Here is a 57671-nt window from a genome sequence, read left to right as displayed (position 1 = left end):
TCCGGTCGCCTCTCTCGGGATATCCCAATCGATTCCTGCTCCGGCCTTGCCTTCGATGAAACCAGGGCGGAAGGTGATTTTGTGGTCTGCCCACGAATATTTATATGCCAGTTGCACCTCCGCTTTGACAAAGGTCTGGTCTTTATCCTTGGTAAGCTTGTTTTCGAAATCCACCACGCCGTCTTTATCCAGTGCCATGAAGGCGCCCCCGGCCAGGAAATACCTCTTTTCATGCGGGTGGATGGTCAGGTTTATTTTGGAAACGATTGATTCGGACTCGGCAAAATATTTAGTCTCGGTATTAAGGAACACCTGCGTTTTCATGACGGGCGCGATCACCTTTTCCGCGGCATCGCCCGCACTGGAAAGCTGTCCGGAAAGCTTTTCGTCAAAGAGTAGCTTTCCAAGAGTGCCTTTACCTTCTTCAAGTTGCTTGGCCACCTTTTTTATGGATTCCGAGGCCTCGGTAAGGTTGTTATAAAGCGTGTCATCGGTTATCAGCTTGCCAATGGTTCCCTTACCGGCACTCAAGTCGTTTATCAGGGTTTTTAATTTCTGTAAGGCGTCTTTGACGTCATCCTGGTTGTTTTCGACAAATTCACCCAGTTTATTGATGCCGGAAGCGGCGATGGTTCCCCTCAGGCCTTTGTATTCTTCCGTGGTGATTTTGCCCAAGCTTGGGGTCCCTTGTTTAATCGCCACGAGATTGCCTCCCAGGCTGCTTGCCTCCTCGATGGTTATTTTATAGTCTTTGTATAAGGGTATTTCTATATTGCTCTTGAGGACAACCTTTATTTCGGTATTGGGGAGAAGTTTCAGGGATTCCACCGTCCCGACTTCCATTCCGGAAACGCGCACCGGGTCGCCTGTTTTTAATCCGCCTATGGATTTAAAAAATACCATGTAATTATAGACATGATTAAATATTTTTAATTTGGATATGGTAATGCTAAAGACGAATAGCAAAACCAATCCGACAATAAAGAGGAACCCGATTTGCAGTTCTTTTTTATAACGCATACATATATCTTAATTTATAAGCCCTGATATATCAAGATAATTTATCCACGGCTTTTTTCTGTCCCGCTGCCCGTCTCCGTTTTATCTCGGGGGTGCCCCGCATAACCCCGCTCCTTTGTCTCGGGGGCACCTGTCTGCCGTAGCACAGGCAGGCCCGATTATCGGGAGTCCTCGTATGGGGATAGTGAGTCCATATCCCGCAAAGCGGAGTAGGGAAAAAATCGCATTAAAATTGTCATGTAACGATTTTCTTGAGCTTTTCTTCGTCCTCATCCTTAAAGGGGCCTTCGCTCGCCCCATCCACAAACTGCTTAATATAGGGGTCGGTGCTTGCCTGGAATTCCTTCGGCGTGCCGGAACGGAATATCTTGCCTTCGTATAAAAGGGCTATCCGGTCGGCAACCTTAAAGGTGCTTTTCATATCATGGGTTACCACTATGGAGGTGACGTTTAAGGCTTTTTTCATCTGGATAATCAGGTCGTTAATAATATTAGACATAATCGGGTCAAGCCCGGTAGTGGGCTCATCATAAAGTATTATTTCCGGTTTGGCGATAATGGCGCGTGCCAGGGCGACCCTTTTTTTCATACCGCCGGAAAGCTCCGCCGGCATCACCTTTTCCAGCTGTTTCAGCCCCAGCATGCTGAGCGCCTCGTTTACCCTCGCCGGCACCTCAGCCTCCGGTATCAGCTTATGCTCCCTTAAAGGCAGGGCAATATTATCTGCCACGTTCAAAGAGTTAAGAAGCGCCCCGGATTGGAAGAGAAATCCGAATTTCAGGCGTATTTTATCCATGGTTTCCGGATCCGCGCTTGGCACATCTATCCCGTCTACAATCACGGTGCCTTTATCCGGAGCCAAAAGGCCGACCATGTGTTTTAAGGTAACGCTTTTGCCGCAACCGCTCCGGCCGATAATGGCAAAGGTCTCGCCCCGCTCGATGCGGAAATTTATCCCGGCAAGGACGTCGTGTTTGCCGAATGATTTATGAACGTCAATGAATTCTATCATACCTTCTTAAACTGTCATGTCCCGGCGTAACGCCGTGGCATCCAACCCTTATCTGGATTCCCGCTTTTGCGGGAATGGCGATTAGTTTAACTGCTCAACGTCCAGTAGAAGAGCCACGTCAGCAAATAATCAAATATCAATATGGCGATAAAAGAGATAACGACCGCACGCATGGTTGCCCGGCCGACTCCGGCAGCCCCGTTCTGGGCGCGCAAACCTTGGGCACAGCCGACCAGAGCTATGGTAATACCGAATACAAACGACTTGAAAAGCCCGCTGTAAATATCTTTTAAATCCAACGATTCCTGCGCGTAGCGGAAATACAGGTTAAAGTTGACATTGAGAATCATATTGCCGATTACCGCGCCGCCCAGGATGCCGATTAAATTTGTGTAGATGGTAAGTAAGGGGCAAACCAAAGCCATCGCCACGACGCGCGGCAGGACCAGGAAATTTACCGGGTTAATGGACATCACTTCCAGGGCGTCTATTTCTTCGGATACCTTCATGGTGCCCAGTTCCGCCGCCATGGTGGAGCCGATTAAGCCCGCCAGGATGTATCCGGTCATGACCGGTCCCATTTCACGGCACATGGAAGCAGCCACCAGCGCCCCGATATTTTCTTCCTGCCCGTATCGGGCGAGTTCTATCCCCGCCTGCAGTGCCAGCACCATTCCGGTAAAAGTGCCTACAATCAGTGCCACCGGGAATCCGCCGAAGGCGCTTAGTTCTATCTGGTGCACCAGGTCTTTAATGCGCCGCGGAAGATATTGCAGCTGGAAGAAGGTTTGCCATAAAAGCATGATATTATAGCCAAGTCCGATTACGGCAAGCTCTCCCTGGGCGTAGAAGCCACCCATGATATTTTGCAGAGCTTTCATATTATGGTTCTAATTATATTAAGTTATCTCGCGTAAAAAGACCGAAGCGCTTTCCGGAGACATCGGATTAATATAAAAGCCGGTTCCCCATTCAAATCCGGCAACGCGCGTGATGCGCGGTATTATTTCTATGTGCCAGTGGTAATGTTCGGAGGAATCCATGTTAAAAGGCGTGGTGTGTATCAGCATATTATAAGGCGGGTTATGCAGCACTTTTTCCAGTCGCACGAAGATATTCTTCAAAATCCGCGCCAGTCCGGGAATCATGCTCTGCGAGATATTCTCAAAGTGCGTCATGTGTTGTTTGGGCATAATCCATGTTTCAAAAGGAAAACGTGAGGCAAAAGGATTGATGGCGACAAAGTGTTCGTCATTTATGACCAGCCGCTCTTTTTCTTCCAGTTCCTGCGAGATGATGTCACAGAAAATGCAGCGGCCGCGGTAATCATAGAAATTCTTGCTGCCGATCATTTCCTGGTTAATCCTGATGGGGACAATCGGAGTGGCAACCAATTGCGAATGCGTGTGTTCCAGCGATGCCCCGGCCGCATTGCCGACATTTTTGAATATCAATCCGTAATTAAAACGAGGGTCTTTTTTCAGATCGAGTAATCTTTCCCTGTAGACCAGGAGTATATCCCTGATATGTTCTTCCGGAAGCGGCGCCATGGATGTAATATGTTGGGGCGTTTCCACAATTACTTCATGTGCGCCGATGCCATTCATCCGGTCATATATTCCTTTACCGCGTTTATCCGGATTGCCTTCGATTCGCAATGCGGGAAATTTATTGGGGACCACCCGGACGTGCCAGCCCGGACCGTTGGGCTTGGAATTGGGATTACGAAGAGCGAGTATTTCAGGCGGGGTGGTTGATTCCTTGCCTTCGCACAAAGGGCAGTTAGTGGGATTAGCCTGCACTTCCGGATGCTTGAAATCATCCGGCCTCTGCGCACGTTCCGCGGCGATGATTACCCACCGTCCTAAAATCGGGTCTTTTCTCAGTTCTGACATAGGCGTATATTATAGTTATCGGTAGAATATCATCAAGAAAATCAATAATAGTATTATAAAGGTTGTTATGATGAACCAGGGGTTGAGGAGGAAAGGCCGTCCGAATTCTTTCTTGACGAAGTCGTCGTAATCCGCGTCGGTGAATTGGGAGGGGATATCCGTGCCGGAATCAGCGGCATCCTCAGCCCAGCCGGTGGATTTATCCGAGCCGCATTCCTTGCAGGAGGTGGCATTGGCGGGCAGATTAGTCCCGCAGTGCGGGCAGGTAAAATCAGTATCATTTGTTGACATTGAGCTCCATTTACATTAGTGCCTTTTTATAGTATTAGATTTCATGGAGCGAAACCCCAGACCTAAAACCATTCAATCAATTGTATATACTTATGGTTTTTAGGTGTGTGGGTCACTCATTTAGCGGCTTAATCTATCATAATCATTGAGAAATGCAAGGAAATCCCTCCGCGATAAGGAAAGAGAGTGTCCCAACATAATATAAAGACGTCCGTGCGAATGAGCCTCCCCGACCCCACAAAGCAGGGTCGGGGACCAACTCATCATGGTAGCTTATACCTGGCTCACTCGGCTCTACAACAGTTACATAATCAGGCGTACCCGTAGCGTAATCAGCAGATATCCCGTGAGGGGCAGCGTAGGGGTATAGTTCATACCTGAGAAACCTTAACAGACAAAAACAACTGTCCGTTATCCTTGACGAAGTCCAAGTGAGAAGCACCGCCCGGAGCAAAGCTTTCCAGCCCCAATGCCGGGTCAACCATCCCCTGAACCAGCGAGTTCAAGAGGGTATTGACTTCCGTTATTAGGGGCATGCCCATTCCACCCTGGATGATTGATATACCGCCCTGTATGAGCCGGGAAATCAAAAGCACCCGGAGCGAATTCTTCTTTTCCGCCGTGGTGACGTTAAAGGGTTCGCTCGGCGCCATGTAGAGGTCTGCCGCCCTCATCATCCCTTTGGCTTTGGAGTCGCCGGACAGCCAATAAACCGCAATCCTTGCGGGACCGGATTCCAGGGCCTTAATGCCTGTCAGGGCAAGCGTGCTTTCGCTCAACCTTTCGGCATAATCTTCCTTGGCGGCAATAACATTATCCTTGAACCGCTTGGCGGTGACGCCGTCAACGGTCTCAAACGCATGGTCCAGGTTCCGCAGGTATTTTGCCCATGCCCGTTTGATTTTATATGCCTGGCTGGCATTTATTTTGGACTTGTTCTTGCCTCTCCGGCTGACAAAAGCCGGGTCAAGCACATTCTGGTATGCCTGCTCGGCAGGTTCCGCCATCTTGGAAAGATAGGACATTTCGTCAGGGATGACCGCCTTAAGGCGTTCAATCAGCTTATCCGCGTTACCGGTCAAGCCCTCTGACCAGAGCTCTGCCATTTTAGGCACTGCCTGTGTCAGCGGGTTGATAGCCAGTTTTATCCATATTCTTGTGATACTCATCTTACATTCTCCTTTTGCCACAGAGACACAGAGCCCCCCGAGATGACATCGGGGGACTTCTGTGCTTTTCCCCCGCTCCGTTGCACTTCAGGGACACCCGAATAATAGGGAGTCCCTTCCAACAGGTAAGGGGCGTGGCTATATTTTTAACGCTCTCTATACGCAGTTGCGCCAAAGAGTTCACAGTACCCCTTAACGCCTGTAACTGCCTATGAGTGGCGATTATTTTTCTATTTTCTTCCGGATGAGAGCCAAAACGATTTTGATAACCGCCCTGACCACACCCAGCCAGAAACTCGACATTACTTTCAGCATAGTCTAACTCCTTCCTGTGGTTTATTTGCCACGAAGGCACAAAGTCACTAAGTTTTTCTTGGTGTCTTAGAGTCTTGGTGGCTGAATCCAGGAAATCGTATATTTCCGAGATGGGCACGATACCCGCCATGGTAGTAACAAGTTGATTACCGCATAACCGAACCCATACTGCGATACCGATTAACTCGTGCGTATCTGCCGTGTAAACCGGACCACCGGAATTACCGGGTAAGATAGGCGCGGAAACTTCCACCGAATCAAAGTTAATAGCCGAGATGATTCCTGAAGACGGTCTTGGAGATAAACCTAACGAGCAACCAACGACATAAACAGGGGCAAACAGATAATATTGATAATCCCTATCTGCTAACGCAGCAGTTTTTAGATTATAGTTGTCAGCTTTCAGACTAAGCTATGCCAAATCTTTAAGCGTATCCGTAATAACTACAGAAGCGCTTAGTGTCTTAGTGCCTTCGTGGCTATAATCGTAGAATGTCACATCTACCTTGGCGTAATTCCCAACCACATGAGCAGCAGTCAAAACGTAAAGTTCAACCGTTGAATTGTTCAACTGTTCAAGAGTTTCTTTTGAACTATTAAACTTTGAAACTATTGAACTCTGAATCACAACGCCAGACCCTATTCCATTGGCAGTTGTGATTCTTACTGTCGGGCTAAGCATTTCATCATATTCCCATTGATATGGGTTGTCCTTAGTAGATAAGGGGCGGATGATTATCACATCCGGCGGGAGTTCGGGCGGCTTAGTCGCCCATGCTGTCAGCCCGATTCCCAAAATCCCTAAGATTATTATAAACATTACGCGTTTCATGCTTCACCTCCTTCTTCCAGCCCGACAAACAATTTATACCAGTAATTCTCACTGGCAGCTGGGGCATTAATCCACAATGCCAGCATCAGGATTACGCCTGTCGCGGGCCTGAGGTCATAGTCCTTTTTCCAGAGTTGTTTCAGTTCCCGGACGGTTTTTTCCTTAAGGTCATGATCTTTCCGCATTGCCTTCATAAACTCCTCCGCGTCCTTGAACGAATCCAGCGAAGGCGATAGCCGTTCCTTAACCAGCTCTAATTCATTCCGGTAAGCGCCTTTTAGCGCCCTCTGGTAAAGGTGCCTGTTGATGAACTCAAAGGTGGTCAGTTCATCAGGGTGTTTCGGAACGTCAGTGACGTCCCGTTCTAACGGGATGGCTTCAATTTTTCTTATCTTTCTACCCTCCTTTGGAGGACTTCAACATTCCGAATTCGCTATTCGCCATTCGTTTGTCCCTCCATCCTTATGGAATTATTCCCGCATTTGGGAATGGAGAAAAAGAGCCTGTTTCCAATGGCTTAAAATAAAAGGAGTTGGAAAGAGGGTGTTTTTAGCGTGGGGACAAAGTGGGAATGACTGCTCCTACAATAATAAATATAATATGAGCGTCCCCTAAGTGCCCCATTCTGCGTAATATTAATAGGCTGACCCTACCCAAGGATATATTGGTCGTCCCCCCGTAGCCATGGCGTAGGTGGGGGGAGTCCCCGAAGCATGGGGTAGGGGGCAACGTAGCGGGGAGAGAGAAAAAGCCGCTAATTAAGGAATGCCTGGCGTATTTTACACCTTAAAAAGCGGAAAAGGGTGGTTTTGGGTATGCTGCACTTCTCGCAGGTCTTTCGCCAGTCGCCGTCCGTATCATAATAACCCTGAGACCAGCGTATTTCACATGGGGATAACGAAATGGTGATGCGCCCGACCAGGCAGATGATTTCCTTAAAGGAAAAGGGGATTAATTCGCCTTCATGGCGGTGGACCAGCCAGTTATACTCCCGTTTTACTTTTCTAAGGAATCCGGCGAGTCGTTTGCGCCTTATGCGGTATTTTCGGCAAAGGGTGCTTCCTTTGCAATCTATTATGTAATAATCCTGGATAAGGGGCAGTTTATCATCACGAGGGTTGGAAAGGCGGGCGATTAAAAATACGATGTCTTTTAATGTAAAGCGGTGTTTTTGGTTTGAAGGTTTCCCGTGGAAGAACTTGTTATCAAGTTCGTCCTGATAGGAGTATTCGTCGTCCCCATCGTAGTCGTTAGAGTCATAAAAGCGGTGCGTACACCATACGTAAAATCACCTTCTTTCCGTCCCGCCCATTCGACGTAGTATCAATCGGGCGTCCCGGCGAATGCCGGGGCAATTCCCATTCTCGCCGTACGGGATACGGGTACTTTCCATTTTACGGCCTATTAGCCGTAAAGGTGGCACTGCATACTACTTATATAGCAATTTCCATGCCAACCCGCCCGAAAGGCCGTTTAAAACGTTTTTATCCGACTGTTTGCCTTTATAGCTTGTTTTTTAGCCAAATTAGTGTAAAAATAGTTTACAAAATTATAAAGAAATTTTACATTTTAAAAATTATGGGGGATAGCATAGGGGGCTATCCCTCACGGGATGACTGCTGTCTATAGTCCCCGAAGGAATAGAGAGGGGGCTGTCCCTGCTATAATACAATTGATTTGGCGTCCCCGAAGTCCCTCAAGGGACGGAGGGGGCTACAGTCCCCGGAATCCCGCCCTTCCTCTAGTCGCAAGGCGGGATGGAGGGGGTATCTACTCCCCCCCTCTGGTTTATATATATCACGCCTGAATCGGTATCTCACCCCCTAAACGAATGGTGTACCGGTTATATACGAATCGAATACCGGCCCTAGACGAATGCCGTACCGGTCCTTGACGAATCGGGTACCGGTCATATACGAATGCTATAGTGACCCTAGACGAATCGTGTACCAACCCTTGACGAATCGGGTACCGGTCATATACGAATGTTGTACCGACCCTTGACGAATCGTCTACTAACCCTTGACGAATGGTCTACTGACACTAGACGAATGCAGTACCGGTTATATACGAATCGTATACCGCCCCTTGACGAATGCTATACTGACACTAGACGAATGGAGTATTAGCCCTAGACGAGTGGAGTACTACCTCTTTGGCGTATTGATACTACCTTTGCGGAAAAACGGGAAGTAGAAGACGGGGAAATTCAAGCAACGAATTAAACGGAAATTAGTACGTGTCCCCGGATTAGCTGTCCCCGGATTAGCTAAATATCTAGATGGTTTATATAGTGATTATATTGTTTTTATATTCTAACCATCGTATAATTCCGATAAACATTTATTCCTTATTCTTAGAAAGACCATGTGTTTGTCAGGCGGTCTGTTATGAATCACCTTAATCAATTTAAAAGTTATGTTAGAAACACAGAAACATTACTTCTTGATTCCTTTCGTAATCTAAATAAAACACATAACAAACAAGTTTTTGCCGCTCTAAATGGGGAACCCAGTAGAGAGTTACGTCGTTTAGTTAATTTAAATACTCAAAAATCATCAGGCATATTTTTTACCGGTAAGGAACTAGCAAAACAAACATGTAAAATCCCTTTCAATAATTATTCTAATAAATTGACGATACTTGACCCCGCATGCGGTGCCGGAGATTTACTTGTAGCATATGCGGCAAGATTACCCTTGGGCAACGACCTTAAAACTACTTTAACAAATTGGGGGAAACAGATTAGAGGCTATGATATTTACCCTGAACTTGTCCATCTAACAAAGATTCGACTTGCATTATTGGCAATTTTGCGCGGGCTTCCTGTAAATAAAGAAAATCCTTGTTTGTTATCTAATACATTTCCTTTTATTCAAACTGGTAATTTTCTTTCAATAACTAATGAACCCAAAGAAAAGAAGCATATCTTAATTAATCCTCCCTTTACAATGATGAAGGCACCAAATGGATGTACTTGGGCATGCGGAAAGGTTTCAACTGCAGCGGTTTTTATTGAAAAATGTCTCACTTCTAACCCTTCAGGAAGTCATATTTCTGCAATATTACCAGATGTTTTAAGGACTGGCTCACGATATGAAAAATGGAGAAAACTAATTTCTTCGCTGGCAAAAATAACTAAGATAGAAGTTGTGGGGCAATTCGATAAATTGACCGATATTGATGTCTTTATATTGCATTTAACTGTGAAGAAAGATAAAGGAAATAAAAGAAAAGGTTTTTGGGCTTTGCCGAGAATTAAATCTAAAAAACGGGTTAAGGATTTATTTGATGTTAATGTCGGAGCTGTTGTCCCACATAGAGACATTAAAAAGGGTTTAAAATGCAGATATATTTTTGCTCGCGAATTACCTAAAGACGGAATTGTTAAAAGATTTAAAAACTATCGTAAATTCTCCGGAAAACTTTTCTCTCCTCCATTTGTTGTTATTCGCAGAACATCTAGACCGGACGAAAAAAAGCGCATTATATCAACAATAATTGCCGGTAAAAAGAAGGTTGCGGCTGAGAATCATTTAATAGTACTGACTCCATATAATAAATTACTTAGTGAGTGTAAGAAGTTAACTAACAGTCTAAAATGCGATAAAACCACAAAATGGTTAGATAAAAGAATAAGGTGTCGACATCTTACAGTTACTGCATTGAAAGAATTACCGCTTTGGAATGGTTATTATAAATACTAAGCAGTTTTAGTTAAAGTAAGTTTATTTCCCGCAGAAATGATTACAAAGTATATGTTTTTCCTCTGAATTTAAATAAGCAGAACATTCAGCATAGTAGTCTTTCCAGCATAGCTGTTCATTATTCCATAGAATGCTTTTCCAATCATTGTCTTCACGTAGTTTTACAACATTTTCATCATAAAAATGCATAAAAACTATTTGCATTAATAATGCTAATGACATGGGCTTATAAGAGATACGAGGCAAATCTATACTTGGAAAAGTGATGTTAATTGCATATTCGGCCCCGAACGAGCGACCCGTTCCTCCTCCGTACTGTAAATGAAAAAATGGATGTCCACTTTCATTAGCTTTAGGATTATAGTCAAAATGAAAATTTCTAAATAATGTGTAACGTAGTTCTTCCTGGCTCCTTCTGGCTTTTTTCGTAACTATTAAATGATAACACACTTTTTCATAACTGTTATTTTGTATTTTAACATCTGCATTTACAAATATTCGTAGAGTTAAACCAATATCAGCGCAAGGAACATCGAAAAATGTATTAAAATAAAAGTTAAAGTTTTTTAGTTGATTTTTTCGGATCAATTGAGGGTATTTATTGTATACACTGTATGCCCTTCCGGCATCGCCACAAAACTGTGATATTCTTGTTTGATTCATCAAGAACTTCAGTGTTTTTATTTCTTCTTGGATTAATTTAACCGGCGTAGGAAATGTGGTATTTATGCTCATTTTTTCCTTTTTTGCTTTCGTTTCTCTTCAAAGAACATATCTTTTTCGAGATTAACAATCGGTTCTGAGCATCTAATATGCATGGGATATTGTTTTTTTAATGATTCATCTGTATATCCCACGATTTCTGGATAATCTTTTTCACAAACATAACATTTAGAAAAATCATTCTTAGTGATTGGCGGGGTTAAAAAATGCCCAAGTTCCCATGTTAGACCGCTATGCTTTTCGTGAATCTTTTGATACAATAAATCCTTGATTTTCATTGGCCACCAACGAGGTTTTGACGTGTTTGCAAAGATCCCTTCATATTTTGCATCCTTAAAAATATTTTCTACTTTCTCAAAACCTTTTTCATTTAAACCGAGATAGGTTGCAGCCCACAATTTATTATATAGGAATCCTGGTTTACCAAAAAAACTATTTCTGACCCATTTGTATAGAGTTGATAGCCAGCTTGAACTTAAATCAGTAGGCAGTACTTGTATTAATTGTTCTCTTAATTGTTTTGGGTTTTTAATAAGCCTAAAAACCTAGACTTATCGGAGGGGACTTTTTTCGAAACTCTAAATGCATTTGCCAGAACAAAAATATCCTCGAAATATTCCTCAAAGTCATCGGCATCTATAAAATCATCATATATATCTTTAGTATTATTAGAAATAGGGATCCTGCGTATATTTGCAGCGGTTGTTATTCCAACAATGGGGCAATTTAATCCTTTTTCTCTTAGAAGCAAAGCTATAGAGGTACCATTAGTCTTGTTGTCTTCTATAAAACCGCCTTTAATATTATCCAAAAAATGGTCTATAATAATAAGATTGGGGGGTATTCTTCTATATGCTTTGGTTATTCCATCTAATACTTCTTTTATATCCATCCCTCTAACTAATTTAAAATCAATTTCGGCCTTTGGGATACCTCTAAAAGATTTATTTTCCAAAGTCCTTGCATAATCAGCTTGACGTTTTTGATTGTCTTCTATCCATAAAAATATCATTTTTTTCTTCATGGTAAAATAACCTCCAAATCGGTTTTCCAGTTACCTGTTGGTTTCACAAATCTGATTTCCCCCTTACGTAATTTTACGATATCTTTAACGATACTTAATCCTAAACCACTTCCCATCCCCACAATATATTTATCCCTGGGATTAATTTTTTTCTCTAATTCCTTGTATAGCTTATTTGTAGGATCAGCAATAAAAGGAATAAAAACATCATCAAAATGATTTTCATCTAATCCAATTCCACTGTCACGAATATTTAGTTTAGCTTTTTTCTCGACCATTGTAGCCGCAATTTCAATTATTTTGTTTTGTCCCTCAGCTATCACAGCCTTAATTGAATTAGAAAGAGTATTAAGAAGAATCGCATATAATTCCCCTTCCAACATTGGACCGACCAATAAATTTTTGGGGACTTGATCATAATTAATTTTAATATGATATTCATCTAATATTGGTTTAAAGCATCTTTCGGCTGATTCGATTCTATCAAACAGTGCTAATTGCTGAGGCGGTGTGGATATATTTTCCGTGCCAATAAGAGCTGTCATTTCTAAAAGATCATTAAATCTTTTTTTAGAATCATTTAAACCATTACGTATTTCTTTAATGAATTCTTTGTCCTTGGCAGAAACTCTATCTTCGAGATCTTTTAATTTTACGCGACTGGAACTTAATGAACCAGTGAATAATTTTACATCATGAGCAAAAATATTTAGCAGTGTAGAAGTTGAGGCCACTAATCTTAAGTGATGTAATTCACCAGTTTTCAATTTGTCATATTTTAAAATAGAATTCGTTATCGCTGGAATGGATTTTTCTAATTCTTCTCTCTTATTCTTTGGTAATAGATTGGATATGCTATCAACTTGTTGTTTTAGATAGGCGGTAGCGGCCTCAACAACTTTTTCCGGGCCTACTTTTTTGCCGATTACTTCACCTAGTTTTTCAGCAGCTTTTTCTGAACTACTCGTTTCTTTTAATCTTTTGTAATAATCCCTGAGAATAGTTGCCCAATCAATACCATACCGTACGAAATTCTTTAATTCTTCAGTTGCTTTTGAATCTACAAATTTTTCTCGGCTGGCTTTCATCTCAAATCCGGTCGCACCTTCACCAATATTAACCGAACCAACATAACTACGCATCGAAAGCAAACTAAGTAAATAACGGCTAGGAAGTACTACATTATTGAAGGTGTATACAACCTTTTCAAGCTCCTTGGATTCTGACGCTCCTTTGCTTAGTGCTCTATCCCTATCAATATCCAGCCAATCATCATCTCCATAGGGATAAACCCTAAATCCTTTGAAACGAACCTGAACACCACCCCAATCATCTAAGAAGTTTTTAACTACCCAATCTTTTAGCAAATTTGAATTTTTGTATTCTTCTTTTAATAGTTTTGGGTCTTTATATTGGTCTTTTCTACTACCGGGAATTATTCCTATTTCCATTGTGACGTCTTTTAGGTTTGTGTATTCCTCAGAGCTCTTAAAAGTTCTTTCCCCAATATCTAATGCATCTAGGGTATAAGTTGCGTTACCTTTACTATCAACATGTCCTTTAAGCACCCCCCAACCACCTGAAATAACTTGTTGACGCATATCAATCGCTTCTGTTGTACCTTCCATTTGTGGAAAAGTCATAAAAATATTAAAGCCTGGGTCTTCTGCAAACCCTTTCCTTTTTTCGCCTCTATTAATAGCAAGCAAACAGAATTGTCTTTTTGCAAAGTCATAACCTCTTTTTTGCCACTCATTTTTTTGCCCCTTACTGATAATTAAAGTGGTTCCTGTTTGCGCATCTTTTATTTTTTCATTTTTCCCCGGGCATTCTATCTCTGTAACTTCTTTCCCGGCTTTAAAATGGTCCCACAGAAATTCAACCTCTGTCCTTTCATAGTTATTCCCAGTTGATTTTGCAATTGTAATAAGCTTTAAATGCAATCCTAACCGTCGACAAGCAAATCGTCCAATACCTTTCTCTCCTGTCTTAGGACGACCATATAATGGAGAATAATTATTCTTGATTTTATTTGTTGTGGCAATCCTCATCCAATAATTTTTAACATCATCTAATGTCATGCCATGTCCATTATCGATAATATGGATTTCTGGGGCACCTGTTTTTTGCTCAATAAACTTTATATCTACCCGTGTTGCATCGGCGTCATAAGCATTTTTAACTAATTCAACCAAAGCAATGTGAGGAAATTCGACTAATTTTTCCCCCAATTCACTGAGCAAAGCACTATCAACTGTAAACTTAAATTTCTCCATATGCGTATTTTAAATCGGTTATTCTAACAAATCTCGGATTTTCATCAACGCCTAAATTCTACTTTGATTTTATGTTTTTAGCAAGAGTTTCGCTTAGTTTTCTTTTTTACAACACATGTTCTTTCGCCGTGGCGTTTGTTCAATATAGCGCTTGTAACTTTCCTGAGTTTAAAATCGTCTTTACAGATACACAAAAGGTCTTCTATTTGGTATGGTTTTAGTTTCCGTAATAAGATATCTAATTCATCTGTTAAAAGACAGGAAGTTTTACTTAGCTGCCTTCCTAGTAATATTTCCGCCCCCCTACGCGTCCCACGATGTAAGTAGACTTTATCAGGAAGGATTCCTTTGCGGAAGCCAATCATCATAGTGGTATCGTAAATAGATAAGTCCCCAAACCCCTTTACACTGTTTTCCTCAACTATGTTATAAAGAGAATTAAAGTCTTTACATTTATTGATTGCTTTTGCATTGCGCAATAGCTTTTTCTTTACTCTGTCTTTAACTGATTTTTTAACCCTCCGCTGGTGGGGAAATGTATAAATCTTTCTAATACGTTCTTCAAGTGAACCGTTAGAATAATCGTCAGGATTGAAACGAGCTCTCTTCTTATACCACTCAACAATCCTGGCTAAATTCTTTAATTTGTTAGACATTTCGTTATAATTCCGTGCTTTTGGGGGACGTTTTACTTAATTACCAAGAATTTTACTATTCGAAGGGAAGTTTGGCAATAATATTAGTTAATTAGTTGATTGATTAATCCCACCTGGCTACGCTTTCCCTAAAGGGACGTCACTATGTTCCGCGGGGAAGTCGCTTCGCTCCGGAATTGAGAAAAAGAGCTTTGTGGATAGAGAAAATCAAGGATTTCAGGGATAGGTGCCTGTTTCAAGAGAACAAGGCTGTTTTTGGAAAAGTGTGCTCCAAAGCGTGGTGACTATCAACATTCAGGTAGCATCAGCTTCTTTTAGGAACAACCATAATGCATCAAGAAAAGTCGGTTTTTTCAAACCAATAAATCGTTTAAAAAGCACAGTGCGTCTCCAACCAGATGCTATTCCTTTACACTTTTTTCTCCATTCTTTGTCAGACCCGTTTATTTCCTCTTTAGCCTTACCCATATTATGATCAATCAGATAATAAAGCAAAGCTCGATAAGCACGCGTATTCCCGGATTGAGGATTGTTTTGCACTAAGTCGTTCTGAATTTGTAATTCATCAAGCCTATCCTTTATTTCTTTAAGCTCTTTTTTATCAATAAATTTTCTACCAAGCAATTTTGTCTCTAAATGACGCAACCAATAGTAGGCCGTTTTCATTACATCAAAATTCTTATCGATATCGCTATATAACGATTCAATCCAACGGAAATAAAAAGCAAAAATACGTACGGTATAACACCCAAAAAGCATTAAAATATTTCCCCAGCTATGCAATAGATCCACTCGATAATATGCGGCCAGTCCCTTAAGGCTTTTCCTTTCTTCATTTGTTTTGGCTAAGGAAATTCCTTTCTTAAGTAAATACATACCCTTGAAAATACAATATGGGATTTTAATAAGTCGAAGCGGTCGGAGCGGATTGGGCCTTTTCGAAAGGCATAAATATTCATACCCAAGCCAAACAATATCTTTAGCAACAGATAATTCAACTTCTGGGTGTTGTTTGGCTGATATAGTTTGTTTTGTATGACGAATAGCTCTCTCTAACTTGCCATAAGTATGGTACATATGCCCAAGCAAATCTTCAACCTGCCATAATAAATGAGGTGTGTTTTTTATTATTGAGTTATTATGCAACAACCAAAGAAGTTTTTCACTATATTCTCCTGTTTGATGAATAATATAAGCCAGTGCTAATGCGGTTTTTATTGATTGAGCATTATTCGGATCATTATCGGCTTTGAATGGTGCGATATCTGGGTGTTTTTTCACTCCACCCTTAGGCTGTGATATCGTAATAGATAAAGATTCAAGTGTATCAATAAGAAATTGCCTAATGTCTCCAATAAGAATAACAGCTTCTATATTTGAATTACTAAGCCAATTATAAACTCTCTCTGAAATTTCATCTAGTCCTGCTTTTCGTCGTTCAATAGTTTTAGGACTGATATATTGAACCCATATTATTTTCTTTAGTCTCTTAGCAGAACTAGTTTTTTTTACGAGAATAGGGAAAATATCCCAATCATCATCGCTATAACCGGCTACCAGCAAGACACTGGATTTATCGATTGCATCCGAAATTACCCTAATGGTATTATATGCCGGTTCGGAACCGATATCCGACAATGTTGCCGCAAGATATTTATATGGGTCATCGCCTTCAGTAAAAGTGCCATGCGGTTTTATTACTCTAAGAATAGGGTTCGATGTGCCAAAAGGAATTTTTGAGGGGGTCGATAATGGACATTCAATTTCACAAGACCCCACTGCTTTTTCAATTAGCAAATCAAAATTAAGGGTTATGCAAACGGGTAGGAAATTATTTTTTGCCAATGCGGCAATTGCATTATGATTGGTATTGCATTCGTCGCCATTTAGAACAGAAATGTAATCTAAAGCCGGTTCTTTATAAACACGGTAGAGTGCGTCAAGAAGACGTTCCAATCTGGCTTCTTCAAGCGTGGCGAACGCCAGATTTTTATCTTTTGAGTCGATTTTATTTAATTCGGGAAATAATTGAGTTGCTTTCTTAAATTCTGAAACCAATGGTTTAATAAGTTCAACTGCTAGTGGAAGAGACGAAGGTTCTCCTGTGGAAATGCCAGCACCGGTAAAAAGAAGCACATTACGTTTTTGAAACTCAGCGGAAGTTTCCTTAACCAAACTATCATATGATTGTATATCTTCACCTATACAGATTGTATGAAATGATGAATTCATTCTTAATTCCGGTGACACCCCTTCGACTCCGCTCCCGCCATAGGCGAGGCTCGCTAAAGGCGGCAGGATGAATCTTACTCAATTCCCGATTCTACTCTTACATTTCGGGGGACGCCCCCGAAGCCACCCCCTTCTCCCTTCGGGATACGAGGGCCATGTTGGGTCGGGGCTCTCTTTGGTCGCTTTCTTAATTATTCGGATTTTACGTTTTAATGGGAAGTTTGGCAATAAATTAATGTAAGTTCATTAGTTCGTGTAATTCCGGGGACGCACTCGCTGCCGCTCCGGGCTATCAGGTTTTTATTGACAAAACGGCCTGTCTTTTATTATAATAGGCCGTTTGTTTGGACTGCCTTATGCGGATAGATGTCGTTACTTTGTTCCCGAATATGTTCAAGGGCTTTCTTAAGGAAAGCATCGTTAAACGGGCGCAAACCAAACGGCTGGTAACGATTAAACTGCATAACCTCCGGGATTATACCCTGGATAAGCATCGCAAGGTCGATGACCGCCCCTTCGGCGGCGGGCCCGGAATGGTCCTGATGGTTGAACCAATAGTGCGCGCTATCGAGGCGATAGAGAAAACCATCAAGCCTGCCCGCCGTAGCGCAGGCGGGGGCAGGGCGCATAAGATTTTGTTCTCGCCTGCCGGCAGGGTTTTTTCCCAGGCACGGGCGAAAGCCCTTGCCAAAAGGGAAAACCTGATTCTGCTCTGCGGGCATTATGAAGGGTTTGACGAGCGGATAAAAGAGCTCATCGAGTTCGAAGAGCTCTCTATCGGCAAATACGTTCTTTCAGGTGGAGAAATACCGGCGGCAGTGGTGATAGATTCCGTAATCCGGCTGGTTCCGAATGTCCTGGGTAATCCGAACTCGGCCGTGGAGGAATCGTTCAGCAAGGGCGATAAGCTGGATTTCCCCAATTATACCCGGCCCCGGGTTTATAAGGGAATCGCGGTTCCGGAGGTGCTTCTTTCCGGCAATCACGATGAGATTAATAAATGGCGCAGTTTGAGGGCTAATAGGTAGAGTCCGCCAGAGGCGGATCCCGATTAATCGGGAAAAGGCCTTGACTGCTTTAGGCAATAGAAATAGAGAAAGGATATAAGTATGAACATCATGGAAGAGATTTCAAAAGATTATCTCAGGAAAAAGGAATTCAAGTTCGATATCGGCGATACGGTCGATGTCCACGTCAAGGTAATGGAAGGCGACAAGGAAAGAATCCAGATATTTAACGGAATCGTCATCGCCCGTAAAGGCGGCGGCGTGAACGAGACCTTCATCGTCCGGCGCATCGTCCAGGGCGAAGGCGTGGAGCGTATTTTCCCGGTCCATTCACCCAATGTCACTAAAATCGCAATTAAGAGAAGCGGAGAAAGCACCCGCCGCGCCAAGCTCTATTATCTGAGGGATAGGGTCGGCAAGGCCGCCAAGCTCAAGGACACCATCGTGCCCGGAGCCGAAGAGGAAGTGCCGGAAGAAATGAAGGAGAAGCCGGAGGAGAAGGCCGAAGCGAAAGCGGAGAGTAAGGCAGAGGCTAAGCCGGAAGCAAAGCACGAGCCGAAAGCGGAAGCCAAAGAAGCCAAGAAAGAAACTCCTGCTGAAGCTAAAAAATAGGCCATCCCTTAACTATCGTAAGGGACGCTCATATCAATAACTTTGGTAGAGCAGCTGATTCATATTATATTGTGGAGCGGGGCGGATTACACAGGATGGAGTTATTCACGGGTCATTGGCTATAAACTGCTCATCTTTAATTTCTTTAGCAAAATACTTGAGCGGGAAAGCATTATATATTAAACTCTCCATATAATCTGGCTAATCCTCCCGTTCCACGGGACTCCCGATTATTGGGAACCCAGAATGGGGCGTTTAATCCTGTTGTTAATATATGGCTATTAATAAACCCCAGAGTTTTAAGCCCAAGATAATTTCCAGCGTCAAGAGCGCTGACGATTTAAGCCTTGACCAAACATTACGTCCCCAGAGTTTCGACGAGTTCGTCGGCCAATCCAAGATAGTCAACAACGTCAAGATATACATCACCGCCGCGCAGAAGCGGTCAGAGGCGCTCGACCACATCCTTTTTACCGGCCTGCCCGGATTAGGCAAGACCACGCTTGCGCACCTGGTTGCCAAGCGCTGCCAGGCGGAAATCAAAGTGACCTCCGGCCCGGCCATGGAGCGTCCCGCGGACCTGGTCGGGATACTCACCAATCTCCAGCCCAAGGATATCCTCTTTATAGACGAAATCCACCGGCTGCCCAAGACGGTTGAAGAATACCTTTATTCCGCGATGGAGGATTACACCATCAATATCATGATAGACCAGGGCCCGCACGCCCGGAGCGTCAATATCGATGTCCCGAAATTCACACTTATCGGCGCGACCACGCGCGAGGGGCTCTTGAGCGACCCGTTCCGCGCGCGCTTTGGGATACTCGAAAAGCTGGAATTATACCCGGTAGAGGATTTATTAAAGATTACCGAACGCTCTGCCAAACTCCTGAACGTTAAACTGGAGGATGACGCCGGAAAGCTCATCAGCCAGCGCGCCCGGGGCACTCCGCGCGTTGCCAACCGGCTCCTTAAGAGAATCCGGGATTTAGCGCAGGTGAAATCCAATAACGTCATCACCCTGAAAATCGCGCTCGAAGGGCTGGAGATGCTCGGGATAGATAACGCGGGGCTGGAAGAAACGGATAGAAAGATTCTAAAAACGCTCATCAACCACGGCGGGGGGCCGATAGGATTAAAGACCATCGCCGTTTCCGTGGGCGAGGAAGAGGATACGATAGAAGAGGTTTACGAACCGTTTTTGATACAGTGCTGTTTCCTGGAAAAAACCCCGCGCGGGAGGAAAATCACCAAATCCGCCTGCGAACACCTCAAGGAGAAAATACCGATCAACCTCATCCAGAAGGATATTTTCTGATGGAAGAGCGGCTTCATAAAGTGATGGCGCATGCCGGAATCGCCTCCCGGCGCAAGTGCGAGGATTTAATCAGGCAGGGGCTGGTCAAGGTCAATAACACCATCGTCCGGGAAGTGGGCGTCAAGGTCGACCCAAGCCGGGACACTATTTACTACCAAGGCCGTCCCATAAAGACCGAGTCGAAGTGCTATTTCCTGGTCCACAAGCCCAAGGGCTATATCTGTTCCAATAAAGACGAACGCGGACGGCGGACGATTATGAATCTTTTTAAGAATATCCCTTACCGCCTTTACACGGTCGGGAGATTGGATTCTGATTCCGAAGGCCTCGTAATAGTGACCAATGACGGGGACCTCTGCAACATGATGATACATCCGCGCTACGAGGTCCCCAAGACCTATCACATCGTGGTCAGGGGAGCGTTACCGCTTGATGTGGCGGAAAAGATACAGAAAGGCGTCTGGCTTTCCGAAGGCAAAACCGCTCCGGCCAAGATGAAAATAATAAAGAAGATGCCCAACTTGACGGTTTTGGAAATGACCATAACGGAAGGCAAGAAACGGGAGATACGCAGGGTTTTTGCCAAGTTCGGCTATCCGGTAAAATCGCTCACGAGGATAAGCATCGGCAAACTGCAATTGAGGGGGCTGCATTCAGGCGCGGTAAAACCGGTCAGCAAAGAGTTTATAATTAGTGGAATTAAACCGGAAGGATTGTATAATAATAAACAGAAATAATATGAAGCGTATTATTATAATCTTAAGTGTGCTGGTTATCTTTGCCGGGTGCGCGAACCGCCAGATAACCATCCGTTCGCAGCCCGAGGGGGCGAAGTTGATTGTCGATTCGCAGGAAATAGGTGTGACGCCCCATACGTTCCCTTTTACCTATTACGGGACCAGGCAGGTAATCCTGCAAAAAGACGGCTACGAAACGCAGACAAACCTGGCGCCGGTAAGCCCGCCCTTCATCCATATTTTCCCTTTTGACCTTTTTATGTTCCTTATCCCTTATCCAATTGAGAATCATTATGTTTTTTCGTATATACTTTCCCCTAAAAAAGAGATTGATGTCGATGAAATCTTGAAGCACGGGGAAGAATTGAAAGCGTACTTAAACGAAGAACTGCGCTGATTAATACGGAGAATATTTATGACGCCGTCAAGCCAGATGAAGCCTGTTTTTATCGAAGCTTTTAACCTTGATGATGCCTGGTTCCAGTGCGTGGATAAAATACTCGATTACGGCCATGTTTACACCATTGATCGGGGCAGTTTTACCGGCCAGAGAAGGCTTGAATTTGATTATGTGGTTATACAGGTCAAAAAGCCCGGTCACCGCCCGATAATACCTTTAATGCCGGAAGGCTCATCCATTCCCGCGCCCAGTTCCATGGAATATGTCGAGCAATACATGAATTACCTCTTGACCGGAGTGAAGCAAGAGGGTGAGGATTATACCTACGGGGAGCGGCTGGTCGACCCGCGCGTCAAGGTGCCGGAGGCAGGCGCCCTGCCTGAAAGGCAGGGACTCCCTATCGTCCCCCCGAAAGCTTTCGGGGAAGTGGAGCGGGGTAAGATGTTCAAAGAGATGCCGCTTAACGTCAACCAGATAGAAGAGGTGATAAAAATCTACAAGACACACGGCTACGGGACGAACCAGGCGACCATGGAAATAGGCATGCCTTCTGATATCAAACTGGTTGACCCGCCGTGCCTGCGCATTATTGATACAAGGATTCGCTACGGCAAGCTGCATTTCATGCTGTATTTCCGCTCATGGGATTTATGGGCGGGAACGCCTTCCAACCTGGCCGGATTGCAGCTTCTGAAAGAATACATGGCTTCCGAAATCGGCGTGGAAGACGGAGAGATATTCGCCGCCAGCAAGGGCCTGCACCTTTATGAATATACCTGGGAATACGCGAAGCAAAGGACCAAGAAGGAAGGCAAAAGCATCCAATCCCAGCCGGCTAAAAAGCCTTAACCGGAATTTTCCGCTTTTTTAGCATATGGGTAAAAACACCGTCCCCTTTGACTAATTCTACTTTGCCTGTTTTTAGGTTTCGGTTATAGACAAATCCGTTTCCGCAGGATGGGCTGCGCGCTTTAATGAAAGCCGATTTTATTTTGACCACTTTCAACAGCTTATTGATTCTTTTACAGCCTTTAAGGAAAGCTTTGGTAAAATCTTTTCCTTTTACGGAGGTTAATCGCGCTTTGTTTTCCCAGACAGATTTTCCGCTGTAAGTGTTGGCGCTGTTTTTGCCGGTAATCTGAACCGGCGGCCTGGGAACGGGTAACCCTCCGGATAATTCGGGGCAGACAATCAGCAAGGGCTTGTCTTTAAGTCGGCGATAAAGGAATCGATTTAATACGGAAGAACCATCATAGCGGGAATTTATTCCTGCCAGGCAGGCGCTTACCAAGTAATAACGAGGGCGCATTATGCTGAGTTTATTTTCCCGTTAAAGTCTTTATGGCGGCTTCCAGGTTATTGGTAATGGTAAAAATCTGGGAAAGGCCCAGAAGGTCGAAGACTTCCTTTACGCCCGGTTTGGGGCGGATGATGATAATATTACCGTTGTTTTCCTGCGCCAGGCCGATGGCGCCGATAAAAACACCCGCTCCGGCGCTCGAGATATAATCCACGTTTGACAGGTCAACGACTAATTTATACTGTTTCTGGTTAAAAAGATTATTAATAGTTTGCTCGAATTCGCTGTAGGTATAGGCATCCAGGAATCCTTTTACCGAAATAGATGTTATTCCATCTGATAATTTTTGCGTATTGATTTGAAAGTCGCCCATATTATGCCTCCTTTTGCAAAGCCAGATACTTTACTAAATACAAATGATTTTGTCCACTTTTAAAAGTATATTTTACTTCATCCATTATTTGCTTCATCAGGAAGATGCCCAAGCCGCCTTTGGCTCCGGCTTTGATAGATTTTGCTATATCAGGTTTTTTGACTCTATTGGGGTTAAAAGGCTTCCCCCAGTCCGTAATACTGAAAGAAATTTCTTTTTCGTTCCTGGCTATTTGTATGTCGATATAACCATCGGTTTTTGATTCGTAAGCGTGTTCTATGATATTGCTGACGGCTTCATCAACCGCCAAGACGAGCCGGTTTTCATAATCGGCTGGCAGGGGAATCTGGCGCATAAAATTGACGACAAACTGCCTGACCAGGTAAAGCAGCTTCAAATCGCTGGTGATTATCAGCCTGTCTTGGTATTTATCCTTATCCGGTAACTGTTTCCTTAACGTATTTCCTCTTGCTTCATCGCTCATAATTCAAGTTCTCCTTTTTAAGTTCATCCGCTGAATTTACAAGAGATAAGTGTTATATCGTCATGTTGGGGCGCATTGCCCTGATGCGCATCAATTTCTTCCATTACTTTGTTTATGAACAACCGGGATTCTATTTCGCCCAGCCGGTTAACCAGGTTGTAGAATCGTTCTGAGCCGAATTCCTCATCATGCTGGTTCATTGATTCCACCACGCCGTCGGTATAGCCGACCAGGCGGTCGCCCCAGCTCAGGTTAATCGTGACTTCTTTAATAGTTCGCTCAAAAACAGGGCCGCGGTCAAAGCCCAGAGCTATCCCGTTAGGGTTAACCAATTCATGTTTATTTAATTTTTTGCGCCAGATGACAAGCGGGTTATGGCCGGCGCTGCTTACCAGGGCGGTATGGTTTTTGATATTTAACACGATGTAAAGGGCTGTGACGAACATCCCGCGCCGTATATCGGTCGCCATGATACGGTTTACTTTTATCAGGGTATCCGCGGCGGAAGGATTACGCCCGGCTTCCATGCGCACCAGGCTGCGTGCCATGGTCATGACCATCGAGCCGGGAATCCCTTTGCCGGAAACATCAGCTACGATGATTCCGATGTTGGATTCGTCGATATTGATGATATCGTAATAATCGCCGCCCACTTCCTTGCTTGCTCTGTAATATGTCGCGATATCATAACCCGGTATTTCCGGTATTTTCTTAGGCAAAAGATTTGCCTGTATTTCATGGGCAATGTTTAGTTCATGTTCAAGTGCTTTTGCCTCCAATTCCTTGTCATGCGCCGCTTTCAGGCTGTTGGTCATCCGGTTAAAAACCTTGGTTAATACGCCGATTTCATCCTGTGAAGATACGGTCGACTGGTGTTCCAGGTTGCCGCCGCTGACTTCTTCCATGTCATCAATGAGGTTTTTGATAGGTTTGGTTACCTGGGATGCCATCCATAATCCGAGTCCGGCGCCGATGGCGATTGCCAGGAATGCCGGCAATAAAAATATTATAAACAGGCTGTTTAAAACCTCGTCGATTTTACGAGCTGAAATGAACAATGTGATATAATGGTCTGTTCCTTTTCCGCTTTTGTCCAAAAGCTCTTTGCGGTAAGCTCGGGTTCTTATACGGTCGGTTTCACCGGTTTGCTCCGAATAATCCAGTTCCCTGATTTCTATATCATCCGGTGTGATTTTTAATGACCGGTCGTTTTCAAGTTTATATTGTTGCGGTGGTTTTAATGAGGCGACTAAAAATACGTCTGCCCCTTTTTCTTCCGTGACAAGAAAATTGATGACATTAGCTGCTTTAATCTGCTCCATTTTATTGTTCTTTTGGGCATCTTTCCAGAATTCCACATCAAAACCTGATAATACATTGGTTAGCATGATACCTGATTCGTTTATCTGGTCTTCCACTTCGTTCCGGATTGAGACATAGGAAATAATTACCACGATGATTATGGCGATGGTGATTGCCAACGCGGTTAAGAGGGCGTATTTTAAGCCTAACGGCAAACCTCTAGGTTTTAATGAAACATACTTTGGTTGTTCGGTCCCGTCTTCGCTTGCCCGCGGTAAAACCACTGTTTTAGTGCGGCGTATGGTTGATTTTGCAGGATTTTTATAAATACCGCTTTTAAATTTACGCGATTCACCTGTTGGCATAATATTTAAACATTACAAAATATATGAAGAGGGGTCAAGTTTTATAAACCACGGCATAGACAGCAGTATTCTGGTTAAAATATTGGCATAAAAACCCGCGATTAAATCATCCGTGACAATACCTATTCCGCCGTTTAGTCTTTCCGCTTGTTTTGCCGGGAAAGGCTTAAGCACATCAAAAAACCTGAAAAGTATAAAGGAGGTGATAACTGACAAAGCCGGCATATCCGAAAGGTTTATCATGAATACCGATAGGAAATAACCGGCAAATTCATCCAGCACGAATGGCTTGGGATCCTTTTTGCCGTAATATTTTTCCGCCCATTTCCCGGTTAAAAGGCAGATGATGGAAAAAAACAATACGCCGGCGCCGCTTATAAGATATTCTTTATAAGGCATATTTATGAATCCGTAACAGATAAGGTAAATATCGACCGCAAAAATCGTTCCGATTGTCCCGCCGATCCATGGGAAATAACCTGTGTAAGCGGCGCTGACCAGTCCTTTTAAAATGAAATTCTTCATTGATTCGGTTAATCCTGTTTAACCTGACGTGATAATTTATAGAAAGCTAGTATATATGAAAGGCCGGAAATAATGGTTGTGATTAGGGTAAGCCAGATGAAAGCTTTTAATATGACCGCCGATGCCGGAAGCAGGTCGGGTCTTCTTGCCAGGTGTCCCCAATAAATCAGGGCCCAGATTATCGTCAGGCTTTGAGTTGTCATTTTATGCTGGCCCCACAAAGAGCTGCCGAAAGCGATGCCTTTTGACTCGGCAAAAGCCCTTAACGCGCTGACCAGGAATTCACGCCCTAAAATTATTACCAACATCCAGGCCGGCATGAAATATTGCATGGGAGCCCAGCTGACAAAAAATACGAAAGTCCCGCAGACCAGTACTTTATCTATGAACGGGTCGGCAATCCTGCCGAAATTGGTTACCATTTTATACCGCCGGGCAATATAGCCGTCTAATACATCGGTCAGGAGCGCTATAGCAAAAAGGCCCAGGGCGCAATTTATCAATGCCGTATGGAAAACGCCGTCTTTATAAGCAAAGAATATTATCACAAAATAAATGATTGAAATAAACAAGCGGCTTAGTGTCAAACGGTTAGCAAGATTCATAAAGTGCTCCTGTCAAATCATATCCCTTGGAACCCGTGACCAGTATATTATATATGGCGCCTGTCCTCAAGCTTTTCCCGCCTTGTTTTGCCGGCTTTATAAAGATATTCCCGTCCACTTCCGGGGCGTCTCCGTAAATCCGCCCGATAAAATATCCGCCTTCCCGGCTGTCGATAATGGCGGGGATAATCTTTCCTTTTAGTTTCCAGTTAAAACCAAAGGCGATTTTTTGCTGGGTGCGCATGAGAGTGTCAAGTCGTTTTGCCTTAAGCTGTTCCGTGATTTGTTTCTCAAAGCCGAAAGCCGGCGTGCCTTCTTCCGGAGAATATATAAAAGCCCCCAGACGCTCGAATTTGGCTTTGTTCAGGAAATCCATAAGTTCGTTAAAATCTTTTTCTGTCTCGCCGGGGAATCCGACGATTATTGACGTTCTTAAGAACAGTCCTTTTATCTTTTTACGCAATTTGGTTATGAGTTCGATTATATCTTTGCCTTTTATCCCCCTGCCCATTTTACGAAGTATGTTATCGCTGATATGCTGTATCGGAATATCAATATATTTAACCACCTTCTTATTCACGGCTATTTCGTTTATTAAATCATCTGTAAAATAGCGCGGATTGGTATAAAGAACCCGTATCCATTCTACCCCTTTAACACCCGCTAGTTTCCTCAGTAATTCGGCTAATTTGGATTTTCCATATAAATCCTTTCCGTAATAAGTGGTATCCTGGGCGATAAGATTGATTTCTTTAACGCCGTCTTTTGCCAGCTTTTCGGCTTCCTTGATTATTTCCGGCATGGGTTTGCTGCGGTAACGCCCGTGGAAGCGCGGAATCACGCAATAAGTGCATCGGTTATCGCATCCCTCAGCAATCCTTAAATAAGCGAAATGTTTTGGGGTGAAACGCCATCGCTGGTTATCAATCCTAGCCGCTTCAGGAACGTGAGGAACGGCATTGACCGGTTTTTCCGCAACGGAAAGTTTGCGTAAAAGGTTAACAATTTCGTCTCTTCCGAAAGAGCCCAGCCATGCATCTGCTTTATATTTATCCTTAAGCGTATCGCCCACGCGTTGTGGCAAACATCCGGCAACTACCACCTTTTTATATTTGCCTTCATTTTTGAGCGCTAGCGCCTGCCTTATAATGCTTTCCGATTCTTCGGTGGCATCCTTGATAAAACAGCATGTATTAATGATGAAAATATCAGCCGGTTGGCCATCAGATACTATTTTGTAATCGGCTTTTTCTAAAGCACCCAACATTACTTCTGAATCCACCAGGTTTTTGGGGCATCCCAGGCTGATAAATCCGACCGTTTTCATGGGGGGAATCATATCATTTTAGATATGCTTTGTAAATATTCTCTTGGCTTTTCGGGATGGAAGCTTCAGAATACCGATGGCTTTAAAAAGCCGTTTTTGTAAACCAGGTAATGCCCGCCTTCACCGAATGAACCTAATGTATAAAGCGTTTTGCCGCCCGGATAGCTTTCCTCGCCGTTGCGGTGGACGTGTCCGCAGATGATAATATCATATCCTTTTTTAAAAGTTGCCTCGACTGCTTTTGGCGTGATATTTCTTTCCGGGTCGGGCTTTTGTTTTACCAGATGGGTGGAAAGCCCGCGCAAGGATTTGCCTATTCCGTAACTTGCTTTTTGAGGGATACTTTTATAAGCGGCTTTAATGAGTTTGCTCCTCGCCAGCCGGCGATAACTCTTATAACCTTTATCAAGGGTGCATAACAGGTCTCCGTGCGTTAGCCATGCTTTTTTGCCATCCAGTTGTGAATCAGCGCTGTCGCCTAATATCTTTACCCCGGTAGCCTTGGCAAAAGACTTATCTACCAGGAAATCGCGGTTGCCGTAGATGAAATTAATCTGTTGCCCATCTTTGGTGCGTTTTCGTAAGGCGGAAAGTATATCCTGATAATCAACCAGTTCTATATGTTTGGGCCCTATCCAGAAATCGAAAAGGTCGCCCAGGATATAGATTCTTGCAGCCGAGCGGAATTCCGGGGAAAGCATGAAATCCAGCATCTTTGCCGTCCGCTGCGGATAGCCGACGGAAAGATGCGCGTCGCTCAAAAAGATAATATGTTTATCCATATATTGTATGTATGGTAGGATAATCTATTTTAACGCTTTGCTCAAGAATTATTGCAATCCAGCGGAAAGTAATTTATTTAGCCGATTATCTTACGCTCGTCATCAAGGAAGATGCCTTGCAGATACATTTTTAACTGTTCGGCATTGGGTGAATATTTGAAAGCCACTTCCTTGTTTATCAGCCCTTCGTTGATAAGATTAAAGAGCGAACGGTTGAAATCCTGCATACCTTCTTCTTCTGCGCCGCGGATGACTTCCTGTATCTTTTTGTCCTCTTTTTCTTGGATGAGTTTTTGTGTCGAGGGGTTATTGAGCAATATTTCAACCGTGGGCACCATCCGAGCGACATCCGGTTTTGCTCCGGGCAGCAATTTCTGGCAGATGATTGATTTAAGGTTAAAAGAAAGTGCCTGGCGGATTTGTTCCTGCCGTTCAGTCGGGAATAAGTCCAGAATGCGTGAAATAGTCTGGTAAGCGCTTGAGGCGTGGACCGTTCCCAAAACGAGGTGTCCGGTTTCCGCGGCCATGAGTCCTGCTTCCAGGCTTTCCGGGTCGCGCATCTCTCCCAGCATTATTACATCCGGGTCTTGCCTGACCACGTATTTTAAAGCCGAGGCGAATGTTTTTACATCCAGCCCGACCTCGCGCTGGTTAATGAATGATTTTACATCCTTAAACAGGTATTCTATCGGGTCTTCGATAGTGATGATATGGCATCGGCGGTTGTTATTGATGTATTGAAGAATAGACGCAAGGGTTGTTGATTTGCCCGAACCGGTCGGGCCTGCAACGATAATCAGCCCATCCTGTAACAGGGCTATTTTTTTTAGTATCGGTGGCAGGTGTAATTGTTCGAAAGAGGGGATTTCCGTATTCACCCGGCGCACCGCCACCGCCACGCTTCCCCTGTCGCGGAAGACGTTTATCCTGTACCTGCCCCAGCCTTCGATATTATAAGCGAAGTCGATATCGCCTTCCTGTTCGTATTCTTTTTTCTGCTTTTCCGAGAGAATTTCGTAAATCAGGCGCTGGACGTCCGCATCGCCCAGAACGCGAGGTCCCGCTTCGTGCGGCACCGTGGCAATACGGAAAATCGGCTTTAAATTAGCCTTGAGATGCAAATCCGAGCCCTTGTTCTTGCTCAAGGCGATAAAAAGCTTTTCTATATCCTTGAGGTTTTGAGGCGTTCCTTGTTCAACGGCTTCTTTTTCAGCTGGCATATGGTTGATTTTATTAAGTTACCGGAGAGAAGTCAATATATAGTATTTTTTATAATTTATCGCTTTTTAGCGAAACTTTTTAACAAGAGCGGTGTTTATATATTACAGAAAGGAGAAAAGAAATATGAAAAAGAACATATTGATAGCAATAGCGCTAATCCTTGTTCTCGGATTAGTCTCCACGCAGGTAATGGCAAAGGATAATGGCAAAGGCGATAACAAAGATGATGAAAAAAGCGGTAAGGTTGACCAGATAGGCGATGGTGATAGCGGCCAGGGAAATGACGAAGAGTTTGCGCCGGGGGAGAAAAACCCTAACGGCCCCAAGCCGAAGCGCAGGCCGATTCCTCCTGCCCAAAGGGAAAAGATTAAAAAAGCATTTGATAAGGATGGCGATGGCAAATTGAACGATGACGAAAAAGCCGCCGCTAAGCAGGAGCTCGAAAATCGCAGGGGCGAATTCGTTAAGAAATTTGATGCGGATGGTGATGGCAAGCTTAGTGAAGATGAAAAGAAAGAAGCCAGGAAGTTTGTCGAACAACAGCGGAAGGGAAATAACGAAAAGAAGATTCTTAAGAAATACGATTCTGATAACGACGGCCAATTAAGCGATGAGGAAAAAGCAAAGTTTGAAAAAGACCGTGAAACATTCAAAGCCGGAGTCCTGAAAAGGTTTGACAAAAACGGTAACGGCAAACTTGAAGGTAATGAACTTAAAGAATTCCATTTTGTCAGGGAACGTTTTCAGACGGTATTTGTCAAGAGATTTGACAAGGACGGCGACGGCAAGCTGAGCGATGATGAAAGAGCCACCGCTAAGCAGGATATCCAAAGCCGCCGGGCGGAATTAGTTAAAAGGTTTGATAAAGATGGCGACGGCCAGTTGAGTAATGATGAAAAAGCTCATGCCCGTAATGAGTTCAAGGCCAGAAGGCAGGAGTTGAGGAAAAAGATAGATACGGACGGCGATGGCAAAATCAGCGATGATGAACGCGGCAAAGCCGGGGAAAAATTACAGCAGAAGAGGAAAGAACACAAGGAAAATAACGGCGTCCGTGATCACGGCCAGGGAGAAGGAAGAGACGGCAAGGGACAAGGTAAAGGACAGGGAAAAGGTCCGGGCCCGAAGCCTCAAAGGCCACCCAAAGAAAAAGGCAAATAAATAATACACTCTTGGATACATCAAGGGCGCCCCGATGTAACGTCGGGACGCCCTTTTTATTTTGCTTTCATAATGTTTGATTCATTTCTGGCGGCGTGTTAAAATCAATAATATGGATTCCTTAAAGCGTAATTTAATCTGGCTTGGGATTATCGGGCAGTTATTATGTTATGGCGTAATATGGTTTTTTGATTGTGAGTTTATCCTGCGCTGGTTTTACCCGATTATTTGGTGGAGTTATTTGTTTATTATTGACGGCGTGATTTACCGCCTTAAAGGCAATTCTTTGATAGTTAGCCGGACCAAATCATTCTTTCTAATGTTACCCTGGTCGGTGATTATCTGGCTGGTTTTTGAGCTTTTCAATCTACGCCTGCAAAACTGGTTTTATGAATACCTTCCTTCTGTCATCTGGCAGAGATGGCTGGGGTATTTTATATCATTTGCCACGGTTTTACCGGCCATATTTGAAACCGATGAGCTTCTTGGAGCATTAGGGATGTTTTACCTTAAAGGGAAGAATGAAGGCGAACCAACGCTTATCGACAGGAAATATTTTAACCCGGTATCAGGATTAGGGATAATTTTTATTCTGTTGCCGCTCTTTTTCCCGCAATACTTTTTCCCGCTTATCTGGATAGCTTTTATATTCTTGTTGGAACCTGTAAATTACCGGTTAGCTAAAGCTTCTTTATTCTTGCAAAAGGAATACCCAAGGATTGTCAGGTTGGCGCTTGCCGGGTTTATCTGCGGTTTTTTATGGGAGGCCTGGAACGGGAAGGCGCAGGCAAGCTGGGTTTATAGCCTGCCTTATTTAAATTGCTGTAAGATATTTGCAATGCCGGTTGTGGGATATCTCGGCTTCCTGCCGTTTGCCTTGGAGTGTTATTTGATGTATAAATTTATCGTCATTAGCGGGTATGGAATGGATTGGGAATCTTCTCCCTCTGATTATTCGAAACCGACTATGCCGGTTCGTGTTTTAACCGCCGTGATGATGCTGGTTTTCATCCTTTCCACGTTTTATCTTATTGATAGCAGTACTTTGATAACATCATGACTTAACCGGTTCCATTTCCGACCAGTTATCGCCTTTTTTTAAATCCACTTTGAGGAAAACGGAAAGCTTGCAGGTGTTTTGCATTTCGGCTTGGATTATAGGAACGATTTTCTTTTCCTCATCGGTCGGAACTTCGAATATTAATTCATCATGGACCTGCAGTACCATTTTTGTTTTAAGCTTTGTCCCGGAGAGGCGGTTATAGAGGTTAATCATGGCTTTTTTCATGATATCCGCGGCTGTTCCCTGGAGCGGGGCATTAACCGCGGCTCTCTCGGCGAAATTGCGGACGGTTGTGTTATAACTGGCTATTTCCGGCAGGTATCGCTTCCTTCCGAAAAGTGTTTCCACATAACCTTTTTCCCGTGCTGAAATTACGGTTTCTTCCAGGTAATCTTTTATTTCCGGGTAACGGGCGAAGTAACTTTCGATATATTGCTGTGCCATTTCATTGCTGATGGAAAGCTGCTGCGCCAGCCCGTAAGCGCTCATCCCGTAGATGATTCCGAAATTTATGGTTTTGGCTGCCCGGCGCATTTCGTTGTTTACCATGTCGCTTGTGACATTAAATATTTCCGTGGCGGTGAATGTATGGATATCCTCGTCATTCTCAAAAGCCTTGATTAGTTTTTCATCCTTTGAGAAATGGGCCAATAGGCGCAATTCAATCTGCGAATAATCGGCGGAGATGAAGATACAGCCTTTTTCCGGGACAAAAGCCTGCCGGATTTTCCTGCCTTCCTCGGTCCGGACCGGAATATTTTGCAGGTTCGGTTCGCTGCTGGAAAGCCGTCCCGTCGCCGTTACGGTCTGGTTATAGGATGTGTGCAAACGCCCGGTTTGGGGGTTAATCATGGCATCCATCCCTTCGATATAAGTGCTTTTCAGCTTGGCAATAGTTCTGTATTCCAGTATCTGGGCAGGCAGGGGATGCTCGTTTGCCAGTCGCGATAGGGTATCGCTGTCCGTGGAAAAGCCGGTCTTTATCTTTTTACCCCTCTGCAGTCCGAGCTTTTCATAAAGGATATGCTGGAGTTGCTTGGGCGAATCAATGTTGAATTCTTCCTCGGCCATCCGGTATATTTCTTTCTTCAGCTTATCAAGGCGTTTATTAAAATCATCGGCTAATGCGGAAAGGAATTTTTTGTTTACCTTAATTCCGTCCAGTTCCATCTGCGCAAGCACTTTTACCAGCGGCAGTTCTATCTCATTATAAAGTTTGTAGAGATTGGCCTCTTCCAGCTTAGGGATAAGAATCCGGTCCAAAAGATACGCGGCGTTGGCGTCCTCCGCTGAATAGTCCTTGGCAATCTCCAGCGGGACCTTGTCAAAGGTTATTTCCTTTTTGCCTGTTCCGGCCACGTCTTTATAAGTAATAATCTGGTGCTGGAGATATTCACGGCTGATTTCTTCCAGATTGTGGTTATGCTTGGCAGGATTCAATAGGTAGGAGGCAATCATGGTGTCGCTGATTTCTCCTTTTATTTCGAGGCCGTGCCGCTTGAGTATAATCATATCGAACTTGATATTTTGCCCGATTTTTCTGCTATCCGGCTTTTCCAGGAGCCCTTTAAGCGCTTTCAATACTTTCCCCTTATTCAGTTGCTTTGGGACATCCGGATAAGTGTGCCCGACCGGTATATAAAAAGATTTCTTGGGATGATGGCATAAAGAAATGCCGACAATCTCCGCCTGGACCGGGTCTTTAGAGGTGGTTTCCAGGTCCACGGCAAAACTGTCCGCTTTTTGCAGGTCATTGATTAAATTATTAAAGCTATTCTCATCAAGAACAAGCCGGTATTCGTCATAGGAGATATTCTTTGCCGGGGTTAATTCCTTAAGGAATTTGCTGAATTCCAATTCGGTAAAAATATTCCTTAATCGTTCGATATCCGGTGTCCCTTGTTTAAGCTCGTTTATTTTCACCGGCAATGGGACATCGGTTTTGATGGTGAATAATTCCTTGCTTAATCTGGCGTCATCCGGATTGGCGATAATTTTTTCCCTGAGTTTTTCCTTTTTAATTTTATCCGCTTCTTTTATAAGAGTTTCTATGTCCCCAAACTCTTTAATCAGTTCTATAGCGGTTTTTTCGCCGATTCCGGAAATACCGGGGATATTATCGGTTTTATCCCCTGCCAATGCGAAGATATCGACCACTTTATCCGGTGCAACCCCGAATCTTTCTTTGATTTCCTCCACACCGGTTGTTTTATCTTTCATGGTGTCCAGCAGGGTAATCTTTTCCGAGACGAGCTGGGTCATATCCTTGTCGCCCGTGATGATAACCGTGGCGATTCCCTGCTGTTCGGCAAGGCGGGAGATGGTCCCGATGATGTCGTCCGCCTCAAATCCGGGCTTTTCCAGCTGTGGTATGTTAAAAGCTTCCACGATATTTTTTATATAGGGTATTTGCATTACCAGTTCATCCGCCATTTTCGGCCGGTTGGCTTTATAATCGCTGTATATTTTAGTGCGGAAAGTCGGTCCTTTAGCGTCAAAGGCGATTGCCAGGTAAGCTGGTTTATAATCGTTGATTACTTTCAGTATCATGGTGGTGAATCCGTATATCGCGTTGGTGGGAAGGCCGCTTGAGTTTGATAAATGCCTGATGGCATAAAAAGCCCGGTAAATGTAAGAATTACCGTCTATTAAAAATAATTTTTCTAATTTACTCATATTTTTTTACTGGAAATAAGGCAAAAGATGACGCCCTGTATCGTAGTTTTTTCGCGACTTCTAGCCCGCTGGATTATAGCATAGCAGATATTAAACCAAGGTGTCAAAAAAATTACTCTTGCATTTTATTAGGAAAATGCTATAATAAAAAAATGTCTGTTGATTTGCATTTGCACAGCAATATATCAGACGGATTATACCCGCCTGATGAGGTTTTTAACAAAGTAAGAAACGCCGGTCTAAAGATAATCGCATTGACCGATCATGATAGCTATTCCGGAGGTGAAAGGTTAAAGCAGCAGAATGCAAATGACGGTATTAAGGTAATCCAGGGTATAGAGATAAGCTCTTCTTATGAAGGTACGGAAATCCACGTTCTCGGTTATTTCCGGGATGGCCTTTCTGAAGAATTGAAGAGCTTTGTTGCCACTGCGCAGGCTGATAGAGAATCCAGGATTTCCAAGGGTTTGGCTAATCTTGAAAAGAAAGGAATAAATCTCACCCGGGTGGAACTGGGTCGTTTTTATCACGGGGAAAGCATTGGGCGTAACCACCTGGCGCAGTTGCTGGTGGAAAAGGGCTATGCGGATTCTCCCGTCGACGCGTTCCAGAGTTATCTTAAATACGACCTTAATATCGTTCCCCAAACGACCACTAAAATTGCCGATGTCATCGGGCTGGTTAAAAACTCCGGAGGCGTGTGCATCTGGGCGCATCCCCCGATGAAGTTTTTTGATAAATATATTGCGGTTTTTGTTTCCATGGGAATGGACGGCGTAGAAGCCTATAACCGCAGGAAATCGAATAATAATTCGTTTTATTACCATACGGTTGCTGAAAAACTCGATTTGTTGATAACCGCCGGGTCGGATTGGCACGGCTTTCCTGAAGAGGAATTCATGAGCGAGAAGATTTATCCCGCTCAGACGCTCGATAAATTCATGGAAAAAATATTATAAAAGGAGAAAAATAATGGATCCGAGAATTATTCTTAAAACAGCTTTAGGCGGGGGAGAGGTCACCGCGACCGAGGCAATCGTCCTGATGCAGAGCTATCCAGTCATGACCGAGGAAATAAACCGCACCGCGGATATGCTCAACAAACGGCTTCATCGTGGAGTGGTTACTTATCTCCACAGCAAACACATTGCTTATACGAATGTCTGCCGTTACCGCTGCCGCTTCTGCTCCTATTTCAAAAGGAAAAACGAGAAAGGCAGTTTTACCCTGAAAATAAGCAATGTCATTAATAAGCTGAAGGAAGACAAGGATGTCGAACAGCTTTGTATTTACGGGGCATGTAATCCCGAGCTGAATTTTAATTACTATTGTAACCTGTTGAAGGAGATAAAGAAGGTTTTTCCTTCGACTCATATCCAGGGATTTTCTCCTTTAGAGATATCTTTTATCGCCAAGCGCTCCAAAAACCCGACCATAGAAGTATTAAAAAAGTTTAAGGAATCCGGCCTGGACTCTATGGGTGGCTTTGACGCGGAGATACTCAACGATAAATTGAGAAAAAAAATCTGCCCTGATAAAATCAGGACTCATGATTGGGTTGACATCATTAAAAACGCCCACAGGATAGGTATTAAAACAACCGCGACTATCCTCTTCGGCCATCTGGAGGATGAAATCCATATCGCCGAACATATGGAAATTATAAGAAACATTCAGAGGGAAACCAACGGGTTTATCGAATTCATACCCATTCCTTTCTCGTACCATACTACCGAGTTTACGAACCTGAAAAAGCTGGCTTCCAAATGGCGCGAGCGGGTCGGATATTTAAATGAGACCGATGCCACCTTCCGGCTTCTTGCGGTCAGCCGCCTGTTCTTCGGCTCGTCGCTCCCGAATATCCAGGCAAGCTGGTTTAGGCTGGGCATGGATAATGCCGTCAAGTGCCTGCATACCGGCGCCAATGATATCGGCGAAACGGTCTTTGACGAAAGCGTCTGCAAAAATATAAATACCAGGAGCGGAACCGAGATGTCGCCGCAAAAGCTGAAAAGCATAATCACGAAGGCCGGCCGGAAACCGCGTTCCCGTCATTTGCACCGTTAAGGTTAAAGCGCTTTTTTGGATTTGAAGTATTCCTTCGCGGCAAGCGTCCACAGTTGCGGGTCGCATCCGCCTTTTTTACATTCATTGTCTTCAAGCACGAATATCTCCGGGTCAGTATCTAAAACAGGGAGAATCCGCTCACTCACTTCCATGACATGCTTCAAGCCGAACTTCTTTGCCCCGGCGTGGATTATCGCCTGCTCAAAAGGCCAGACCGTCCTGGTGTGATACGAGCTCTTTAATTCCCCGGCCAATTCAGGGCTTAAGGTGCGGTAGCCGATGGGGGTTTCCAGCGCTTTCGCGGATTCCGCAATCGCCTTGATTTTATCAGGCGATAAATCCCCCGGCTCCAGGTAAAAGAGGGCATGGAGCGAATCCGAGCTTACGCCGCTGATTGCCCCTTTTTTATCCAGCGCCAAATAAAACGCGCCCGACTTTTCATCATAAAGCATATCCAACACGCGGCGCATCTTTTCGGCAATGGCCTTTAGCTTCCCCATCTCCAGCATATCGGAAGCGCATCTTAACGCGTTCATGTTCTGGATATGCGCCAATGGATAAACCACCGGATACGCCGGCTCGCCTTCAGATCTCCCGATAATCGAGGAATCTTTCCAGTAAGTCACTTTAAGCGAAAACCTGTTCGCGTTACAGAATAACGGGTCTTCTATGAATAAATCACGCTTGTCCAAGTGGTTTAGGATATAATTAACTCCCCTGGTGAGGTTGTTCCGGTAGCGGTTTAAGAGCGCGTCATCATCGGTGAGCTTGCGGTAATGCCAGTGTCCGATTATATAAAGGGCGGTCGTATCGCAGGCATTGAATTCGGTTGAAAGTTCTCTTATCATGATGCCTGGATATTCGTGGAAGATTTTACCGGATTCCTCTCCTGTCTTGGAATCCTTCTTTACGCCTTGGTGTATGGAGGAAAACTCGATTTGTCCCTTGAGCATCTCGGCATTGCCGGCAAGGATGGCGGAAATGATTCCGTCCCGGGTGAAGTTGCGCGGGAATCCCGGCAATCCCGCCTGGTAGATATTACAGGTCTCCCCGTTTATTTTCAGACGTTTCATTTATTCACCACAGAGGACAGAGCTACTGCCTCCCTTTAGGGACAGAGATTTATTTAGTTATAATATAATTTTTAATCTTGTCCTGTGATAGCGGTTGTACTGCCATCTCCCTTAACACCTGCCCCTTAGCCTTTAAAACAGCCGTAAGAATGGTATCGGCCGTTTCCGAATGGTCCGCGTAGCGCGCGGTGATTTGTGCCGCCAGCATGATATTCGCCTCGTTTGTTTCCCCGCGCAGGATTCCCGCCGGGCCGGGGCAATCGGTCATGTCAATCACGGTGTCGCCTTCCTTTTCCATGGCAACCAATCGGTCGTTTTCCTGCTCGTTCCGCCCGACGATTAGTTTGGTCTTTTTATCTATCCGGAAATGGCGGCCGAGCCTCAAGATTATTATTTCGCTTACGGCTAACGAGCCGTATTTAATCAGGTCTTTTAACCGCGCGCAGAATTCCGGGTCGGTGAGTAAGCATCCGCCTGCCGGGCATGGATAATCTTTTATCTCGAAGAGTTTCGCCAGGTTCATCTGGTCGCGCCTGCCGCGTCCGGAGAGTCCCATGAGCTTGGCGCGGTCTACCCAGCCTTCCTTTTCCGGGATGGTCGGCTCCAGGAACTTCGCGGAAAGCGGGCGCAGGATAAGCCCGGTCAAGCCGCTTTTCTTTTCGATTAGGTCGAGCGACTGCTTATGCTGGGACATCGGGCGCTGTCCCAGGACTTCTCCCGTAAAAAGGAAGGAGGCGCCGTTTTCTTTCATATATTCACCGGCGGTTTTGAGCATGAGGATGCGGCAATCTATGCACGGATTCATATTCTTGCCGTAACCGTGCCTGGGGCGCTGGATTATTTTAAGGAATTCCGCGGTGTTATTGACGGTCTTGACCTTTATGCCGAGTTTCTCGGAGATTACCGTGATGCTCGACTTGCATCCGTCTTTATGGTTGTCGCACTGGCAGAATGGGGTGGTGAAGTGGAGCGCGGTGATATCGATTCCCTGTTTATGGATGAGTTCCACGGCAAGGAGGCTGTCCAGCCCGCCTGAAAGAAGCCCGATTGCTTTTACCATAAGGATGAAATAATATCAGCCATTTCCCGAAAAGTCAAGTTTAAGTTTGAATGGAGTGGTTTAAACTACCTGTTAACATTCTACACAAGTCCATATCACACTTCTCATAAACGGGAACAAGGGGATACATAAGACTGGAGAACAGACTTCATAAAAGTATCTTGCCGGAGTCATCTATCCATGATCGGTGGTTTAAGGAGTCGGTTTTTAGCCCGCATCCTGGCTAACGAGGTGAGCGGTAATTCGGATTTCCAAAACGCCTAAAACCGTTTCCCCGCCTTCCCTAAGCCCATTAATAATAGTCAGATAGGGCGGGCATGGGGGATGAAACACTCTGAAACATTGGGAAAAGTCTAATCTATAAATTTCACAGATTAGCAGATTCTAACTTTAAATCCGTTTTCCCGTCGCACCCCCTATTCCAGTTTTTCTACTCCCCCCGAATGGGGGTAGGGAGGGGAGTATAGGGGAGGTGGGTAGAGGGGGTAGCCATCCCGGCTTCGGGATGAATAGGCTATTTTGTTCCCCTTAAATAGAATCTCGGCATACTCCAGATAGGGGTAGGGTAGAAGATATAAAGGGGGTGGGGAGGGGGTATAGGGGGGATGGGTAGAGGGGGGTGTGTTTATCTGTCCGGTGGGGTGCGAAATCTTTAGCTGTTCCAAAGTTTATAGGGCTCAGATTGATATGGTTCTTTCCGCAGTAAATACTTCGGATAATTAGAATGATTGGTATTAATAAATAAGGGGTTAGAGCTAAATCGCTTTACTCCGGACGGCGCAAGCCACCTTAATTTCATCAAAGAGAACGGGCAACTGTTCTTGGAGGTGAAAGTTTCCCAGGTCTAACTTTTGTCAAACCAATGATAAATCGGGGGCATTCTTCGGAACGCCCCTTTTTTTATTGTATCTAACCCCGAACCCTATTTCCCCTCTTCCTTATGGTGTAGGACTATAGTCCTAACCACTGAAAATCTGATTAAAGTTATCGTGGAACGATTTTCTGGAACATCTTCTTGGGGAATTTAGACATGTCCGCTTCCGGCGATTCTGGGGAAAAGGTGATAAAATCCGCTATCCCGGAACTCAATAATTGCCCGTAATCCACCTTGCCCTGCGCGTTTGTCTCCACCGGAATCAGGGTCTTATAGTTCATCTGATACCGCTTGGCCGCCCGGCTGGGTGTGTTAAACTTGTATTCAATATGCGCCCGCCCCTCAATCGCCATTATCCGGACCGGTATCCTAGGCGCATCTGCATAATGAAAATACGCCTTAAAATAATTGGCAATGGTTTCCCCCATGGTTTCATCCCAGACGCATTGCCCCCAATACATCCGGTCGAATTGCTCCTCGGTAAAGACGCCCATTTGAATCATCGCCTCGGATTGCTTATGTATGTATTCCTTGTGCGCCTTGTTGGTCAAATCTATATCTTTGGCGACGTATTGCTTTTCCTCGTCGGTCAGTCCGTCCCAGCCGACCTGTGAATATTTTGCCTTGAGCGGGTTATAGACATTAAGCCCGAGCAGGGGCAGTTTGTTTTCCCCGGCGTAAAGGATGAACCTCCGATAATATTTATCATACCAGTCTTTATTCAATCCCTGCAGGATAAGAGGGACTAATTCCGCCTCGGTCATCTTCCCGGCGGTATAGGCATCAAGCTCTTTTTGGATGGGGCGGTAAAGGAATTCCATTGCCAGGACTGTTTTATGGCCTTTGTCTTCATTAAAAGCCTTTAAGACCTCCAGCTGGAGGGCGTGCTGGGGTTCGTTGTTATGGCTTTCCCCGAATAAGAGCACCTGGACGCCTTTCATCCGATTGATGAACTCCGGGAAATCTATGATTTCATTCTTTTCCACATCGACGAATGTTTTATAGAGTTGGTCTATCGGGATGGCTTTCAGGTTTTCCGGGGTTGCTTTTAGGAAGACAGGTTTCTTGGCTTCAACGGTGCTTCCGGTATTTGAGCACTGCATTATAAGCGCCGCCGCGGCGATAAGCATCAGTGCAATCATCCATTTCTTAGTGTTTTGTAGCGTCATATTTCATCTCCTTATTTATATAATATAACTAACGGAGCCCAGCGACGTCCCCGTAGTCCCGCCTTGCGACCAAAGGCTATAGTCCCCTTTAGGGGGAAGTCCTTTAGGGCGGGATGAAGCGGGACAACTACATTCTAAATCCCCGTCTAATTAGTTATTTCCCGCTGATTAGGTAAAATAAGTCCACGGGATTGCGGTTATTTTTTCAGTAATCCGTTTTACCTCTTTCCCTGTGTAAATTACTATACCCTGTTCCGTTTGCGGATGTTGTTCGATAAACGCCCTCAGGTTAGCCGTATCCGCATAGCTGATTTTATCGCTTTTCTTTATTTCCAATGCTAGGAGTTTCCTGCCGTATTCCAGGATAAAATCCACTTCGGTCCCGTTTTCGGTGCGCCAATAGTATATCCTTCCGCGGGGGGTCAAAAGATTATTCCATATCCTGAGGTGGTGATAAACCAGCCCTTCAAAAAGCGCGCCGAGCTCCCGCGCCTGCTTTAATGCTTTGGCATCATAAATGCCCATCAGGAAAACTGCCAATGCCGGGTCAAGCCAGTATATTTTGGGGGCTTTTACCACCCGCTTGGTCCGGTTCTTAAAATAGCCGGACACTAATTCAATAATATGGGAGACTTCCAGTAGGTTGATATAACGGGTAGCGGTCGGGCGGGATAATCCGGCATCACGCGCGGCATCCGCCCGGTTCAATATATTTCCAGTCCGCGCGGCTAAGACGCCCATCAGGCGCCGGAAATCCGGCAGGGAATCTATTTGCGATAAATCCCTTAAATCACGCTCTAAGTATGTGGCAATATAGCCTTCCCACCATTCCAAAACCGGCTTACGCCCTTTAATGGCCAAAAGCGGAGGCATTAATCCTTTTAAGAGGCAATCGATAATATCCGTATTGCTTTTTACTGATGCTTTGGGTGATTTCCCCGCGAAAAGCGGGATAAGCGGGTTATCCGCCGCCTTTTTATGTATCTCGCCCAGGCTCATCGGATATAACACGAAATATACCGCCCGGCCGGCTAAACTTTCAGAGATCCTTTTCATTAAAAGCAGGTTAGCCGACCCGGAAAGGACAAACCGCTGTTTGGGGTCGGAATCCACCGCGTGTTTTATGGCGGAAAGAAGCCTAGTTGATTTCTGCGCTTCGTCAATAATCACCCGTTTCCGGCCAAACCAGAGGTTAGAAGGGTCTTTCTGGGCGCGCGCTAATAACTCAAAATCATCAAGTGAAATATAATGCCAGACGTTAAAGAGCGATTCCTCGCGCAGCAGAGTGGTTTTACCGGTCTGGCGGGCGCCGGTTAAGACAACCACTTTAAATGTTTTAATCGAATCTGATATCAGGCCGGTCAGCCATCTTTTCCTGTAGGACGCGGTTTTCATATTTGCATTGCCGTGAACGTAAAACGTTCACAACGTGAACTATATTATATCAAAGGAAAGTTTCTGTCAAATGATTAATGTTTTTATATTTTCTGTTCCGGGAATGCCATCGGGCGAAGCCCCGCCTTTTTCCAAAACGCCTGCTAAGCTATTTCCCGCTGATTACCGGGATGCAACGGTCGCAGAGGGTCGGATAGTTATTATCCTTGCCCACAGCTTCCCGATAGTTCCAGCACCGCTCGCATTTCTGGTAACTGCATTTCTTTGCCGCGATAAAGATTTCCGGGATATCGGTTCCAGCGCCGGCGTTTTCCGGCTTTTTCTCCGCAAGGTGCGCCTGGGAAATTATCAATATTGCAGGCAGGGATTTCTCATACTGTTTCAGGAGCTTTGACCACTCCGCGTTTTCCGTGTAAAGCGTTACCTCGGCTTCAAGCGAGCTCCCCAGCGTCCCGTCTTTTCTTAGTGTGTCGAGCTTCCTGCTTACCTCGGTCTTAATCTTTAAGAGCTTCGCCCAGTTGGCTTCCAGCTCCGCATTGATGTATTTGTCATTCGCCTTGGGCCAGTCGGCCAGATGGACGCTTTCCTGTTTTCCATCCAGGTTGATTTCCGTCCAGATTTCCTCGGCCGTGTGGGCGAGAATCGGCGCGACCAGCTTGGTCAGGCCCGTGGCAATTTCGTGCATCACGGTCTGTGCCGAACGCCGCTCAACGCTATCCACGGCAAATGTATAGAGCCGGTCTTTAAGGACATCTATATAAAACGAGCTCATCTCCACCACGCAGAATTCGTAAATCTCGCGGTATGCCTTGTGGAATTCGAAAGAATCATAAGCCGCGGTGATGACTTTGATAAGGTTATGGAGCTTGCTCAATGCCCATTTATCGATTTCTGTCATGGATTCGTATTTCACCATGTTGGCTTTGGGGTTAAAGTCATTGATATTGCCTAAGAGGTAGCGGAAGGTATTGCGAATCTTCCTGTATGGGTCGCCTTTTTCCTGCAGGATATTCATGGAAACCGGGATATCTTCCGTGAAGTTGATGGAAGAAATCCACAAGCGGATGATATCCGCACCGACTTTCCCGACCATTTCGTCCGCCAGCAAAAGCCCGCCCTTGGATTTGGAGACTTTCTCGCCTTCGGGCGTGATGACAAATCCGTGCGTCAGGACGGTTTTAAACGGCGCCACGCCGCGCGTCATGACAGAAGGCAGGAGCGAAAGCTGGAACCAGCCCCTGTGCTGGTCTGTGCCTTCCAAATATAAATCCGCCGGGAAGTGGAGCTGTTTATTTTCTATCACTGCTCCGCGGAAACTGGAGCCGGATTCAAACCAGACATCGAAAATATCGTTTTCTTTAATGAATTCAGTATGGCCGCACTTGGCGCATTTAGTTTCTTTAGGGAGGAAATCAACCGGCTGTTTCACAAACCAGCTCATCGCGCCTTCCTTGCGGAATGTTTCCCGGACGATATCGATTATCTTTTTATCCAGAAGCGGCTCATGGCACTTGGCGCAGTAGAAAACCGGGATGGGGACGCCCCAGTTGCGCTGGCGGGAGATGCACCAATCCGGCCGCTGTTCAAGCATGCTGGAGATGCGCGTTTCTCCCCAGGCAGGCACCCACTTGACTTTCCGGGTTTGGTCAAGCGCTTTTTGGCGCGTATCATTATGGTCAACGGAAATAAACCACTGTTCGGTGGCGCGGAAGATGACCGGTTTCTTGCAGCGCCAGCAGTGCGGGTATGAATGGACGACGTCCTTTTTCATGAGGAGATTGCCCTTTTCTTCCAGCATGGCGCAGATTTTCGGGTCGGCGTCAAAGACCTTTTCTCCCGGGAAGATGCCGGCCTCTTCGGTCAGCCGCCCGCTTTTATCAACCGGGCTTAAAACGGGGAGTTTGTAGCTTAAGCCGCTTTCATAGTCTTCCTGCCCGTGGCCCGGGGCGATGTGGACGATTCCGGTGCCGTCTTCCAGTGTGACGTAATCCGCCAATATCGCCCGGCATTCCCTTTTGATAAACGGGTGCTGGTAAGTGAGCCCTTCGAAAGAGCTTCCCTTGAATTTGCCTTTTATCTTATAATCCTTGATGCCGATTGTTTCCATTACCTTACTAACTAGCGACTCGGCAAAGATTAATATTTCCGCCTTATCGGATTTTTTGTCCGTGTATTCAACGATTGCATATTCAAATGCCGGATTTAACGCCACTGCCACGTTTGCCGGGAGCGTCCAGGGTGTGGTCGTCCAAATAAAGAATGAGCAGGGAACGGTGGACAATGAACATTCAGGGATTTTACTTTTTAATTGTTCAGTGTTCATTAAAAACTTAACGTAGATAGAGGGGCTTTTTTCATCGGCGTATTCCAGTTCCGCTTCGGCCAGGGCGGTTTCGCAGCTCATGCACCAGTGGATGGGTTTAAGCTTACGGTAGACGAATCCTTTTTGGACCAGGTCGCCGAAGACTTCTATAATAGCCGCTTCATATGAAGGGTTGAGGGTGAGGTAAGGATTATCCCATTCGCCCAGGACGCCGAGGGTGAGGAATTGTTTCCTTTGGATATCGATAAAGCCGCGGGCGTATTTCTCGCATTCTTTGCGGATATCGGCTTTGGGCATGGTTTTGGCTTTCTCGCCGAGTTTGGTCATGACACGGTGCTCGATAGGAAGCCCGTGGCAATCCCAGCCCGGGACATAGGGGGAATCGAAGCCCTGCATGGTCTTGAATTTGACCACGATATCCTTGAGTATTTTATTCAAAGCCGTGCCGACATGGACATCTCCGTTGGCATAGGGCGGCCCGTCGTGCAGGATGTATTTGGGCTTGCCTTTGCGCAGTTCGCGGATTTTTTCATAGAGTTTTGACTGCACCCATTTTTCCCTGATAAGCGGCTCCTTCTTTACCAGGTCGGCTTTCATGGAGAAATTGGTTTTGGGGAGGTTGATGGTATCTTTGTAGTTCATGATGTTTTCTTTCATAAGGATATTTATTTAGAGTAGGATTAGTAAAATTAACATATTATAATAATAAAAGGCGCTCCGTCAATATAAACCGATAATGCGCTCTGGATACGGATTAATATGCGGGTTGGGGCATAAAGTATTATTTAAAGGTTATTTCTTCTTTATCCGCAATGGTTTTGTCCATTTCAGAGCTGTTTCCTTTATTCAGGGTTAATGCGGCCATTAGGCTGATAAACGCCATCACCATCAGGTAATAAGCGGCGACAGTCATATCATTAAAATGGAATACGAGCCAGGTGGCAATAAGCGGTGCCGTTCCTCCAAACAAAGATAAAGATATATTGTAGCCTAAGGCAATGCCGCTATAACGCACCCGGGAAGGAAACATTTCCGCTAATGTCGTCGATACCGGACCCATAAAAAGGCTGAGCAATACGGCGAATGTTAATTGAGCAGCTAAGACCGAACCAAAGGTCGGTTGTTTTATCAGCATAAAAAGCGGATAAGCGGCAATAATCATGCTGAGTGAGCCGAGTATGAGCAATGCTTTACGCCCGCATTTATCGGAAAGCCATCCGGTTACGGGAAGCATGAGCATTAATATAAGCATGGAAATGACATTAGTCGCAAAGGCATAATTAATCGGCGGGGACATCTCATCCTCCAAAAAAGTCGGCCACCAGACAAACAATAAATAAAAACCGCCGCCGGAGAGTATTACCAACATAGCAATATGAAAAATACGCAATGGAAATTCCCTGATAGCGTCCATAATAGGATTTCGGCTGGCATCAGTGGTTTCTTTTGTATTGGTAAAATCTGAAGATTCGGATAATCCGGTCCTCATCCATAAGCCGAATATTCCTATTCCCAAGCCGGCTAAAAACGGCAATCTCCAGCCCCAACTGGCTAATGACTCTGGCGGCATAACTGCCTGGATTATTGCTGCGACCAGAGACCCTAATAGGATTCCTCCGATAAGGCTGCCTTGCGTCCAGCTTCCCCAAAAACCGCGTTCATTTGCGGGGGCGGTCTCGGTGGTAAAACATATTGAGCCGATAAACTCTCCGCCAACAGATATTCCCTGCAATAGGCGCAATATTATGAGTAAAATCGGAGCGAGCATGCCGATTTGGGCATAAGTCGGCAGGACGCTTATCAGGAACGTCGGGATTGCCATCAGCATCACGGAAATCTGGAGAGCGACTTTACGGCCGGCTTTATCGCCCATGCGGCCGAAGATTATGCCGCCGATGGGCCTGGCGAAGTAGCCTATGGCAAAAACGCCGAACGCGCTTAATAGCGAAGTTAACCGATTATTTGACGGAAAAAAATGAGCTCCGATAATCGGGGCAAAATATCCAAAAACGGCAAAGTCATACCACTCCAGGACGTTTCCGATTACCCCGGCAATAACATTTTTCCTTGAATAATAAGATTTTACCTCTCGATAGCGGTCTCTGATTTTCAGGCGGGCCCGCATGGCATAAGATAGATAGCTGGGATTATCCGTTTCGCCGCCTGGATTTTCTTGAAGCTCGTCAGGTTCATTATTCATTTGGAAAGGCTCTCTCAAGAGGCAACTCTGATAGGCCCTGTCTTTATTATTTTCAAACAGTTACTATAGAGAAAAAAACTGTTCCTATCAAGAAAAATACCGGGCTTTTTTGGGATATTTCCCGCGTATCATATGAGAGATTGGGGATAAGGTATGCTTAAGTGCGATTATCTGCCGAAATTAGTGGTGTAATAATTCGATGCGCAGCCTGGACCGATAAATATCCAGTTGCCTATCATATTAATGTGATGCCCATGGCTCCAGTACCAGCCGTCAACGCTTTCCTTCGGGCTGGCTGATGTGCTCATATAGCAATTTTCGCCTACCCCGCTGCCGTTAAATCCTTCCGTCTTTGTACGGCTTGCCGGGGTTCCGTCGCCGATTCCCTCGTGTGCAAGCTGCCTGACGCTTTGCATGTGGTTACTGTGCTTGCGGGCGGCTTTTGTTAATAGATCATGGATTTTAAGCGCCTGCAATCCCATCATGATGCGGTATTCATTTATCAGTCTGACTGTTTCTGTTTCAGGGGTGGTCGCTTCCATGTTTTTCTCGTTTTCTTCCATTACCTTTTTGTTGTATTGGATAAGTTTGGCTTCAACGGCATTTAAGGGGAAATTTTTAATATCCACTTTGGAGTTTAATGTCAGGGCGGATAAAATATCAAGCTCTTCCATATTTTCAACGGAAGGCGGAGAGTATTTTTTTATCTCGTTTGCCAGGATTTTCAGCTTATCTACCGTACCAGTAAGCGATTTATCCAGTTGGATTACCCGGTCTGTCGGCTTTTCCCATATCGCGCGGACCGCTTCGACTTTCTCATTCATTTTCTGGGACGTTTTAGGGTGAGATGCCGGAGGATCAGTCGGTCCTTCCCTGATTTCCTTTAGCGCTTCCTGCCTTTTTTGGTTAAGCTCACCTTTTATTTTCCTCAGTTTTTCTATGTCGAGTTTACCGAAACTTTTTTCGGTCGTTTTCTTGAGGGCGTTGTAGGTTTCCTGCAAGTCTTTAAGGATAATCCTGTTAAGTTCGGTTTTCTGGGAGGGGTTGGCCTCTATTAATTTCGTAATATCCAGGCATATTTTTCCCATGTCAGCCGCGGTCCGGGTGGATTTAAGGGATGAAGCCAGGGCAGTTAAGGTTTCCTGTGCAACCATATCGTTTTTCTCTGCCGGGGTCAGCCACTTATTTTTGTAAATCAGGTAGCCGCCTTCGGGCGTTTTTTTCCCGGTATATAACTCCAGCAGTTCTTCCAAGTTGGGCTTCAACGCCTTATCCCTTTTTACGATGCTATTAAAAGCGTCAAATGCCTCGTTCAGCAATTTATTTTCCAGGCAGAATATTGCTATTGGTTCAGGGTCGGCTGAAACCAAGCCTGTTTTCTTGAATAAGGAATACATTTCAGTCGGGTTGATTGAAGCCCATTTAATTGTGGAGTTGTTCGAAAGGGAAAATCCTTCGTGATTTGCTTGGATGACGGTTCCGTTGCCGGAAAGCCTGGGTAAGGAGACCGTTTTATCTTTTATCTTCTGGATTAAGCTTTCAAAAAGGGCGCTTTCTTTTTTAAGGCAGTCATGCATCGTTGAAGCCCGCTCTTTTAATGAGGGGTATTCTGTGGCTATAGTTTTGAGCGCTTCGGAATATTTGGCGGAGGCATTTTTATAATCATATTTCTTTGCCAGAATGTCTCCCTCATCCAGCAATTTTAAGGACGATTTTCTTGCCAGTGATTTTTGGTTATCTTCTTTGGCAATCAGTTTGTTAATCTCTTCGAGTCGTGCTTCCAGCTGCCCGGCGTAATTAGTTCCGCGGAAACGGGCTGCCTGGTTCTGGTAAAACCCCCTGGCTTTTTCCAGGTCGTTTCTTGCCAGAATTTCGTTGCCTTCCAGGGCGACCGGCTCAAAGCCTTTTTTAGCCTCGGCGTTGATGGTTTCCATTTCCTGTTTTATCAGTGTTTCGGCATAATCGTTGTCGTTCAGGGTCTTGAAAAACTCACAGCGTTTAACCGCATCGGAATAATTTCCTTTGGCAAGATCTTCGGTGATATCGGATTTAAAGCCCGCAAAGGATTTTTCCGATTCCTCTTTTTCCAGGATGGTTTGGTTGAGCTCGGCGATTTTGGCGTTTATCCGGGCGGTAAAAACCGTGCTCCAGGCGATTCTGGAAAGCTCCTCATATTTTCCCTTGATTAATGCAGGATCGGTTACCCAAACGATTTCCTTTTCCAGCATTTCCAATGATTCTTTCGTTTCCTTTTCCCTTGCCAGGCACTGTTCCAGATACTCTATTTTTATCTTTAAATATTCCTTTTGCGAATCGGTTAGCTCTCGTCCGTACTCCTGTAAAAATCCTTCAGCTTTACTTAAAGCCTCTTTATAAAGGTAATCTTTGGCTAGGTTGTTTACTTCGTAATATGCCTTGTCCAGTCTGGATTGCGTTTCCGTTATCTGTGCATCTGTTTTGGCGGAAGGGGATGATTTTCTTTCATTGGGAGTTCCGGTATTATAGGCTTTACCGCCACCACCGGAGTTTATGAATGCAATGATTCCGATGGCTATTAATATGCCGGCTGCGGCAGCCAGGTAAGGCGTTAATGATTCCTCACGTGGATTAATTACCCGGTGTTTTTTATGTTTATGGTGGATTTCATGTTCCGGCGATATTGCCGGTCCAACCGGTGCAGGTTGCGAGGGTTCAACTTTCGCAGTCGTCATGACAGCAGGCGCTGATTCGGCCGGTTTTTGCCCGGCGTTTGTTTCAGGGACAGTTACAGGAGGGGTAAAGATAACTATGGTGTCGCCTATTTTAATTTCATCACCGGGTGAAAGGGTTTTGTGGATTGTTTTTTCCCCGTTGATATACATGCCGTTCCTGCTATCGAGATCGGTTATTTCGAATGTATTCCCTTTACGCTCAATCCGGCAATGATTGCGCGAAATCTTGCTGTCTTCCTGCAGGCAGACCGTGCATTTTGATTTCCTCCCGAAAGTGATGATATCCTCTTTTATCTTAATTGCTTCCTCCTTACCGTCTTTACGGATGATTTTTAAGGATGATCCGGAGCTTATCTTTTCAACGATTTGTTCTTTAAGACGAGATGGGAGAGTGATGTCGGCGGTAATTTTTTCTTTAATGGATTCTTCCAGTTCCTTTTCCGCAATTACTCTTTCCGCGCATTTCAGACAGGTTTGGATATGAGTTTTGAATTCAGCTTCCTCCAGCGCCGGGAGCGATTTGCTGAGAAAATCGAAGATGTGTTTGGTGATTTCTTCGCAATTCATAATTTTACCTCATATGGTAAGCGGATTCAAGCCCGCTCCGTTTTATCAGCTTAATCAATTTACCAGGATTTATTGTTTCTTATTGCAATATTCTTCCAGATTTTTCCTGAGGAACAAGCGCGCACGTGCAAGGCGTGACATCACCGTTCCGATGGGGCACTCCATCACTTTGGCTATTTCCTCATAAGAAAGTTCGCTCAGCCATGCCAGGGTCAGGGTTTGGATGTATTCCTCGGGCAGTTTTTGGATAGCTTTTTTTATTTCATCACTGACCAGTTCGTTAATAATTTTTTTAAGGTCGGTCGGCGATTCTTTCAGCTCTACGGGCATGGATTCCAGTTTCTCTGCCGGGATAGTTATTGGTTCGTGGGCTTCCTTTTTCACGCGGTTAATATGAGTATTACGCAGTATGGCGGCAAGCCACGCCCGGCAATTAGTCCCGGGCTCGTATTTATCCCAGTTGCTATAAGCCTTAAGGTAAGTTTCCTGGGCGAGATCTTCGGCTTCTGTCTGGTTATAAGTCAGGTAAAAAGCCATACGGTAAATACTTTCTAAATGAGTAAGGGCTTCGTCAAAATTTATTTGTTGCACAACCGCATCTCACTATATATAAACAACCGAACTGTGGAAATTATTCCCGCAAAGATGAAAATACTAACTTGATATTTGACAGTCAATAAAAAGGTGTATTAAACTGGAAGGAATGTAAGAAAATAAATTAGGTGTTTCATGGGCAGACTGCATGTTCGGTAGTAATTATATTTCAGGCGGTAGTGGAGAGTGAAGTTTCTTTACGGAAAGTAAAGGGCTATGCTATGAACTTTGGAGTGAGAGTAATAATCTTTAAGGATTTTCGGGGTTTAAAACCAATATAACGCGATTCATAGTGAATATAATCAACCGTATTCTTTTTTGCTTGAGCCAATACATGAGGCGTTTCATTACTACGGCACTCCCATGCAATTTGCGTCCTCAAATTCAAGATAGGTAGAATCAAGAACCTTAACCCCAGCGCATAGGCCGCCGCCTATATCTTTTGCCAATTTATATACGATATAATACGTTCGTTGTGTTGTTGTAACCTGCCAACGATTCATGTTTAGCCAGCAGGTACCGTTGCTGAAGGTGCCTTTGCTGATGTAAGTATCGCTGGCATCCCAGAATCCATTGCCGCTGCTTTCACACCATACTTGCACTTCTATTTTGCAATCAGGGCATGCGATATCAGAGAATAATTTTACCCCTTTATCAATACGAAATTTTTTCCAGTTTGCCGTGCCGGAGTCGGTTTTCATATCAAATTTGACGTGTGCTGTTGATTGACCCTCTCTTACGGTATTGCCGTTGACCAAATCCACCCAGTTTATCGTAGCAACCCTTCCCCATCTTGCAAAATTAGGCGAGGGCAAATTTCCATTTAAAGTTTCATACATTGCAAAAGTTCGCCCACCACCTCCTGCACCACCGATATAATAAGAAGGATCAGCACAAGTACCACCAGCCCCGCCATTTGCTGTAATTCCGTTTGCCCAGCCATTAGAAATTGTAGTAGCTATAAGGACAATTGAACCACCGGCTCCTCCTCCGCCTCCACCTGTTGCAGTAACTTGAGGAGCACCACCACCTCCAAATGTTCCAGTTGTTCCCTGATTCCCGTTAGCCGTAATATAACCATAATTAGCAAAGATAGTTATGCTATTTGCTCCAATAAATAGGAAACCTCCTCCGCCACCCCCAGAAACACCTATAAGGGTTGCCCAACTTGAAGCACCCCCTGAGCCTCCACCACCTGTTCCAAGATATGCCCTTATATTTAATTGGCTAGAGTTACCATAGGTTCCACCACCTCCTCCGCCACCTGAGTAGGCATAAACTTCACTTGTAGAAACGGAACCTCCTGCTCCACCTACATTACCTGTAGCATTAGAGCCGCTGTTATGACCGGATCCGCCTGTTCCGACTGAGCCATATCCACCGCCTCCTCCACCGCCACTATAGGCACGTATATTATTTGTATAAGCGCCTCCACTTCCTCCCCCAGATGGTCCAGTGGTGCCACTACTACCACCATACCCCGTACTAATGTTATCACCACCGCCGCCACCGCCGCCGCCTGGATTTGGTGTCGCTGGGGCTACTCCATTATAAGGGCCACCTGAAGAATATAATCCCCCAAAATAACTCTCGCCAGATTGAGAATTGGCCGTATAAACAGCGCCAGCACCTCCGCGATATCCTTTGCCGTTAACCGTGATATAACCATTGGTTGCCGCGGAACCGACCGTCACGGTGCCATTAGCCCTGAAAGCCAGGACTCCACCAGTAACACCATTCCAAGCGCTGATGGAAAGTGAGCCGCCGGAATCGACGGTGACATTCGTGTAATTAGGGACGCGTTGAACCATTACCTTTTGAGTAGTCCCATTATAATTATTGGTTAAATTAGAATCAACCGTGATTGAATTAGCACCTTTCACGGAAATCCTCCTGAACTCATATAAGCCGACATTATTGTAATCACCGGCTGTCCCTTTCAGGTTAATAATGATAATTTCATCATTAACAGCTAGCCCGGCAGGAACGGCAATGCTTGATGATATAGTGTTTTGCCCGGAAGCGATATTTCCATCAACCTGCCAGGTAACAGCATCAGGCGAGCCACGCCCGCAAATTGATTGGGTATTGATATCTTTGCTTGTTATAACCGTTCCCGGCCCATCCGCGCCGTTACCAACGTCTATTGCAAAAACGAAGGAAGAACTAAAAAACAAAATAATCAAAAGGCATGGGAAATAAATCACTAATAGCCACTTTTTCATGAGAAATCCCTTCTACTTTTTTATTTTCAGATACTTATAGGGATAAAATGGAAGCATGTTATATAACATCTAAAACGAAGTTTGTCAATAGCGTTTTTTCGAAATCTTTAATTTAATATATTTTGCCATTTTATTATCTAACGTAGCCGGTTTAGCCGGCAGGCTTTCTTTGATAGTCTGATATTACCTTACGGCGGCACACCGATTGCCCTTAAAACCACAACCGGGATATTCATAATCAACCGGATTCGGGTTAGGTTTGGTGTCACGTTCCGGGCCGACCAGAATGACCAAGTCTTGCTTAGAAACACGGGGATTCGCGATGACCCATTCATTGTGGAAAGCGCGCCATGAAGTTTGATAACGGTTGCGGCAATCGCGATGGGCCGCGACGTCGCCTCCGGTCCGGCTCTTTTTATTCCGAAACTTCCAGTATAACGGCTCGTACTTAGCCTGGAGAGCAAGCAGGGGATTAATGGCCGTATCCAGTATGCCCCAAACGACTTTATTGGCTATGACCAAGTCTAAATAAGCCCTTTGTTTGTTGAAGAAATCGTCGCTATGGGTTGGTATCCAATCCGCTCTTTTTGGCATAAAACATTTCTCCTCTCATTTTATATTGCATTATTCGGGTTAAAAGGACATCCTCCTAAATTATATCTACCTCGCTGCCCCCCCCTTATTTACCCCTTATTAAGGGGTATGCAGAGTGGGGATGGGTTACCCATCTATGGGACTCCGATGCAAGTTGCGTCTTCAAACTCTAAATAGCTTGAATCCACTATCTTTACTCCCGCCCGCTGCCCACCGCCGATATCTCCTGATAACTTATATACAATATAATATGTCCGGGATGTGGTTGTTACCTGCCATCGTTTCATGTTAAGCCAGCAGATGCCGTTGCCGAAGATGCCTTTGCTGATAAATGCATCTCCTATATCCCATAACCCATTGTTATTATTTTCCATCCAGACTTGAATTTCTATTTTATTATCCGGGCAAGCGATATTAGAATATGTTTTTACTCCTTTATCAATCCTGAATCGTTTCCATTTAGCTATGCCGGAGTTAGTTTTCATGTCAAACTTGACATAGGCAACAGATTGGCCCATCTTGACGGCATTGCCGTTAACTAAATCAACCCAGTTTGTGGTAGTGACTACGGGACCCTTATAATAAGTTACTCCCCATTCGTATAAGGTCGGGGTTTGAGAAGGATTTGATGTGGAAAAATTTGCCCTGAGTTTGATTCCTGTAATTCCGTTAAATATGGCTGGATAAGCGGATGAAAGGTCGGTTCCCGGCTGGATATTAACAGCTAAAAGAGAGTCATCAGATGATTTCAAAACATCTATGGTTACGGTAGTATTCGTGGAAGAAGCAATCGTATATGTCAAAATTCCCCAGTAAGAAACCTCACTTGGTTGAATAGCAATTGATGTATAATTACCTGACGCTAAATATGGGGTAAAGTATTCCCAAGTATCATTAAGTTTACTGCCGGACTGACTCGTTTCCCCTCCAAATAATACAATTCTTTTGCGAACGGAATCATATGCCATACTATGCCTCATCCGAGTCGGAGGGTTGGTCGCAGGTGTAAGTTGAGACCAGTTTGTCCCGTTCCATTCCCAGGTATCATTTTTTGTGGTATAAGTTTCATCCTCTCCTCCTAAAAGAACTACTTTCTGGCGGTCAGAATCATAAACCATGCAAAGGTCAACGCGCGCGCTTGGCTTATTTGCCGGATTCTTATTGGTCCAGGTTTGAGACGCACCACTGGTGTGTTCCCATGTATCCTGTAAGTAAGTAATGGTAGTCCCATTATCATTATAACCGCCGAACATAACTACTTTATTGTTTGAACTGTATGATAAACCGTAACCTTCACGGCTGCCCGGAATTGTGGTTTGGCTTGGAAGAGACCATGTTCTGCTTGAATTACGCTCGTGAGTCCAGTTTCTGGAAAAATTATAGTATCCGCCGAACATAACAAGCTTACTTTGTGCAATATCATAAGCAAGTGAGAGATGATGCCTTTGGTATGAAGAAGTAAGACCTGTTTTTGATACCCAATTATTTCCATCCCATTCATAACAGTCATAAAGGTTGGCACCTGTATTATCCTGTCCGCCAAAAAGAACGGTTACCTGAAGCGTTGGGTCGTATGCCATAGCGTGTAAATACCGGGCAACAGGGATGGTGGCGGGCGATTTTTGGCTCCAGTTTATTCCATCATATTCCCATGTTTCGTTATTATAATTGTTGGTATATCCGGCAAAAAGGACTACTTTTTGCCTAGCAGAATCATAAGCAATTACATGCCCGGCACGTGCGGTGGGGGTTGCGGCACAAAATATCCTGACCCAATTGTAATTGCCTTTGTTCAATACCGTTTCGGCCGCATTTGTTGTTGTAACAGTGTTGACAAATGTCCCGTTAGTAAAAGTAACTTCAGACCAGCTGTCCGCGTAAGCTGGATTGGCCATAATCATGGTGCACATCACAAGGAGCAATGACCAAAAAACGGTAACCCATTTGGTCATGCTTTTATTCATACATTTACTCTCCTTCTGTTCAGTTTCTTTACCATCCTCGCAGTAACCTATGCTGGATTTGATCTTTTTGCTCTAACCGCAAATCGTAATTTAAATTTCGTTCCATTGTCGACACCTATTGCAAAAGCCGGGCCCAAAGGGCATTATTTTATTATAACTATATTATTGTGTCGTAAACCACCAAACATCACCTTCAGTTGTTCCGGCGTCATTAAACGGGTCAATACGCCAATAGTAGGTTGTGTTTGGCGATAATGAACTTGACAATAAAATCGACATATCAATTATTATTTTACCATTTTCGTCTTCTTCAAACCCTACTGTTAACAAATCGCTTTCAGTTGGAGGATTATTTGTGCCAAAATAAATGAAATATTCTTCGGCACCAGGCGCAGGGGAAAATCTTAATTCTCCGTTAGTTTGATCAAGAAAGACGCCAATATTAGTTGCTCCTATAGCCGGTTCAGGATTTACAGCCTTACTCGGAGATTCACTAACCTGACCATTACTACCCCTGCCGCTGCCTCCTCCGCTACTTCCACTTCCGGTATCAGATCCATATCTGCCATCTGTATGCTCAACTAAAGTTTGCCCATACAATATAATACGTTCGTGATTGAGTTGTCACTTGCCACCGCTTCATATTAAGCCAGCAGGTGCCATTGGTAAAATTCCCTTTAGAGATAAACGTATCGCTTGAATCCCAGAAACCGTTATTGTTATTTTCACACCAGATCTGGACTTCTATTTTAGAATCAGGGCAGGCGATATTAGAGAATGATTTAACTCCTTTATCAATGCGAAACTTTTTCCATTTAACCGTATCATTGCTTGCTTGCATATTAAACTTGACATGTGCAATAGATTGCCCCATTTGAATTGATTTCCCATTAATTAAATCAGTCCATTCGGTAGTCGTAACCACATTGCCGGAGATTAAATAAAAATCCTGATAGGCATAAGCAACCGGATTAGTCGTTCCAGCAATAGAATCGACGTAATCTAATCTAATGCGACCAACCCCTCCTGCCCCTCCAGCATAATTACCAGTTCCGCCGGAACCGCCGGTTGCGGTAACTAATGATATTCCAAGGTAATGAGATATTGCTTTTAAATATATAGAACCGCCGCTTCCACCGCCACCACCGCCGGCGCTAACCGAGGCACCATTATTACCATTGTTCTGAATTAAGCCATTAACCTTGATAATGTTAGCAATAATATAAATAATCCCGCCGCCTTTACCGCCAGCTCCGGCGCCGCCAATGGTTCCTCTTCGGTTACCAGAACCACCTCCACTTCCTAAATACAGTTTGGTGATTTCTTGGACGCCTACGGTACCGCCACCACCGCCCCCGCCGCCATAAGGAGTTAATCCGCTTTTATAACCAGCGCCACCATTACCACCTGTTGCATATTGTCCTGTACCGCCTGAAGAAGCAACTCCATAGTAACCTGTACCCCCAGTGCCGCTTGTTCCATATCCACCGCCACCACCACCGCCAGCGGAGCTGCCATTATCTGCAATTCCACCACCACCGCCAGCAGCACCAATTCCTCCGGCACCGCCACCAGTAGTTCCATTCCCGCCACCACCACCGCCTTGTCCAGTTCCAGAAGAACCTGTTCCAGCCGCGCCATTATAAGTCTCGCCGCCAGTTGCCGTCCCATAGCTTATTTCTGAACCGCCGTTAAATCCTTTGCCGGTTAGATTAATCGTTCCGTCTACTTGAACCGTTCCTGTTGCGCGGAAGAAAAGAACGCCTGATTTACTTCCATTCCAAGGATTGACGGTTAAGGCTCGACCGGATGCAATTGTAACATCCGTATAATTCGGGACACGTTGTAACATTATTCTTTGGCCGGTAAAGGCGTTTCCATAGGTATTAGAAAGCGGTGAAGTAAAAGTAATATCCGTATCGTTAATAGATGCAATAATTTTTGTTTCATAATTACCGACATTGCTGTAATCAGAAGAAATACCCTTTAAATTAATAATTAGAATTTCGTTACCAACAGCCAGACCGGTAGGAGCGGTGGTTAATGTAACAGTATTAACGCCCGCATTAACCGTATTGGTTACCACGAAATTAACGGCGTCGGCTAAGCCAGCCCGACCGGATTGTTGAGTATCGGTATTAATGTTAAAATCCACGGAGGTGATATTCAACGCTCCATCCGCACCGGTGCCATCGGCGTAAACGTAAGTTGTTGCCAGAGTGCAAAGCATGAAAATGCATGATAAGCTAAAACGTGTAAATGTTTTCATAATTATCTCCTCTTTTTCTCATTTGCTTCAAGAGCAGGATTTTGATGTACACTTTTTTCGGCGTCATTTTAGTCTTATCCTCTTATTTAATAAAGAGTTATAACTTTTCAGGAAATACAAGGTGGGGGGGTAGGTAGTCCCCCTCGCGCGGGGTACTCCTCGTAAAGATGTGGGGT

The 57671-nt window shown here is 44.7% G+C and carries 50 protein-coding genes (1 of these 50 running past the window's edge); 12 read left to right on the top strand and 38 right to left on the bottom strand.

Annotation, left to right across the window (positions count from 1 at the left end; translation table 11 throughout):
- The 9 genes from HY811_06905 to HY811_06865 form a co-directional block, all read right to left on the bottom strand.
- On the bottom strand, positions 1-1020 hold the 5' portion of the coding sequence (locus HY811_06905) for an MCE family protein (GenBank protein MBI4834530.1). 255 nt of this gene lie to the left of the window's left edge; the window shows 1020 of its 1275 coding nt (coding positions 1-1020); it begins with the start codon at positions 1018-1020; its stop codon lies off the left edge, out of view.
- Between the two features lie 235 nt (positions 1021-1255).
- The gene (locus tag HY811_06900; GenBank protein ID MBI4834529.1) at positions 1256-2032 is read right to left on the bottom strand and encodes an ABC transporter ATP-binding protein; all 777 of its coding nucleotides are present in this window, start codon (positions 2030-2032) and stop codon (positions 1256-1258) included.
- Between the two features lie 86 nt (positions 2033-2118).
- Positions 2119-2913, bottom strand: coding sequence for an ABC transporter permease (locus HY811_06895; protein MBI4834528.1), 795 nt, complete (start codon positions 2911-2913; stop codon positions 2119-2121).
- A gap of 18 nt (positions 2914-2931) precedes the next feature.
- Positions 2932-3927 carry a galactose-1-phosphate uridylyltransferase gene (gene galT, locus HY811_06890; protein ID MBI4834527.1) on the bottom strand — a complete coding sequence of 332 codons (996 nt, stop codon included), beginning with the start codon at positions 3925-3927 and terminating at the stop codon, positions 2932-2934.
- Between the two features lie 15 nt (positions 3928-3942).
- Positions 3943-4218 carry a hypothetical protein gene (locus tag HY811_06885; protein MBI4834526.1) on the bottom strand — a complete coding sequence of 92 codons (276 nt, stop codon included), beginning with the start codon at positions 4216-4218 and terminating at the stop codon, positions 3943-3945.
- A 371-nt stretch (positions 4219-4589) separates the two neighbouring features.
- Complete coding sequence (locus HY811_06880) at positions 4590-5387, bottom strand: hypothetical protein (protein ID MBI4834525.1); 798 nt, start codon at positions 5385-5387, stop codon at positions 4590-4592.
- A gap of 1 nt (position 5388) precedes the next feature.
- Positions 5389-6108: a trypsin-like peptidase domain-containing protein gene (locus HY811_06875; GenBank protein MBI4834524.1), complete on the bottom strand. Its 720-nt coding sequence runs from the start codon at positions 6106-6108 to the stop codon at positions 5389-5391.
- A gap of 6 nt (positions 6109-6114) precedes the next feature.
- Positions 6115-6534 carry a hypothetical protein gene (locus tag HY811_06870; GenBank protein MBI4834523.1) on the bottom strand — a complete coding sequence of 140 codons (420 nt, stop codon included), beginning with the start codon at positions 6532-6534 and terminating at the stop codon, positions 6115-6117.
- The gene (locus HY811_06865) at positions 6531-6728 is read right to left on the bottom strand and encodes a hypothetical protein (protein MBI4834522.1); all 198 of its coding nucleotides are present in this window, start codon (positions 6726-6728) and stop codon (positions 6531-6533) included. The genes HY811_06870 and HY811_06865 overlap by 4 nt, the downstream gene beginning before the upstream one ends.
- Positions 6729-7498: 770 nt before the next feature.
- Here HY811_06865 and HY811_06860 point away from each other — a divergent pair.
- Both HY811_06860 and HY811_06855 read left to right on the top strand, forming a co-directional pair.
- Positions 7499-7672: a hypothetical protein gene (locus HY811_06860; protein ID MBI4834521.1), complete on the top strand. Its 174-nt coding sequence runs from the start codon at positions 7499-7501 to the stop codon at positions 7670-7672.
- A gap of 1252 nt (positions 7673-8924) precedes the next feature.
- Positions 8925-10241, top strand: coding sequence for an N-6 DNA methylase (locus HY811_06855; GenBank protein ID MBI4834520.1), 1317 nt, complete (start codon positions 8925-8927; stop codon positions 10239-10241).
- Positions 10242-10262: 21 nt separating this feature from the next.
- On the opposite strand, the gene HY811_06850 is transcribed toward HY811_06855, so the two are convergent.
- The 6 genes from HY811_06850 to HY811_06825 form a co-directional block, all read right to left on the bottom strand.
- A complete protein-coding gene (locus HY811_06850) occupies positions 10263-10976 on the bottom strand; it encodes a hypothetical protein (protein ID MBI4834519.1) in 714 nt (237 codons plus the stop codon).
- Complete coding sequence (locus HY811_06845) at positions 10973-11362, bottom strand: hypothetical protein (protein ID MBI4834518.1); 390 nt, start codon at positions 11360-11362, stop codon at positions 10973-10975. The genes HY811_06850 and HY811_06845 overlap by 4 nt, the downstream gene beginning before the upstream one ends.
- Before the next feature lie 113 nt (positions 11363-11475).
- Positions 11476-11988: a hypothetical protein gene (locus HY811_06840; protein ID MBI4834517.1), complete on the bottom strand. Its 513-nt coding sequence runs from the start codon at positions 11986-11988 to the stop codon at positions 11476-11478.
- Positions 11985-14264, bottom strand: a complete 2280-nt coding sequence (locus HY811_06835) for an ATP-binding protein (GenBank protein MBI4834516.1) — start codon at positions 14262-14264, stop codon at positions 11985-11987. The genes HY811_06840 and HY811_06835 overlap by 4 nt, the downstream gene beginning before the upstream one ends.
- A 77-nt stretch (positions 14265-14341) precedes the next feature.
- Positions 14342-14920, bottom strand: coding sequence for a hypothetical protein (locus HY811_06830; protein MBI4834515.1), 579 nt, complete (start codon positions 14918-14920; stop codon positions 14342-14344).
- Positions 14921-15214: 294 nt separating this feature from the next.
- Positions 15215-17152, bottom strand: a complete 1938-nt coding sequence (locus HY811_06825) for an SIR2 family protein (protein MBI4834514.1) — start codon at positions 17150-17152, stop codon at positions 15215-15217.
- Between the two features lie 356 nt (positions 17153-17508).
- Between HY811_06825 and trmD the strand changes: the two genes are divergently transcribed.
- The 6 genes from trmD (at position 17509) to HY811_06795 (ending at position 22075) form a co-directional block, all read left to right on the top strand.
- Entirely contained in the window at positions 17509-18180 is a 672-nt protein-coding gene (gene trmD, locus HY811_06820; GenBank protein MBI4834513.1) for a tRNA (guanosine(37)-N1)-methyltransferase TrmD, read from the top strand.
- Between the two features lie 81 nt (positions 18181-18261).
- Positions 18262-18771 (top strand): 50S ribosomal protein L19, encoded by a 510-nt coding sequence (gene rplS / locus HY811_06815; protein ID MBI4834512.1) that lies wholly within the window; start codon positions 18262-18264, stop codon positions 18769-18771.
- 274 nt (positions 18772-19045) lie between these two features.
- On the top strand, positions 19046-20089 hold the full coding sequence (ruvB, locus tag HY811_06810) for a Holliday junction branch migration DNA helicase RuvB (protein ID MBI4834511.1): 1044 nt from the start codon (positions 19046-19048) through the stop codon (positions 20087-20089).
- A complete protein-coding gene (locus HY811_06805; GenBank protein ID MBI4834510.1) occupies positions 20089-20826 on the top strand; it encodes an rRNA pseudouridine synthase in 738 nt (245 codons plus the stop codon). The genes ruvB and HY811_06805 overlap by 1 nt, the downstream gene beginning before the upstream one ends.
- 1 nt (position 20827) lies before the next feature.
- Complete coding sequence (locus HY811_06800; protein ID MBI4834509.1) at positions 20828-21223, top strand: PEGA domain-containing protein; 396 nt, start codon at positions 20828-20830, stop codon at positions 21221-21223.
- Between the two features lie 36 nt (positions 21224-21259).
- Positions 21260-22075 (top strand): thymidylate synthase, encoded by an 816-nt coding sequence (locus HY811_06795; GenBank protein MBI4834508.1) that lies wholly within the window; start codon positions 21260-21262, stop codon positions 22073-22075.
- Here HY811_06795 and HY811_06790 read toward each other — a convergent pair.
- The 9 genes from HY811_06790 to HY811_06750 all read right to left on the bottom strand — a co-directional run bounded on the left by HY811_06790 (position 22062) and on the right by HY811_06750 (position 29509).
- On the bottom strand, positions 22062-22535 hold the full coding sequence (locus tag HY811_06790) for a DUF523 domain-containing protein (GenBank protein ID MBI4834507.1): 474 nt from the start codon (positions 22533-22535) through the stop codon (positions 22062-22064). The two genes, HY811_06795 and HY811_06790, sit on opposite strands and share 14 nt — an antisense overlap.
- A 10-nt stretch (positions 22536-22545) precedes the next feature.
- Entirely contained in the window at positions 22546-22899 is a 354-nt protein-coding gene (locus tag HY811_06785; GenBank protein MBI4834506.1) for an STAS domain-containing protein, read from the bottom strand.
- 1 nt (position 22900) lies between these two features.
- Positions 22901-23383, bottom strand: coding sequence for an ATP-binding protein (locus HY811_06780; GenBank protein ID MBI4834505.1), 483 nt, complete (start codon positions 23381-23383; stop codon positions 22901-22903).
- A gap of 23 nt (positions 23384-23406) precedes the next feature.
- Complete coding sequence (locus HY811_06775) at positions 23407-25050, bottom strand: PP2C family protein-serine/threonine phosphatase (protein ID MBI4834504.1); 1644 nt, start codon at positions 25048-25050, stop codon at positions 23407-23409.
- A gap of 12 nt (positions 25051-25062) precedes the next feature.
- Positions 25063-25575 (bottom strand): phosphatidylglycerophosphatase A, encoded by a 513-nt coding sequence (locus HY811_06770; GenBank protein MBI4834503.1) that lies wholly within the window; start codon positions 25573-25575, stop codon positions 25063-25065.
- 8 nt (positions 25576-25583) lie between these two features.
- Positions 25584-26180 (bottom strand): CDP-diacylglycerol--glycerol-3-phosphate 3-phosphatidyltransferase, encoded by a 597-nt coding sequence (gene pgsA / locus HY811_06765; GenBank protein ID MBI4834502.1) that lies wholly within the window; start codon positions 26178-26180, stop codon positions 25584-25586.
- Positions 26167-27507, bottom strand: a complete 1341-nt coding sequence (gene rimO, locus HY811_06760) for a 30S ribosomal protein S12 methylthiotransferase RimO (GenBank protein ID MBI4834501.1) — start codon at positions 27505-27507, stop codon at positions 26167-26169. The genes pgsA and rimO overlap by 14 nt, the downstream gene beginning before the upstream one ends.
- Before the next feature lie 65 nt (positions 27508-27572).
- A complete protein-coding gene (locus HY811_06755) occupies positions 27573-28289 on the bottom strand; it encodes a UDP-2,3-diacylglucosamine diphosphatase (protein MBI4834500.1) in 717 nt (238 codons plus the stop codon).
- Between the two features lie 77 nt (positions 28290-28366).
- The gene (locus tag HY811_06750) at positions 28367-29509 is read right to left on the bottom strand and encodes a PilT/PilU family type 4a pilus ATPase (protein MBI4834499.1); all 1143 of its coding nucleotides are present in this window, start codon (positions 29507-29509) and stop codon (positions 28367-28369) included.
- 124 nt (positions 29510-29633) lie between these two features.
- On the opposite strand from HY811_06750, the gene HY811_06745 reads away from it, so the two are divergent.
- Positions 29634-30671, top strand: a complete 1038-nt coding sequence (locus HY811_06745) for a hypothetical protein (protein ID MBI4834498.1) — start codon at positions 29634-29636, stop codon at positions 30669-30671.
- Positions 30672-30783: 112 nt separating this feature from the next.
- Positions 30784-31731, top strand: coding sequence for a hypothetical protein (locus tag HY811_06740; GenBank protein MBI4834497.1), 948 nt, complete (start codon positions 30784-30786; stop codon positions 31729-31731).
- Here the strand turns inward: HY811_06740 and polA are convergent.
- Positions 31726-34410, bottom strand: coding sequence for a DNA polymerase I (gene polA, locus HY811_06735; protein ID MBI4834496.1), 2685 nt, complete (start codon positions 34408-34410; stop codon positions 31726-31728). The two genes, HY811_06740 and polA, sit on opposite strands and share 6 nt — an antisense overlap.
- A 152-nt stretch (positions 34411-34562) precedes the next feature.
- Here polA and HY811_06730 point away from each other — a divergent pair, with 152 nt between their 5' ends.
- Together HY811_06730 and HY811_06725 are read left to right on the top strand one after the other, a co-directional pair.
- Positions 34563-35369 carry a PHP domain-containing protein gene (locus HY811_06730; protein MBI4834495.1) on the top strand — a complete coding sequence of 269 codons (807 nt, stop codon included), beginning with the start codon at positions 34563-34565 and terminating at the stop codon, positions 35367-35369.
- A gap of 13 nt (positions 35370-35382) precedes the next feature.
- A complete protein-coding gene (locus HY811_06725; protein ID MBI4834494.1) occupies positions 35383-36477 on the top strand; it encodes a CofH family radical SAM protein in 1095 nt (364 codons plus the stop codon).
- A gap of 2 nt (positions 36478-36479) precedes the next feature.
- On the opposite strand, the gene HY811_06720 is transcribed toward HY811_06725, so the two are convergent.
- The 13 genes from HY811_06720 to HY811_06660 all read right to left on the bottom strand — a co-directional run bounded on the left by HY811_06720 (position 36480) and on the right by HY811_06660 (position 57495).
- The gene (locus HY811_06720; protein MBI4834493.1) at positions 36480-37550 is read right to left on the bottom strand and encodes a hypothetical protein; all 1071 of its coding nucleotides are present in this window, start codon (positions 37548-37550) and stop codon (positions 36480-36482) included.
- A gap of 49 nt (positions 37551-37599) precedes the next feature.
- Positions 37600-38610 (bottom strand): hypothetical protein, encoded by a 1011-nt coding sequence (locus tag HY811_06715; protein ID MBI4834492.1) that lies wholly within the window; start codon positions 38608-38610, stop codon positions 37600-37602.
- A gap of 984 nt (positions 38611-39594) precedes the next feature.
- Positions 39595-40653: a ChaN family lipoprotein gene (locus tag HY811_06710; protein MBI4834491.1), complete on the bottom strand. Its 1059-nt coding sequence runs from the start codon at positions 40651-40653 to the stop codon at positions 39595-39597.
- A gap of 168 nt (positions 40654-40821) precedes the next feature.
- Entirely contained in the window at positions 40822-42048 is a 1227-nt protein-coding gene (locus tag HY811_06705; protein ID MBI4834490.1) for an ATP-binding protein, read from the bottom strand.
- 148 nt (positions 42049-42196) lie between these two features.
- A complete protein-coding gene (gene ileS / locus HY811_06700; GenBank protein ID MBI4834489.1) occupies positions 42197-45013 on the bottom strand; it encodes an isoleucine--tRNA ligase in 2817 nt (938 codons plus the stop codon).
- Between the two features lie 139 nt (positions 45014-45152).
- Positions 45153-46571, bottom strand: a complete 1419-nt coding sequence (locus HY811_06695; GenBank protein ID MBI4834488.1) for an MFS transporter — start codon at positions 46569-46571, stop codon at positions 45153-45155.
- A gap of 167 nt (positions 46572-46738) precedes the next feature.
- Complete coding sequence (locus tag HY811_06690) at positions 46739-49849, bottom strand: FHA domain-containing protein (protein ID MBI4834487.1); 3111 nt, start codon at positions 49847-49849, stop codon at positions 46739-46741.
- Between the two features lie 69 nt (positions 49850-49918).
- Positions 49919-50440 carry a sigma-70 family RNA polymerase sigma factor gene (locus HY811_06685; protein MBI4834486.1) on the bottom strand — a complete coding sequence of 174 codons (522 nt, stop codon included), beginning with the start codon at positions 50438-50440 and terminating at the stop codon, positions 49919-49921.
- Between the two features lie 353 nt (positions 50441-50793).
- Positions 50794-52668, bottom strand: a complete 1875-nt coding sequence (locus HY811_06680) for a hypothetical protein (protein ID MBI4834485.1) — start codon at positions 52666-52668, stop codon at positions 50794-50796.
- 183 nt (positions 52669-52851) lie between these two features.
- On the bottom strand, positions 52852-53262 hold the full coding sequence (locus tag HY811_06675; GenBank protein MBI4834484.1) for a hypothetical protein: 411 nt from the start codon (positions 53260-53262) through the stop codon (positions 52852-52854).
- Positions 53263-53396: 134 nt separating this feature from the next.
- Positions 53397-55226, bottom strand: a complete 1830-nt coding sequence (locus tag HY811_06670; GenBank protein MBI4834483.1) for a hypothetical protein — start codon at positions 55224-55226, stop codon at positions 53397-53399.
- Positions 55227-55388: 162 nt separating this feature from the next.
- Entirely contained in the window at positions 55389-55826 is a 438-nt protein-coding gene (locus HY811_06665) for a hypothetical protein (GenBank protein MBI4834482.1), read from the bottom strand.
- Positions 55804-57495: a hypothetical protein gene (locus HY811_06660; GenBank protein MBI4834481.1), complete on the bottom strand. Its 1692-nt coding sequence runs from the start codon at positions 57493-57495 to the stop codon at positions 55804-55806. The genes HY811_06665 and HY811_06660 overlap by 23 nt, the downstream gene beginning before the upstream one ends.
- Positions 57496-57671 lie beyond the last annotated feature (176 nt).

This window comes from Planctomycetota bacterium (genome assembly GCA_016207825.1).
In the GTDB taxonomy this organism is placed as follows: domain Bacteria; phylum Planctomycetota; class MHYJ01; order JACQXL01; family JACQZI01; genus JACQZI01.
The sequence above is the reverse complement of the archived record's forward strand: the minus strand, read 5'-3'. Positions and strand labels throughout refer to the sequence as shown.

What these genes read in the sequence shown, in the direction of transcription:
- HY811_06900 (MBI4834529.1), bottom strand. Translation starts at nt 2,032, where the DNA reads ATGATAGAATTCATTGACGTTCATAAATCATTCGGCAAACACGACGTC.
- HY811_06895 (MBI4834528.1), bottom strand. Translation starts at nt 2,913, where the DNA reads ATGAAAGCTCTGCAAAATATCATGGGTGGCTTCTACGCCCAGGGAGAG.
- galT (MBI4834527.1), bottom strand. Translation starts at nt 3,927, where the DNA reads ATGTCAGAACTGAGAAAAGACCCGATTTTAGGACGGTGGGTAATCATC.
- HY811_06885 (MBI4834526.1), bottom strand. Translation starts at nt 4,218, where the DNA reads ATGTCAACAAATGATACTGATTTTACCTGCCCGCACTGCGGGACTAAT.
- HY811_06880 (MBI4834525.1), bottom strand. Translation starts at nt 5,387, where the DNA reads ATGAGTATCACAAGAATATGGATAAAACTGGCTATCAACCCGCTGACA.
- HY811_06870 (MBI4834523.1), bottom strand. Translation starts at nt 6,534, where the DNA reads ATGAAACGCGTAATGTTTATAATAATCTTAGGGATTTTGGGAATCGGG.
- HY811_06865 (MBI4834522.1), bottom strand. Translation starts at nt 6,728, where the DNA reads ATGAAGGCAATGCGGAAAGATCATGACCTTAAGGAAAAAACCGTCCGG.
- HY811_06860 (MBI4834521.1), top strand. Translation starts at nt 7,499, where the DNA reads ATGGCGGTGGACCAGCCAGTTATACTCCCGTTTTACTTTTCTAAGGAA.
- HY811_06855 (MBI4834520.1), top strand. Translation starts at nt 8,925, where the DNA reads ATGAATCACCTTAATCAATTTAAAAGTTATGTTAGAAACACAGAAACA.
- HY811_06850 (MBI4834519.1), bottom strand. Translation starts at nt 10,976, where the DNA reads ATGAGCATAAATACCACATTTCCTACGCCGGTTAAATTAATCCAAGAA.
- HY811_06840 (MBI4834517.1), bottom strand. Translation starts at nt 11,988, where the DNA reads ATGAAGAAAAAAATGATATTTTTATGGATAGAAGACAATCAAAAACGT.
- HY811_06835 (MBI4834516.1), bottom strand. Translation starts at nt 14,264, where the DNA reads ATGGAGAAATTTAAGTTTACAGTTGATAGTGCTTTGCTCAGTGAATTG.
- HY811_06830 (MBI4834515.1), bottom strand. Translation starts at nt 14,920, where the DNA reads ATGTCTAACAAATTAAAGAATTTAGCCAGGATTGTTGAGTGGTATAAG.
- HY811_06825 (MBI4834514.1), bottom strand. Translation starts at nt 17,152, where the DNA reads ATGAATTCATCATTTCATACAATCTGTATAGGTGAAGATATACAATCA.
- trmD (MBI4834513.1), top strand. Translation starts at nt 17,509, where the DNA reads ATGCGGATAGATGTCGTTACTTTGTTCCCGAATATGTTCAAGGGCTTT.
- rplS (MBI4834512.1), top strand. Translation starts at nt 18,262, where the DNA reads ATGAACATCATGGAAGAGATTTCAAAAGATTATCTCAGGAAAAAGGAA.
- ruvB (MBI4834511.1), top strand. Translation starts at nt 19,046, where the DNA reads ATGGCTATTAATAAACCCCAGAGTTTTAAGCCCAAGATAATTTCCAGC.
- HY811_06805 (MBI4834510.1), top strand. Translation starts at nt 20,089, where the DNA reads ATGGAAGAGCGGCTTCATAAAGTGATGGCGCATGCCGGAATCGCCTCC.
- HY811_06800 (MBI4834509.1), top strand. Translation starts at nt 20,828, where the DNA reads ATGAAGCGTATTATTATAATCTTAAGTGTGCTGGTTATCTTTGCCGGG.
- HY811_06795 (MBI4834508.1), top strand. Translation starts at nt 21,260, where the DNA reads ATGAAGCCTGTTTTTATCGAAGCTTTTAACCTTGATGATGCCTGGTTC.
- HY811_06790 (MBI4834507.1), bottom strand. Translation starts at nt 22,535, where the DNA reads ATGCGCCCTCGTTATTACTTGGTAAGCGCCTGCCTGGCAGGAATAAAT.
- HY811_06785 (MBI4834506.1), bottom strand. Translation starts at nt 22,899, where the DNA reads ATGGGCGACTTTCAAATCAATACGCAAAAATTATCAGATGGAATAACA.
- HY811_06780 (MBI4834505.1), bottom strand. Translation starts at nt 23,383, where the DNA reads ATGAGCGATGAAGCAAGAGGAAATACGTTAAGGAAACAGTTACCGGAT.
- HY811_06775 (MBI4834504.1), bottom strand. Translation starts at nt 25,050, where the DNA reads ATGCCAACAGGTGAATCGCGTAAATTTAAAAGCGGTATTTATAAAAAT.
- HY811_06770 (MBI4834503.1), bottom strand. Translation starts at nt 25,575, where the DNA reads ATGAAGAATTTCATTTTAAAAGGACTGGTCAGCGCCGCTTACACAGGT.
- pgsA (MBI4834502.1), bottom strand. Translation starts at nt 26,180, where the DNA reads ATGAATCTTGCTAACCGTTTGACACTAAGCCGCTTGTTTATTTCAATC.
- rimO (MBI4834501.1), bottom strand. Translation starts at nt 27,507, where the DNA reads ATGAAAACGGTCGGATTTATCAGCCTGGGATGCCCCAAAAACCTGGTG.
- HY811_06755 (MBI4834500.1), bottom strand. Translation starts at nt 28,289, where the DNA reads ATGGATAAACATATTATCTTTTTGAGCGACGCGCATCTTTCCGTCGGC.
- HY811_06750 (MBI4834499.1), bottom strand. Translation starts at nt 29,509, where the DNA reads ATGCCAGCTGAAAAAGAAGCCGTTGAACAAGGAACGCCTCAAAACCTC.
- HY811_06745 (MBI4834498.1), top strand. Translation starts at nt 29,634, where the DNA reads ATGAAAAAGAACATATTGATAGCAATAGCGCTAATCCTTGTTCTCGGA.
- HY811_06740 (MBI4834497.1), top strand. Translation starts at nt 30,784, where the DNA reads ATGGATTCCTTAAAGCGTAATTTAATCTGGCTTGGGATTATCGGGCAG.
- polA (MBI4834496.1), bottom strand. Translation starts at nt 34,410, where the DNA reads ATGAGTAAATTAGAAAAATTATTTTTAATAGACGGTAATTCTTACATT.
- HY811_06730 (MBI4834495.1), top strand. Translation starts at nt 34,563, where the DNA reads ATGTCTGTTGATTTGCATTTGCACAGCAATATATCAGACGGATTATAC.
- HY811_06725 (MBI4834494.1), top strand. Translation starts at nt 35,383, where the DNA reads ATGGATCCGAGAATTATTCTTAAAACAGCTTTAGGCGGGGGAGAGGTC.
- HY811_06720 (MBI4834493.1), bottom strand. Translation starts at nt 37,550, where the DNA reads ATGAAACGTCTGAAAATAAACGGGGAGACCTGTAATATCTACCAGGCG.
- HY811_06715 (MBI4834492.1), bottom strand. Translation starts at nt 38,610, where the DNA reads ATGGTAAAAGCAATCGGGCTTCTTTCAGGCGGGCTGGACAGCCTCCTT.
- HY811_06710 (MBI4834491.1), bottom strand. Translation starts at nt 40,653, where the DNA reads ATGACGCTACAAAACACTAAGAAATGGATGATTGCACTGATGCTTATC.
- HY811_06705 (MBI4834490.1), bottom strand. Translation starts at nt 42,048, where the DNA reads ATGAAAACCGCGTCCTACAGGAAAAGATGGCTGACCGGCCTGATATCA.
- ileS (MBI4834489.1), bottom strand. Translation starts at nt 45,013, where the DNA reads ATGAACTACAAAGATACCATCAACCTCCCCAAAACCAATTTCTCCATG.
- HY811_06695 (MBI4834488.1), bottom strand. Translation starts at nt 46,571, where the DNA reads ATGAATAATGAACCTGACGAGCTTCAAGAAAATCCAGGCGGCGAAACG.
- HY811_06690 (MBI4834487.1), bottom strand. Translation starts at nt 49,849, where the DNA reads ATGAATTGCGAAGAAATCACCAAACACATCTTCGATTTTCTCAGCAAA.
- HY811_06680 (MBI4834485.1), bottom strand. Translation starts at nt 52,668, where the DNA reads ATGAAAAAGTGGCTATTAGTGATTTATTTCCCATGCCTTTTGATTATT.
- HY811_06675 (MBI4834484.1), bottom strand. Translation starts at nt 53,262, where the DNA reads ATGCCAAAAAGAGCGGATTGGATACCAACCCATAGCGACGATTTCTTC.
- HY811_06670 (MBI4834483.1), bottom strand. Translation starts at nt 55,226, where the DNA reads ATGAATAAAAGCATGACCAAATGGGTTACCGTTTTTTGGTCATTGCTC.
- HY811_06660 (MBI4834481.1), bottom strand. Translation starts at nt 57,495, where the DNA reads ATGAAAACATTTACACGTTTTAGCTTATCATGCATTTTCATGCTTTGC.